This window comes from Streptomyces sp. NPDC007905 (genome assembly GCF_042959345.1).
Taxonomy (GTDB): Bacteria; Actinomycetota; Actinomycetes; order Streptomycetales; family Streptomycetaceae; genus Streptomyces.
Genome location: NZ_JBIBKS010000010.1, coordinates 113,698 through 169,915, shown reverse-complemented (window position 1 = coordinate 169,915; position 56,218 = coordinate 113,698). Strand labels below are relative to the sequence as shown.

53 protein-coding genes (2 of these 53 running past the window's edge) are annotated in these 56,218 nt (G+C 69.4%); 20 read left to right on the top strand and 33 right to left on the bottom strand.

Going from position 1 to position 56,218, the window contains the following annotated elements; genetic code table 11:
* Together nirB and nirD are read left to right on the top strand one after the other, a co-directional pair.
* On the top strand, positions 1-770 hold the 3' portion of the coding sequence (nirB, locus tag ACFZDC_RS19635) for a nitrite reductase large subunit NirB (protein ID WP_391325376.1). Its footprint begins 1,840 nt before the window's first position; 770 of the gene's 2,610 nt are visible here — the last part of the coding sequence; its start codon lies beyond the left edge, outside the window; it ends in the stop codon at positions 768-770.
* Entirely contained in the window at positions 767-1,117 is a 351-nt protein-coding gene (nirD, locus tag ACFZDC_RS19630; protein ID WP_391325374.1) for a nitrite reductase small subunit NirD, read from the top strand. The genes nirB and nirD overlap by 4 nt, the downstream gene beginning before the upstream one ends.
* Positions 1,118-1,349: 232 nt before the next feature.
* Here nirD and ACFZDC_RS19625 read toward each other — a convergent pair whose 3' ends face one another.
* Positions 1,350-2,276: an oxidoreductase gene (locus tag ACFZDC_RS19625; RefSeq protein ID WP_391325372.1), complete on the bottom strand. Its 927-nt coding sequence runs from the start codon at positions 2,274-2,276 to the stop codon at positions 1,350-1,352.
* 194 nt (positions 2,277-2,470) lie between these two features.
* Between ACFZDC_RS19625 and ACFZDC_RS19620 the strand changes: the two genes are divergently transcribed.
* Positions 2,471-2,635 carry a hypothetical protein gene (locus tag ACFZDC_RS19620; RefSeq protein ID WP_391325371.1) on the top strand — a complete coding sequence of 55 codons (165 nt, stop codon included), beginning with the start codon at positions 2,471-2,473 and terminating at the stop codon, positions 2,633-2,635.
* A 271-nt stretch (positions 2,636-2,906) separates the two neighbouring features.
* Here the strand turns inward: ACFZDC_RS19620 and ACFZDC_RS19615 are convergent, their stop codons facing one another.
* The 16 genes from ACFZDC_RS19615 to ACFZDC_RS19540 form a co-directional block, all read right to left on the bottom strand.
* On the bottom strand, positions 2,907-3,203 hold the full coding sequence (locus ACFZDC_RS19615) for a hypothetical protein (RefSeq protein WP_391325369.1): 297 nt from the start codon (positions 3,201-3,203) through the stop codon (positions 2,907-2,909).
* The gene (locus ACFZDC_RS19610) at positions 3,200-3,658 is read right to left on the bottom strand and encodes a hypothetical protein (protein ID WP_391325367.1); all 459 of its coding nucleotides are present in this window, start codon (positions 3,656-3,658) and stop codon (positions 3,200-3,202) included. The genes ACFZDC_RS19615 and ACFZDC_RS19610 overlap by 4 nt, the downstream gene beginning before the upstream one ends.
* 411 nt (positions 3,659-4,069) lie before the next feature.
* Entirely contained in the window at positions 4,070-5,305 is a 1,236-nt protein-coding gene (locus ACFZDC_RS19605; protein WP_391325365.1) for a tyrosine-type recombinase/integrase, read from the bottom strand.
* 63 nt (positions 5,306-5,368) lie between these two features.
* Positions 5,369-5,557: a helix-turn-helix domain-containing protein gene (locus ACFZDC_RS19600; protein WP_391325363.1), complete on the bottom strand. Its 189-nt coding sequence runs from the start codon at positions 5,555-5,557 to the stop codon at positions 5,369-5,371.
* Positions 5,558-5,987: 430 nt separating this feature from the next.
* A complete protein-coding gene (locus ACFZDC_RS19595; protein ID WP_391325652.1) occupies positions 5,988-7,460 on the bottom strand; it encodes an ATP-binding protein in 1,473 nt (490 codons plus the stop codon).
* A 2-nt stretch (positions 7,461-7,462) separates the two neighbouring features.
* Entirely contained in the window at positions 7,463-8,323 is an 861-nt protein-coding gene (locus ACFZDC_RS19590; protein ID WP_391325361.1) for a bifunctional DNA primase/polymerase, read from the bottom strand.
* A gap of 84 nt (positions 8,324-8,407) precedes the next feature.
* Positions 8,408-8,632: a hypothetical protein gene (locus ACFZDC_RS19585; protein ID WP_391325359.1), complete on the bottom strand. Its 225-nt coding sequence runs from the start codon at positions 8,630-8,632 to the stop codon at positions 8,408-8,410.
* 13 nt (positions 8,633-8,645) lie between these two features.
* The gene (locus ACFZDC_RS19580) at positions 8,646-9,107 is read right to left on the bottom strand and encodes a hypothetical protein (RefSeq protein ID WP_391325357.1); all 462 of its coding nucleotides are present in this window, start codon (positions 9,105-9,107) and stop codon (positions 8,646-8,648) included.
* 14 nt (positions 9,108-9,121) lie between these two features.
* Entirely contained in the window at positions 9,122-9,316 is a 195-nt protein-coding gene (locus ACFZDC_RS19575) for a hypothetical protein (RefSeq protein ID WP_391325355.1), read from the bottom strand.
* Positions 9,317-9,522: 206 nt separating this feature from the next.
* Positions 9,523-9,777 (bottom strand): hypothetical protein, encoded by a 255-nt coding sequence (locus ACFZDC_RS19570; RefSeq protein WP_391325353.1) that lies wholly within the window; start codon positions 9,775-9,777, stop codon positions 9,523-9,525.
* Between the two features lie 141 nt (positions 9,778-9,918).
* Positions 9,919-12,126: a cell division protein FtsK gene (locus tag ACFZDC_RS19565; protein WP_391325351.1), complete on the bottom strand. Its 2,208-nt coding sequence runs from the start codon at positions 12,124-12,126 to the stop codon at positions 9,919-9,921.
* An 82-nt stretch (positions 12,127-12,208) separates the two neighbouring features.
* Positions 12,209-12,592 (bottom strand): RRQRL motif-containing zinc-binding protein, encoded by a 384-nt coding sequence (locus ACFZDC_RS19560; RefSeq protein WP_391325349.1) that lies wholly within the window; start codon positions 12,590-12,592, stop codon positions 12,209-12,211.
* Positions 12,592-13,239 (bottom strand): diguanylate cyclase domain-containing protein, encoded by a 648-nt coding sequence (locus ACFZDC_RS19555; RefSeq protein WP_391325347.1) that lies wholly within the window; start codon positions 13,237-13,239, stop codon positions 12,592-12,594. The genes ACFZDC_RS19560 and ACFZDC_RS19555 overlap by 1 nt, the downstream gene beginning before the upstream one ends.
* On the bottom strand, positions 13,236-14,177 hold the full coding sequence (locus ACFZDC_RS19550; protein ID WP_391325650.1) for a DUF2637 domain-containing protein: 942 nt from the start codon (positions 14,175-14,177) through the stop codon (positions 13,236-13,238). The genes ACFZDC_RS19555 and ACFZDC_RS19550 overlap by 4 nt, the downstream gene beginning before the upstream one ends.
* A 50-nt stretch (positions 14,178-14,227) precedes the next feature.
* On the bottom strand, positions 14,228-14,581 hold the full coding sequence (locus tag ACFZDC_RS19545; protein ID WP_391325345.1) for a hypothetical protein: 354 nt from the start codon (positions 14,579-14,581) through the stop codon (positions 14,228-14,230).
* Entirely contained in the window at positions 14,578-14,847 is a 270-nt protein-coding gene (locus tag ACFZDC_RS19540; protein ID WP_391325343.1) for a DUF6284 family protein, read from the bottom strand. Before ACFZDC_RS19540 ends, ACFZDC_RS19545 begins: the two co-directional genes overlap by 4 nt.
* Before the next feature lie 738 nt (positions 14,848-15,585).
* On the opposite strand from ACFZDC_RS19540, the gene ACFZDC_RS19535 reads away from it, so the two are divergent.
* Positions 15,586-16,329: an XRE family transcriptional regulator gene (locus ACFZDC_RS19535; protein WP_391325341.1), complete on the top strand. Its 744-nt coding sequence runs from the start codon at positions 15,586-15,588 to the stop codon at positions 16,327-16,329.
* A complete protein-coding gene (locus ACFZDC_RS19530; protein ID WP_391325339.1) occupies positions 16,316-16,789 on the top strand; it encodes an NUDIX domain-containing protein in 474 nt (157 codons plus the stop codon). Before ACFZDC_RS19535 ends, ACFZDC_RS19530 begins: the two co-directional genes overlap by 14 nt.
* Here the strand turns inward: ACFZDC_RS19530 and ACFZDC_RS19525 are convergent.
* The 6 genes from ACFZDC_RS19525 to ACFZDC_RS19500 all read right to left on the bottom strand — a co-directional run bounded on the left by ACFZDC_RS19525 (position 16,777) and on the right by ACFZDC_RS19500 (position 27,886).
* Positions 16,777-17,343 (bottom strand): HD domain-containing protein, encoded by a 567-nt coding sequence (locus ACFZDC_RS19525; protein WP_391325337.1) that lies wholly within the window; start codon positions 17,341-17,343, stop codon positions 16,777-16,779. The two genes, ACFZDC_RS19530 and ACFZDC_RS19525, sit on opposite strands and share 13 nt — an antisense overlap.
* 1 nt (position 17,344) lies before the next feature.
* Positions 17,345-17,806, bottom strand: coding sequence for a GntR family transcriptional regulator (locus ACFZDC_RS19520; RefSeq protein ID WP_391325335.1), 462 nt, complete (start codon positions 17,804-17,806; stop codon positions 17,345-17,347).
* A gap of 291 nt (positions 17,807-18,097) precedes the next feature.
* A complete protein-coding gene (locus ACFZDC_RS19515; RefSeq protein ID WP_391325333.1) occupies positions 18,098-21,406 on the bottom strand; it encodes a type ISP restriction/modification enzyme in 3,309 nt (1,102 codons plus the stop codon).
* Between the two features lie 471 nt (positions 21,407-21,877).
* Positions 21,878-23,092, bottom strand: a complete 1,215-nt coding sequence (locus ACFZDC_RS19510) for an HNH endonuclease (protein WP_391325331.1) — start codon at positions 23,090-23,092, stop codon at positions 21,878-21,880.
* 437 nt (positions 23,093-23,529) lie between these two features.
* Positions 23,530-26,250 carry a pyruvate, phosphate dikinase gene (ppdK, locus tag ACFZDC_RS19505; RefSeq protein WP_391325329.1) on the bottom strand — a complete coding sequence of 907 codons (2,721 nt, stop codon included), beginning with the start codon at positions 26,248-26,250 and terminating at the stop codon, positions 23,530-23,532.
* A 406-nt stretch (positions 26,251-26,656) separates the two neighbouring features.
* Positions 26,657-27,886, bottom strand: a complete 1,230-nt coding sequence (locus ACFZDC_RS19500; RefSeq protein ID WP_391325327.1) for an ROK family protein — start codon at positions 27,884-27,886, stop codon at positions 26,657-26,659.
* A gap of 120 nt (positions 27,887-28,006) precedes the next feature.
* On the opposite strand from ACFZDC_RS19500, the gene ACFZDC_RS19495 reads away from it, so the two are divergent.
* From ACFZDC_RS19495 to ACFZDC_RS19485, 3 genes are all read left to right on the top strand, one after another.
* The gene (locus ACFZDC_RS19495) at positions 28,007-29,545 is read left to right on the top strand and encodes a hypothetical protein (RefSeq protein WP_391325325.1); all 1,539 of its coding nucleotides are present in this window, start codon (positions 28,007-28,009) and stop codon (positions 29,543-29,545) included.
* Complete coding sequence (locus tag ACFZDC_RS19490) at positions 29,542-31,479, top strand: glycogen debranching N-terminal domain-containing protein (RefSeq protein WP_391325323.1); 1,938 nt, start codon at positions 29,542-29,544, stop codon at positions 31,477-31,479. The genes ACFZDC_RS19495 and ACFZDC_RS19490 overlap by 4 nt, the downstream gene beginning before the upstream one ends.
* 986 nt (positions 31,480-32,465) lie before the next feature.
* Entirely contained in the window at positions 32,466-34,076 is a 1,611-nt protein-coding gene (locus ACFZDC_RS19485; protein ID WP_391325648.1) for a CDP-alcohol phosphatidyltransferase, read from the top strand.
* On the opposite strand, the gene dusB is transcribed toward ACFZDC_RS19485, so the two are convergent.
* The gene (gene dusB, locus ACFZDC_RS19480) at positions 34,077-35,210 is read right to left on the bottom strand and encodes a tRNA dihydrouridine synthase DusB (protein WP_391325321.1); all 1,134 of its coding nucleotides are present in this window, start codon (positions 35,208-35,210) and stop codon (positions 34,077-34,079) included.
* Positions 35,211-35,394: 184 nt separating this feature from the next.
* On the opposite strand from dusB, the gene ACFZDC_RS19475 reads away from it, so the two are divergent.
* Positions 35,395-36,846 carry a DHA2 family efflux MFS transporter permease subunit gene (locus ACFZDC_RS19475; RefSeq protein WP_391325320.1) on the top strand — a complete coding sequence of 484 codons (1,452 nt, stop codon included), beginning with the start codon at positions 35,395-35,397 and terminating at the stop codon, positions 36,844-36,846.
* 74 nt (positions 36,847-36,920) lie between these two features.
* Here the strand turns inward: ACFZDC_RS19475 and ACFZDC_RS19470 are convergent, their stop codons facing one another.
* Positions 36,921-37,799 carry a helix-turn-helix domain-containing protein gene (locus ACFZDC_RS19470; RefSeq protein WP_391325318.1) on the bottom strand — a complete coding sequence of 293 codons (879 nt, stop codon included), beginning with the start codon at positions 37,797-37,799 and terminating at the stop codon, positions 36,921-36,923.
* Between the two features lie 100 nt (positions 37,800-37,899).
* On the opposite strand from ACFZDC_RS19470, the gene ACFZDC_RS19465 reads away from it, so the two are divergent.
* From ACFZDC_RS19465 to ACFZDC_RS19455, 3 genes are all read left to right on the top strand, one after another.
* Complete coding sequence (locus tag ACFZDC_RS19465; protein ID WP_391325316.1) at positions 37,900-39,327, top strand: MFS transporter; 1,428 nt, start codon at positions 37,900-37,902, stop codon at positions 39,325-39,327.
* A 103-nt stretch (positions 39,328-39,430) separates the two neighbouring features.
* The gene (locus ACFZDC_RS19460) at positions 39,431-39,655 is read left to right on the top strand and encodes a hypothetical protein (protein WP_391325314.1); all 225 of its coding nucleotides are present in this window, start codon (positions 39,431-39,433) and stop codon (positions 39,653-39,655) included.
* A 115-nt stretch (positions 39,656-39,770) separates the two neighbouring features.
* The gene (locus ACFZDC_RS19455; protein ID WP_391325313.1) at positions 39,771-40,913 is read left to right on the top strand and encodes a serine hydrolase; all 1,143 of its coding nucleotides are present in this window, start codon (positions 39,771-39,773) and stop codon (positions 40,911-40,913) included.
* Here ACFZDC_RS19455 and ACFZDC_RS19450 read toward each other — a convergent pair.
* Both ACFZDC_RS19450 and ACFZDC_RS19445 read right to left on the bottom strand, forming a co-directional pair.
* Positions 40,903-41,502, bottom strand: coding sequence for a TetR family transcriptional regulator (locus tag ACFZDC_RS19450; RefSeq protein WP_391325311.1), 600 nt, complete (start codon positions 41,500-41,502; stop codon positions 40,903-40,905). The two genes, ACFZDC_RS19455 and ACFZDC_RS19450, sit on opposite strands and share 11 nt — an antisense overlap.
* 26 nt (positions 41,503-41,528) lie before the next feature.
* Positions 41,529-42,539: an aldo/keto reductase gene (locus tag ACFZDC_RS19445; protein WP_391325309.1), complete on the bottom strand. Its 1,011-nt coding sequence runs from the start codon at positions 42,537-42,539 to the stop codon at positions 41,529-41,531.
* 172 nt (positions 42,540-42,711) lie between these two features.
* On the opposite strand from ACFZDC_RS19445, the gene ACFZDC_RS19440 reads away from it, so the two are divergent.
* Positions 42,712-43,764: a glycosyl hydrolase family 18 protein gene (locus ACFZDC_RS19440; protein ID WP_391325308.1), complete on the top strand. Its 1,053-nt coding sequence runs from the start codon at positions 42,712-42,714 to the stop codon at positions 43,762-43,764.
* A 46-nt stretch (positions 43,765-43,810) separates the two neighbouring features.
* On the opposite strand, the gene ACFZDC_RS19435 is transcribed toward ACFZDC_RS19440, so the two are convergent.
* Complete coding sequence (locus ACFZDC_RS19435) at positions 43,811-44,422, bottom strand: LysE family transporter (protein ID WP_391325306.1); 612 nt, start codon at positions 44,420-44,422, stop codon at positions 43,811-43,813.
* A 196-nt stretch (positions 44,423-44,618) separates the two neighbouring features.
* On the opposite strand from ACFZDC_RS19435, the gene ACFZDC_RS19430 reads away from it, so the two are divergent.
* The gene (locus ACFZDC_RS19430; protein WP_391325304.1) at positions 44,619-45,731 is read left to right on the top strand and encodes an endonuclease/exonuclease/phosphatase family protein; all 1,113 of its coding nucleotides are present in this window, start codon (positions 44,619-44,621) and stop codon (positions 45,729-45,731) included.
* A 74-nt stretch (positions 45,732-45,805) separates the two neighbouring features.
* Here the strand turns inward: ACFZDC_RS19430 and ACFZDC_RS19425 are convergent, their stop codons facing one another.
* A complete protein-coding gene (locus ACFZDC_RS19425) occupies positions 45,806-47,188 on the bottom strand; it encodes a glycine--tRNA ligase (protein ID WP_391325302.1) in 1,383 nt (460 codons plus the stop codon).
* Positions 47,189-47,348: 160 nt separating this feature from the next.
* On the opposite strand from ACFZDC_RS19425, the gene ACFZDC_RS19420 reads away from it, so the two are divergent.
* Genes ACFZDC_RS19420 through ACFZDC_RS19405 form a run of 4 tightly spaced genes read left to right on the top strand, consistent with a single transcriptional unit; the run spans position 47,349 to position 50,472 of the window.
* Positions 47,349-48,308, top strand: a complete 960-nt coding sequence (locus ACFZDC_RS19420) for a metal ABC transporter solute-binding protein, Zn/Mn family (protein ID WP_391325300.1) — start codon at positions 47,349-47,351, stop codon at positions 48,306-48,308.
* A gap of 20 nt (positions 48,309-48,328) precedes the next feature.
* On the top strand, positions 48,329-49,096 hold the full coding sequence (locus tag ACFZDC_RS19415) for an ATP-binding cassette domain-containing protein (RefSeq protein ID WP_391325646.1): 768 nt from the start codon (positions 48,329-48,331) through the stop codon (positions 49,094-49,096).
* Entirely contained in the window at positions 49,096-49,998 is a 903-nt protein-coding gene (locus ACFZDC_RS19410; protein ID WP_391325298.1) for a metal ABC transporter permease, read from the top strand. Before ACFZDC_RS19415 ends, ACFZDC_RS19410 begins: the two co-directional genes overlap by 1 nt.
* A 60-nt stretch (positions 49,999-50,058) precedes the next feature.
* Entirely contained in the window at positions 50,059-50,472 is a 414-nt protein-coding gene (locus ACFZDC_RS19405; RefSeq protein ID WP_391325296.1) for a transcriptional repressor, read from the top strand.
* Here the strand turns inward: ACFZDC_RS19405 and ACFZDC_RS19400 are convergent, their stop codons facing one another.
* From ACFZDC_RS19400 to ACFZDC_RS19385, 4 genes are read right to left on the bottom strand one after another with little or no spacing between them, the layout of a single operon-like run.
* A complete protein-coding gene (locus tag ACFZDC_RS19400; protein WP_391325294.1) occupies positions 50,473-51,801 on the bottom strand; it encodes a histidine-type phosphatase in 1,329 nt (442 codons plus the stop codon).
* A gap of 39 nt (positions 51,802-51,840) precedes the next feature.
* Positions 51,841-52,689 (bottom strand): isoprenyl transferase, encoded by an 849-nt coding sequence (locus tag ACFZDC_RS19395; RefSeq protein WP_391325292.1) that lies wholly within the window; start codon positions 52,687-52,689, stop codon positions 51,841-51,843.
* 39 nt (positions 52,690-52,728) lie between these two features.
* Positions 52,729-53,475, bottom strand: a complete 747-nt coding sequence (recO, locus tag ACFZDC_RS19390; RefSeq protein WP_067006481.1) for a DNA repair protein RecO — start codon at positions 53,473-53,475, stop codon at positions 52,729-52,731.
* A 49-nt stretch (positions 53,476-53,524) separates the two neighbouring features.
* Positions 53,525-53,740 carry a hypothetical protein gene (locus tag ACFZDC_RS19385; protein WP_391325290.1) on the bottom strand — a complete coding sequence of 72 codons (216 nt, stop codon included), beginning with the start codon at positions 53,738-53,740 and terminating at the stop codon, positions 53,525-53,527.
* 317 nt (positions 53,741-54,057) lie between these two features.
* Here ACFZDC_RS19385 and ACFZDC_RS19380 point away from each other — a divergent pair, with 317 nt between their 5' ends.
* Positions 54,058-55,692 (top strand): ABC transporter substrate-binding protein, encoded by a 1,635-nt coding sequence (locus ACFZDC_RS19380; RefSeq protein ID WP_391325288.1) that lies wholly within the window; start codon positions 54,058-54,060, stop codon positions 55,690-55,692.
* A 4-nt stretch (positions 55,693-55,696) separates the two neighbouring features.
* Positions 55,697-56,218: the 5' portion of an ABC transporter permease subunit gene (locus tag ACFZDC_RS19375; protein WP_391325286.1), read on the top strand. The gene runs 435 nt beyond the window's last position; the window shows 522 of its 957 coding nt (coding positions 1-522); its start codon is at positions 55,697-55,699; the stop codon falls past the right edge of the window.

The following is a 56,218-nucleotide window of genomic DNA, read 5'->3' as shown; positions in this document are numbered from 1 at the left end:
GCGGTCAGCGGATCGACATGTTCGGCGCACGCGTGGAACAACTGCCACTGATCTGGGCGCGACTGGTGGACGCCGGCTTCGAGTCGGGGCACGCGTACGGCAAGGCGCTGCGCACCGTGAAGTCGTGCGTGGGCCAGACCTGGTGCCGCTACGGCGTCCAGGACTCCGTCCGCATGGCGATCGACCTGGAGCTGCGCTACCGGGGACTGCGCTCCCCGCACAAGCTGAAGTCGGCGGTCTCCGGCTGCCAGCGCGAGTGCGCCGAGGCCCAGTCGAAGGACTTCGGTGTGATCGCCACCGCCAACGGCTGGAACCTGTACGTCGGCGGCAACGGCGGCGCGACCCCGCGCCACGCGGACCTGCTGGCGCAGGACCTGTCCGATGCCGAACTCGTCCGGCTGATCGACCGGTTCCTGATGTTCTACATCCGCACCGCCGAGCGTCTGGAGCGCACCTCGACCTGGCTGGAGCGGATCCCGGGCGGCCTGGACCACGTACGGGACGTCGTGGTGCACGACTCGCTCGGCATCTGCGACGAGCTGGAGCAGCTGATGCGGGCCCACGTCGCGCACTACCGCGACGAGTGGGCCGAGACCGTCAACGACCCGGAGAAGCTGGCCCGGTTCGTGTCCTTCGTGAACGCGCCGGACACCCCGGACCCGGTGGTCGCCTTCGTTCCCGAACGCGACCAGATGAAGCCCGACCTCCCGCTGCTGTCCATCGGCATGCGACCCGCTGAAGACGTCCTGGAAGGAAGCGCCCAGCGATGACCCTGGCACTCGAGACGACCGACCTGAAGGTCCAACTCCGCATGGAGAAGCGTTGGTTCACCGTCTGTGACCTGCATCGGCTGGCACCCGGACGCGGGGTGGCCGCCCTGCTGCCGGACGGCCGCCAGGTGGCCGTGTTCCGGGACCGGTCGGACCGGCTGTACGCCATCGACAACCGCGACCCGTTCACCGGGGCGGCGGTCCTCTCCCGCGGCCTCACCGGCAGCCACCAGGGCCGCCCGTTCGTGGCGTCCCCGCTGCTGAAGCAGCGCTTCGAGCTGGAGACCGGGCAGTGCCTGGACGACGAGTCCGTGCGGGTGCCGACGTACGACGTGCGGTCGGTCTAGATATCTCGACTGACCATTCCGGCCGAGGGTGAGCGCGCCGGGGGGCACGCTCCCCCTCGGCCGGATCTCCACGAGCGCGCGGGGGGCCACGCTCCCCTCGGCCGGGCCTCCACCACCGAGGAGGTCGCCGCCGTTCTTGAGCAGGGCGCGGTGGCGGTCTGCCGCGGTACCGGGCACCCGGCGTCGTCGCCTCCCCGCGCCGCGCTGACGAAGGGTGCGTTGCGGCCGTACGTCACTCTTCGAGGGCGCCGAAATCCACGCCGCTCAGCCGCACCGACGCCTCCCACAGCCTGACCGCGACCCTGTCGTCGAGGGTCCACGGAGCCCGCCAGGACAGCGCCGGCGCACCCCGCCACATCGCGAAGGACGGCCCGAAGAACGAGTCGGGCCGCACATCGGGGGCGGTCGCCGCGTACAACGTGGGCAGGGCGCCCGCCTCCGCCGTCTGCGCGAAGACCCGGTTGCCGATCTCCATGACCCGCTCGGCACCCCGGCGCCCCTCGGCACGCGGTCCGGCCGTCTGAAGGTTGGTTGCGGCGTAACCGGGATGGGCGGCGGCCGCGACGAGGTCCGCCTCGCGGTCGGCGAGCCTGCGCGCCAGCTCGTGCGTGAAGAGGAGGTTCGCGGTCTTGGACCGGGCGTAGGCGATCCACCGCCGGTAGCGGCGCTCGCTGTTGAGGTCGCTGATGTCGATGCCGGCGAGGGCGTGCATCACGCTGGAGACGGTGACGACACGGGCGCCCGGCGTGGCCAGCAAGGCTGGCAACAGCAGTCCGGTGAGCGCGAAGTGCCCCAGGTGATTGACCCCGAACTGCGTCTCGAACCCGTCCGCCGTCGTCCCGTACGGGGGTGCCATCACGCCGGCGTTGTTGACCAGCAGGTCGAGCCGCTCGTACGCCAGCCGGCCCGCGAAGTCCCGCACGGACCGCAGGTCCCCGAGGTCGAGCCGGGCGAGCTCGACGGACGCCCGGGGCACTTCCCCGAGGAGACGCCCGACCGCCTCCCCGCCCCGCGTCCCGCTTCTGCAGGCGAGCACCACCCGGGCCCCCTTGCGGGCCAGCTCGCGGGCGGTGACGTACCCGAGCCCGCTGTTGGCTCCGGTGGCGACGGCGACGCGCCCGGTCTGGTCCGGCAGGTCGCGTGTGTGCCATCCGGGCATGCGCCGAACTCCTGTCCACGAAGGGAGGTTGAACATGTCACCTTTGATCCGCTGGAAACCAGCGGATCCGCAGGACGGCGTCGTCGCAGCGCACGATCTCCAGCTCCCGCTCCCGCTCGCGCCCGTCGCCCCCGGGAAAGGAGACGCAGGATGACGGTCGATTGCGAGGGCAACGCGCCGAACGGCGACAAGTCGTGAGCTACATGGACCACACCGACGACGCGGCCATGTTCATGTTCACCAAGGGCCAGGCGGCCCGCATGGACGCCGCCCCCGACCACGCCCGCCTGCCGCTCACCCGCCAGGCCGTGCTCGTGCGGCGGCACGCCGGAGGGGCGGCACCCCCGCACAGGGTGTAAGAGCAACACCCTGAGCTGGGGACTCGGAGTCTGCCGCCCCGGCTCGGGCACTCTCAGGGCACATCGTTCAGCTTCAGCGCGGCCTCAGACGTTCAGCGTGATCGTTCGACGGGTTGGCGGCGTCTCATCTGTACCCGCTTCGGCGTCGCCCCGTTCGCAGCACGAGGGCTTCGACGCGAGGGACGCGCTCTTATGATCGAGTCGCAGGCGCTCGACTCGCAGTGAAGGTACGCATGAGGCGGCGACCGTCTTGCAAGACGCGATAACAGATTCAGTGGTCGTTGTTCGGCCCTCCTCTTCCGAGCGCCTTCACCTCCTGCATTAGATGTGCCGCTTCAGAGGTCGAAGCGGCACGCTCAATCCTATGTATCTCCCCTCCCTTAGCCTCTTCGATAAGAATCAGATTCACCTCGTCAATCCAGCCGGGCGATCGCCGCCGCTCCTGCATCTCGGCGGTCTGCTGCTCTCGCTTGACCGAACGCTTTTCACCAACTCGGGTAAGTACGACCCCACCGATGGAGGTGACTGAGCCGAGTCCCGCGACAATTAGAGCAGTTACCGTATTCATCTGCTACGCGCCTCCGACCAGACGGCGAAGCTCCCGACAAGAACCGATAGAGCGAATGTTACGATAGAGGCCCACGCTATCGTGGGAGAATCACTTATTGTGTACCCGTTCTCATCGTGAGCGCGAACATCCCCGTACCATCCGATACTAACTAGCATAACCAATATCGCGCCGGCGCCAATGAATATAGGACCGATAACCTCCAGCCAGTTGAACTCCTTCAACTGACCATTGGCGGCCGCCACGAGCCTACTTCCATACCCAAGGAGAATATCACCGAGGCCACCCACCAGGATGATGGCAGATATCAAAAAGAGGTCACCACCCCCAACAATCGAATAGAAGGAAATTTCATCACCATTATTCGATGCAGCGTAGGTAGCAACTATGAGAGGGAATGCGGCGGCAATGGCAACACAGATGAGCCATGTAGCCACAATGACTCGGGCGCTCACTTGGCGCACTGGGGAAGGCATTGCCGATAACCCACTCTCACACTGACTTGCAACCCGTCTCATGGTCGACCTAACGGGACCCTGCGCCCCCACTAGCCTAAGTCAGAGCGCGCGGGGCCGCTCGCTGCACGAAGAGCCGAGCACAGACAGTGCCCCCAAGAAACGGAGCTTGGTTCCGCCCGGCTCGCACCCCGCCGGATGCCACGGCGAGTGACGGGCCTCGCTGCACCCGGAGGGCACAGCGGATTCGAACAGGTCCAACGGTAACCAACGCGAACAGGCGCCGCTCCGCTCAGTAAGCGGCTAGGCGAGACGCACCGGGGGATGATGCATGGAGGGGCGACACCCGCAGATTCCAAGAGCGACGCCGTCTGCGGGGATTCGCCATCCGCCGCCCCTCCTAGGGCACTCTCAGTGCACATCACCCAGCGCCGCCTCCATGATGGCGGCGGTCCGGTCCTCCTCTGCCTCCCACAAGTGTGTGTAGACATTCAGCGTGATCGAGGGCTTAGCATGACCAAGCCTCATCTGCACCTGCTTCGGCGTCGCCCCGTTCTTGATCAGCACCGAGGCGTAGAAATGCCGCAGATCGTGAAGCGTGGTGTCCTCAGGGACACGAACCTTGCTGCCCGACTTCTCCAGGTAAGCGTTCGCTCGCTTGACATTCCGGGCCCACACCTTCGCCCAACTCCCGCGCCGAATTGCTCCCCCGGTCTCGCTGGTGTACAGCAACCGAGCATGGCGCCATACAGGCTTCCTGGGGTTTTTCCGGTCCTCGATGTACACGACCTGCGGCGGGAACTTCTCGCGATGCCGGGCGATCTCGTTTACGACCGAGCGTCCCTGAGGAACAGGCCGATAGCTTTGCCTGGTCTTCGGTTCCCCGAGGTACGGGACCCCCTTGTCGGGACCGATCAACTGTTGTTTGACCGTCACAGTCTCAGCAGGCTCCTCGTCCTCCAGCCCGAACAGCTCACCTTGCCGTAGACCGGTGGACGCAGCTTGCCTAACCAGAGCGCGGTATCGGGGAGACGCGGTCACGATGAGCGCCCTCACTGCTTCCGGATGAAGCGGGTGGATCTCTGGATAGAAGACCTCCGGCGGCTTCAGTCCCTCCCATGGGTACTTCGGAATGATCCCCTCTTGGTGAGCCATCTTCAGGATGCTGGTGCAGACGTTCCATGGCGTCGCAAAGGTCGACGGAGCGATGACGGCCGACCGTTCTTTGATCCACCTCTGTCCGTCTGCCCGCTCAATTCGTCCGATCGCCCGATCACCGAACGTCGGATAGATGTGCAGCCGTAGGGCCCGCTCTACGTTCGTCTCGGTTCGCTCGCGGTGTACGGCTGTCTCCTGCCAGCGTTCGGCGATGGCCCTGAACTTCTGCTTGCCCAACTCCCGGTTCACGAAGGTGCCGGTGTCGAGTTCAGCCGTCACCTTGGCGGCACGGGAGTCCGCGGCACTCTTCTTCTCAAAGTTCTCCTTGCACTGCTTGCCGGACAAGTCCCGGTAGCGCACCTGCCAACGTTTCCCTGTGCCGTGATCGACACTGGGATACAGCGTCTGCGTCTTGCTGCTGTGCGCTTCGCACGGCTCAGCGTCGGCCGGCGGTCGGGAGAGGTGCCAACGGTCGTACACGTCAGCCATCAGATCCCTCCCCCTCAGAGCAAGCTGAGTCAGCCATGAGGTGGGGTTCGTTGCTGTTTCGGGTCATGCTGCGCGTCGGCCTCCGATCTCCTCTGCGTCGTACTTGTCGAGCGCGGCAGCGTCGTACAGAACATGTCGACCACGCCTCATGAAGCACTGCGGGCCGGTTCCGGCGTAGCGCCAGTAGCGGACGGTTGCAGGCGAGGTTCGGTAGCGCTCAGCGACTTCCGCGGTCGTTAGGTACCTCTTCATGGCGTCCTTCCTGTCGGGAAGGGGAGAGAGCGAGTCCCGCCCCGGGTTGCCGGGCTGTGTCCGAGGTGCGGATGTCTGCGTCACAGCGTCACCCGCGTCACGCAGGCTGCTGGCCTGCGGGTTTGGGGTGACGCAGAGGGGTGGGGGTGCGTCACGCGTGACGCAGGTGACGCAGGTGACGCAGAGGGGGGCCGTCTGCGTCACGCCTGTCTGCGCAGGTCACCCGCCGTTTTCCAAGATCGTGTGACGCTGTGACGCAGCGTTCCCCTACTTAGGAAAAAAGAGGGGGGTGTCTGTGGTGGTGCGGTGCGGCTCAGGGCGTGAAGAAGGAGCCGCTTCGCGGCGCGACCTTGGGCGGCGCGAGCGCCGAACAGCAAGAGGAGCACGCCTGTCACGTGGTGCTCCTCTTGCTGTTCGGCCGTGGCGCCGGTCACAAGGCCTGCTGCTCGTGCGGTGGCGCGGCCTGAGTGCGGGTCATGACGATGTAGCGGCCCTCTCGGGTGCGGCCCGAGTCGATGGTGACGCCCCGGGCTGCGAGGGTGGGCTGTAGCCGCTTGAGCCGGTCGGAGAGCACCTTTCCCGTAGTCGGCCAGCCCTTGGGCAGGGAGCGGAAGTCGTCGCCGGTGTAGACGCGGCTGAGGCAGTGCAGCCACTCCGTGGATGTCATCCGCTGCTCGGCACCCGTGTCCAGGCCGGCGGCGTGCGCGAGCACGGTCTGAGCCAGGAGGTCGCCCTCGATGACATCGTCGTTGAGGTCGTCCAGGCTGGCCCGGTAGGCGGTGAGAGCCCCGAGGCCGGTGGCCGCGTCGAGCTGCGCGCAGAGGTGCGCGAAGTCCGCCATCCGCAGGTCCGTGGGGGTCTCCGCCTCCACCGCCCGCACCTTGACCGTCAGGTCCAGGAGCGAGCCGAGGACCACGGGCAGCACCTCCGCGTACTCGGTCCACAGCTCATCCTCGGTGCGTCGCACCCGGGGCCGCTCCAGCCGCAATGGCAGTAGCCGTTCCGCCAGGTCGGGGCGGATGACACCGACGTCGATTCCGGTCAGGAGCAGGGGGCGGCGGTAGCCGACGCGGAAGACGTCCCCGTCGGTGAACAGGGCGCGTTTGACGTTCTCGGCTCCGGTGACGATGCAGCACATGGCGTCGGACAGGTCCGGGCTCATGTGGGACAGGTTGTCCAGGGCGGTCACCCAGCCGGCCGCCACCGCGGCGAGCAGGTTCTCTTCATCCTTCGGGGCCCGGCGCAGGTCACCGGTCATTCCCTCGATGATCCGCACCAGCATCCGCCCGCCGGTGGATTTCCCCGCGCCCTGCGGACCGGTGAGGAACGGCGCCGGCACCGGCACGGACGGACCGAGGCACCCGACCAGCCACGCGATGGCCAGGCACTCGGTCTCGGCGGTGGCGAAGTTGCACAGCCGCATCAGCAGGTCGATGCCCTTGCCGTCGCTGTTCTTGACCGGCATCGGGAGTTCCCCGGTGAGCTGGGTGCGCCGCCAGCACACCTCACGCGGGTCGGGGACGGCGATGTCCCAGCCGGTGGGGTGGATACGCACGGACTGCCCGTCGGCGCGTCCCAGGTCCAACCAGGTGGCTCCGTCGAACCCCGGGGCGACGCGGATGTGCACGGGCTGCACGTCCTCGGTGAGCGCGAGTGCTTCGATCAAGTCCAGTGCTTCCTTGAGTGCGGTGCCGTTGAACACGCCGCGCCCGTCCCGGAACAGGCCCACCATGAGTTCCTGGCGGTGGCTGCCGGTCGTGCCCTGGGAACGGATCGGGCGTGCCACGGGGTGGCCGTTGCGCTGCGCGTACACGGTCCCGTCCGCCGTGCGGAAGTACCGGAAGTGCGCCTGCGCGTAGTCGGTGATGACCTCGCGGGCGGGGCTCTTGTCGTCCTCGGACATAGTCACAGTCCCAACGTGGTCAGAGCGTTGGTCCACGCGTCAGTGCAGTGCCGGGGAGATTCGCCCTTGGCCTGAGCGGCGGCGAACAGCCGCGTGACATGGTCCTCGGTGAGGCAGCCGCACCGGCCGTGCGTCGACAGCACCGCGAGGAACGTCCGGTACACGGTCGCGTGGACCGCACTCCGAGCCTCACTGATCCGCTGCACAGCCATGCCGATACCCCGGTCAAGATAGACGGTCGTGCGGTGCGGGCACTCGCCCCCACGTCCCCCCAAAGCCGCTGTGAGCCTCTGTGGCGCCCTACGGGCCGTAGCCGGTTCCTTCACTCCCAGCGCGCGCACAGCGTCCGGGAGAACGGCCGTCGCACCCACGCCCCGACCCAGCCAACGGGCGTACGCCATACGAGACTTGATGTCGACGCCGGGCCGTACGGCGTTCGAGGACGACATGGTGCCCCGGTAGATCCAGTGCTCACCCCGGGTGGTGGTCACGGTCCGGGTCGCGGGCAGGCTCTCGCGGGCCCACTGAACGGCGGCGGGGTTGTCGAGGTCGACCACGCTCACGCCGGCGCCGCCGGGGTGGTAGGCGACCGCCGCCGCATGCCGCCACGCAGCCGCCCACGCGCGGGAGGTGATGACGTACGGGTCGGTGGTGGCGGCGGCCCAGCCGTGGCAGGGCGCCGAGCAGGTGCAGGGGCCGGGAATCTTCATGTTCGGCCGACCGCCGCACGCGTTTTCCGCGCAGCGACGGCAGTTACCGAAGGGCACCTTCCCGGCTCGTAACGGCATCACCGGCACGCCGGAGGCTGCTAGGCAGAGAGCAGCACGCAAGTGCTCTCCCCGAACGTCGGTCGGTTGCGTCATGCTGAAGACCTCCACAGGTCTGTTGACGGCAGGTGGACAAGGGCGGCCCCGGTCTTTGGCGAGAGGGGGCCGCCCTTGGCGTAGCTAGCGGTCGGCGGGCAGGTACCAGGGCCACTGGGTCATGCCGTCGACCTCGGCGGCCGGGGCGGCGGTGTCGCCCTCGCGCTCTTCAGCGGTGAGGTACAGGCGGACGTTGTGGCCGTCTCGCGCCGGGTACTGCCGGGCGGTGCCCGTGGCGAACACGCGGCGCAGGGCAGTGGTGATGCTGTCGGCTTCGGCGGGGTCGCAGACGATGCGGATCTCGAACACAGAGGACTCCTGTTCAGCCGTGGAAGTGGTTGCGCTTGAAGGTGGCCTTGCGGATGTGGACTGTCGTCCCAGCACCGTGGCGGTTGGCGCTGAAGACCTGCACGGCGATCCAGCCACCGAAGATGACGGCGGCGAGGATGACGAGCTGGGTGACCAGCGCAGTCAGGGCGGTGATGAAGGTGGTCAGCAGCAGCAGACCGCCGGACACCGCGAGGAACCCGACACCCCCGAGGGCGACGTTCACGGCCGCCCGAGAGACGTCCGGCTTCGGTGCGACCGGTTCGGTGTGGGCGGGGTGGATGGCGTAGCCGGTGACGATCCGGCCGTCCGGGAGGACGACGCTTGCCACGGACGGGATGCCGCCGGGCTGCACGAGCGTGAGCGGCGCCGCGGGCGTGGTCGTGAGCGGGACGGGGTGATGCACAGCCACGGCGGTGGTGTCGTATGCGGCTGGCTGGCGGGTGGGCTGGTTCACGTCGTGGTCTTCCTTCAGTTGCCGAGGGCGGACAGAGCGTCGGCGGATGCCTGGACGAGGCTGTGGATGGGCTCGTAGGCACCGGTCCCGGCGACGAAGAAGCCGAACAGGAACAGCACCAGGGCGGCGCCGCCCCCGGCGGACTTGGTCTTGACGGCGAGGGCGGACGCGGCGCCGAACAGCAGCACGGCGGAGATGTTCAAGACCATCAGGAGCCCTCCGGGCGGTCGAGGTTGTCGAACCGGGCGCGCATGTCGGCACGTGCGCGGTGCAAGTCGCCGAGACTGACCGGATCGGCGTGGAACCGGTCCTGGAGGTCGGCGAAGTGATGAAGGTCGTTGCCTGCGTCACGGCAGACGATGACGGGCGGCTGAGTGGGCTCAGGGCTGCGGTTCAGGGGTGTGCCTCCGGGGGTTCAGTCGGTGGTGCCGGCGCGGTAGATGCGGGCCCAGCGGTTGTAGAGCCAGCGGCCGACGCGGATGCGTTTGCCGGTGGCGTGGCAGCGGCGGCAGTCCTTGCCGCGCTTGAGGCGGCCTTTGCGGTCGTGCTTGAGGGCGTGGCCCATGCCGTGGCACTTGCGGCAGTCACCGAACGGCGAGGCCGCACACAGCACGCCATAACCGAATGTGACGATTATCAGGCAGGCGATAGCGGCGAGGATGGGGGTCATCAGGGTCCCTCCGGGCGGGTTTCCAGGGGTTTCCGCAGGTGGGGTGCTATCCGCTAGATAACAGGTGAGAGCACGAATGGGGTGCTAGCGGGGGTGCTACCGGTAGCAGGTGTGGGTGCTACCGGTAGCACCGGTTCGGGCCTATGCCGCGCCCGGCTTTTCGTTACGCTCCGCAATCGCCTTGAGGAGGTCGGCGCGGGTGATGCCGCGCCGGGTGGTGCGGGTGCCGTCGTCCGTGGTGCCCGCCACGTCGCGGGTGCGGATGCCGTGCGGCTTGAGCGCGCTGGTGACGTTCTCGCCCTTCCAGCCGCCGTAGAGGTCGGGGCGGAGTTCGGCGAGGCGGGCGGCGATCCGCTCGTTCCACACCCGCTCTTCCTTCTCCGCGACCACGGCCGCGACATCGGCGAGCAGGTCATACGCCGGACCAGTCACTGTCTCGGGTGCCTCGCCGAGGGCGTAGCCGGACAGGAGTCCGGCCTTCTCGCGGACGGTGCGGGCGCGGGCGGCGATGGCTTCGGCGCCGGGCGCGTCCACAAAGGTGCTGGAGACGATCCGGGCGTCCGAGCCTTCGCCGACGAAGTAGTGCAGACCCTTGTCACCCCACGCGAACATCGTTGCGCGTACGCCGCGCTTGTAGGACGACGTGCCGAGGACCATGTCGTTCTCGGTTTGGCCCATGACCTTCAAGCACCAGCGGGCGCCCGCGTTGGCGCTGATCCCGGTGGGCAGGGACTTCGCGTCGGGGCGCTGGGTGGCCAGCAGCAGCACGATCCCGGTGGCCGGTCCGCGCTTGACCAGGTCGGTGGCGATCTCCTCAAACTCCTTGCCGTAGTCGGCGTGCTCGAACAGCACCTGGCACTCATCCACCCCGATCACGATGGGGTGCAGGCCAAGGGACCGCTTCGAGGCGAGTTCGCTGGTCACCTTCGACTCCGGGCAGATGTCCCGGGGCAGAGAGCGGATCACCTTCGTACGGCGGCGCAGTTCCTCGCGCAGCGCGCGGAAGTCGGCCAGCGCGTATTGCAAGGTTTCGTCTTCCTCGCCGACGCCGTGCCGGTGGGAGACCTTTTCCCCGACCGGGTCCAGGTCGCCGGTGCCCTTCATGTCGTAGGAGTGCAGCTCCGCTCGCGGGTCGAGGGCGGCAATGAGCAGCAGCAGCCGCAGTAGGAACGTCTTGCCCATGCGGGGGATCGCCCCGATGACTCCAGCGATGAACATCAGGGTGACCTCGACCCAGCGTCCACGCTGGTCGGTGCCGTAGGGGACGGGCTTGAACAGGTCCACGGTGCCCGACTTCAGCAGCGGCCAGACCGGCTTACGCGCGCTCTTCAGGTCCTGGTCACCGACCCAGAGCACGAGACGGCCCGTGTGCTCATCGGGCACCGCTTCGGGCCACACGCAGCCCAGCGGCCGGCGCAGACCGGACGCCAGACGGTCACGGCGCTCGATCACGTCCGTGACGGTCACCCCGTACGGCAGGTCACCTTCCGCGCGCCAGCCGGGCCCGTCCCGGGTGATCGGAGCGGTGAACGCGAACCCGTCCCGCCCCTTGCCCTGCGCCTGGTTGATCGCCGGAATGCCCAGAGCACCCAGAGCACGCAGCACGATGTCACTGGTGAGCTTGGGTGCGTCGGGGAGTTCCACAGCCTTGTGGACGACCGGCGCGTCCGCCTTCCGGCCGGCCGACCCCAGCGCCAGCACGACCGCGCCGACCGACAGGGCTTGCAGCCAGTCGGGGGCGAGCACGTAGATGGCCAGTGCCGACCCCAGCCCGACGAACATGGCGAGCACGGCGACCAGCGTGCGCAGCCGGACCCGGCCGTCACGCTGGCGGGACAGTTTCAGGTACTCCGCCGCGTCCTCGCGGCGCACGGCGGCGAGGCGGACGGCTTCGCCCTCGCGGTCGGCGACCCACCGCATCGTGCCGCCCACGAACCGCGCGGCGCCGGTCGGCGCCTGGAGGGCGAGCCGCGCGGCGTAGACCGGGGCGCGCAGGGCGTGGTATCCGGCGGTGTGGGCGTAGTGGCGGGCCACCCACCCGGACGCGGTCTTCAGCTCGGAGAGCGAGCGCAGCCAGAGCGGGACGACCGCGCGGCGCTTGGCGCTGGCGAGCCGACCGAGGTAGCCGGGACCAGCCGCCTTCAGCGTCGGCGAGTCGACCAACAGGGGCGTGCTCGGGTCGGCCGACTCGATGCCCGAACCGCCGGGGTGGGAGTCGGCCGCCCGGTCGGCCGACTCGGCACGGGCCGACCGGGCGGCGTTCAGGTCGACTACGTCCCCGCCGGAGTCGGCGGCCAGTTCGGCTTCGAGTCGGTTGAAGAGTTCGTTGTCGTCGTCGGGGTGCTTCACTGAGTTCGTCCTTCGCTCATGAGGGATGAGGGGCCCGGTCGCTGCTTTGGTCGGTCGTGACCGGGCCCCGCACGAGAGGTGGTCAGGCGGCGCACTGTTCCTCGGGGTAGGCGCAGGGAACGCACATTCCGAGCAACGTCGGGATGCAGTAGCTGTAGGTGATCCGGCAGTTCGGGCAGGTGCGGCGGGCCAGCATCGCCAGTGCGAGCGCGCCCCATTTCTGGGACGTCATCGGGCGGACCGGCTTGGCGCGGTCGACGCAGTAGAGGTAGGCCACCTGCACCCCTGCCTTACGGCCGCGGTGGGTGCGCATGATCTGCGCGGCCACTTCCTGCCCGCCGGGGCGCAGCCCACAGGCGCGCAGTTGGCGGCGGGTGGCGTAGCCGTCCGGCGCGAAGTGCCACGGGTAGGTGGGTATCCCGAACCGGGCCCCGGCAGGGTCGTAGCACTTGGTGTAGGCGGACATCAGACCGCCACCCTCACGGGCCTGTCAGAGCGGGTCCCGGTGCGGCCGGAGCGGCGTCCGGCGATGGTGGCGAACAGCCGTCCCAGGCCCGCCCGGCGGGTCCCGGAGCGGGCTTGCTTGGCCGCGTACATCGCCTCATCCGCTCGGCGCAGCAGCGCGGACAGGTCGTCGGCGGGGAAGTCCGCGGCGCGCACCCAGCCGAGCGAGACCGTGGTGTGCACGTCCGGGTCCTGGCCATCGACCGGGCGGGCCAGCACGCCGTGGAGCAGGGTCAGCATGTCGGCGGCGGCACCGTGGGCGTCGATGAGCACGGCGGCGAACTCATCTCCCCCGAGACGGCCCGCGACTCCCGCGCGGCCGACGTAGTGGGCAAGCCGGTCAGCGGTCGCCTTCAGCAGCGCATCCCCCGCAGCGTGCCCGAAGTGGTCGTTGATCTGTTTGAACTTGTCGACGTCGGCGAGGACAACGACCGCCCGCGGGTCCTTGAGCAGGGTGGTGGCGCGGCGGGTGAACCCGTCACGGGTAACCAGACCGGTCAGCGGGTCCCGGCGCGCGGTGCTCAGGCAGCGGTGCAGCCACCGCACGTGAACCGCCCACCCTGCCGCCAGGGGCAGCGTGGATAACGGGAGCGTGGCAAGCGTGCTCATGCCGCCACCCCCTCAGCCTCAGCGGGCACGACATCCGCCGCGTCTAGGGGGTGGGAGTTGGCGCGTTCGGCGAGCAGGGCGTCACGGACCTGCCGTGCCGGCGCCGAACCGCACCGCAAAGCCTTGCGCAGCGTTTCGGCGTTGACCGCGTCGTTCGTCCATTCGGCCGTGAGCGTGCGGGCCTCACTCAGCAGGTCGGCGGCGGTGCGCTGCGCCGGAGCGGGCTTGGCCTTGGCCGGCCGCTTGCGCGCCGGGCGGGGCGCCGCGGGCTCCGCGACCTCCGGCGCATCCACCGGCTCAGGCTCCGCGTCGGTGCTGGGCGGCGTCGGGGCGACGGGGGTGAGTTCGCCCATGCGCAGCATCACGCGCTCACGCCGCGGCGTCTTCCTGCGCCAGCGACGGCCATAGCGCTCGTGCAGGTCTGCACGGGCCAGCAGCCGCTCACGCTCACACGCCAGCGCCGCGCTGTAGGAGGTGACTTCCCACAAGGTCATGCGCCGCCACAGTGCGAACGTCGACAGTGGCGCCAGCAGCCACCGCGAGAACCGGATCTTCTCCATACGCCGGCCGGTCGCGGCTCCGATCCGCACGGCGTAGATATGGGCGCCGATCTCCGAGAACACCACCCACAGAAGCGGCATCGTGCCGTGCGCGATCTTCGCCCACAGGCCGGTGCCGGCGGCGACGTTCAGACCGCACGTGACCAGGGTCAGCACCCAGGGCACGAACCGCACCCATGCCAGGGCCATGTCCATCCGGATCAACAGCAGGTTGGCCACCGTGAACACCGGGATCGCGGTGTCGATACCAACCGGCAGCATCCACGGCTCACCGAACCCCCACCGCGCGGCGGCGGCAGATACGGCGTCGAAGGAAGAGATCAGACCGAGCGCGCCGACACCGGCCGCGGCCAGCGCGCCGACCCCGGCGAGCCCCATTTCCGGGCGGGTGAGCGGCGGCACCGCCGCACGTTCCACAGGCTGCGATGTCACCGTGCACCCCCCGCCCCGGCGGACACCGTGCCGTCGGCGAGCGAGGCCGCGTAGGCGGTCAGCTCGACGTCCGCGCCGCCGTACGCGCCGCGCCCCTGCAGGACCGCGGTGCGGCCATCGCTCTGAATGTGGAAGTCGACGGTGCCGGGCTCGATGCCCAGCGCCAGGCGCCAGGACTCGAACGCGGCGAAGCTGTCGCACGACGTCTCGTGCAGCGACAGACGCAGCACCTGGGGATACACGGGCGAGACGTCCACGTTCGGCGCGGTCAGGTCCGGGAAGTCGATCGCCAGCAGGCGCAGCACCCGCAGCGGGACGGACAGGTCATCCAGCGCCAGCACCTGGTTCATGCCGCACCTCCAGCAAGGTTCGCACCGGCCGTCTGGTTGATCACGGCGAGGCGGGCGGCCAGCGCCCGGCGGCGGGCCCGACGGATACGCCGCATGTCGAACTCCGACGGGACCCGGTCCAGGGTCGTGATCTGCGCGTCCAACAGGTCGACGTCAGCGAGGATCACGGGCATCTCCCGCTCGATCGCGTCCAGCTCCGCATCCGTCGGCTCCATGAAGTCGGCGAACGCCGTGACAGCGTCCTGAAGTGTGACAACGTGGTTCATGGGTCGTGGTTCCTTCCACGCAGGAACGGCCCGAACAGAGCCCCCGGAGTTGCACCTCCGGGGGCTCACGCCGTTGAAGTCGGGATGTCCGGCTCCCCACCGCCCCGCCCGTACAGCCAGCGCGCACAGCGTGACCGGACGGGCGAGGGAGGCAACCGGCGCGGCGATAGTCACCGCGAGGCGGAAGAAGCCGACCGGTTGTCCACCGCACCCGAACGATGCGAGGGACCGGGGATAGAGCGGCGCCGCCGTGCCGGTCGACCACGGCGGCGCCCACGCTTTCGTCTGATCACAGTCGCTCCTTCACAGCGATGAACAGGGACTTTGCACTGCAAGGGGGACCTTGTCCCCACTCTCCGGCCGTTGCTCGCGGTCACCGGGCCACCTCGCCAGTACGGGCCGAAACCCTGTTCCACCTGGCCTTTAGCGGGATTGCAGCGTCCCCGCCTTCTGCGCATGCGGCACGAGGCCGCCCTCCAGCCGAGTTGCTCGTTCGGCTGTGCAGTACCTGTTTTACAGGTACTGCATGGAGCTTCGTCAAGCATGTCGCCGGAGTCTCTTGGTTTTCGCGTCGGGACTTCTTGGCGCACATTCAGAATCGCCGCAGGTCAGGGGAGTTGGTTACCCCATGCGTGGACAGCTTCGGGACTTCTGGCTACGGTCAGGAAGTCCCTAGACGTCCCAGTGGGGGTGCGCATGTCGAACGAGCGGTTACGGTCAGCTCTCCTAGCCCGCGGCATGACCGTGCAGAGTCTCGCCGAGGCGATCGCGGTCAACCCAAAGACGGTCGAACGCTGGATCACTCAAGGGAAGCTGCCGTACAGGCGTCATCAGTACGCGACGGCGGCAGCGCTCAAGGTCGACGTGACGACGCTTTGGGACGACGGCCGTTCCGTCGACAGCGCGACGGACCTAACGAGAGCCGAGATCACGACCGTCTACCCGCACCGGCATACGGTGCCGTCCGACCTCTGGCGAGGGCTCTACAGCCGCGCTGAGCGGACCCTGGACGTGCTGGTCTACTCGGGCCTGTTCCTCTCAGAGGATCCGCTATTTCACGACCTCGTCAAGACGAAGGTTGAAGCAGGCACCCACGTGCGCATCCTGCTGGGGGACCCTGGCTGCGCGGCCGTCCGGCAGCGCGGCATCGACGAGGGTCACCAGATCATGGACGGCAAGATCCGCAACGCTCTGATGTTGTACCGCCCTCTAATGCGGAGTCACCCGGGCATCGGCTTTCGCCTGCACGACTCGACGCTCTACAACTCCATCTACCGCTCGGATGACGAGATGCTGGTAAATCCGCACGTCTACGGCATTGGCGCCTACATGGCACCTGTTTTTCACCTACGCCGTCTACCGGGCGGTGGTCTCTTCGATACATACGCGAACAGCATCGAGCACACCTGGCAGAACGCCCGCCCGGTGACCGAGCAAGATATAGCCACCACCACAGGAGCTACGAGCAATGGGACGCATTGATTACCTGCACGACCCCGACGCCCCGCCGGCCAACTCGGTCGTGCCGTCGGTCGTTGCGTTCGTCCAGAATGACGCGGACCAAGTGCTGATGATCCAGCGCTCGGACAACGGGCGATGGGCACTACCCGGCGGCGGCCACGATGTGGGCGAGGCCATCAGCGATACGGTCTTGCGCGAGGTGTGGGAAGAGACCGGGGTCAAGGTGGAAGTGGTCGACGTGTCCGGGCTCTACACGGACCCCGGACACGTGATGCAGTACGACGACGGCGAGGTTCGTCAGCAATTCAGCATCTGTTTCCGCGCGCGGCCGGTCGGTGGCGAACTCCGTACGAGCAACGAGACGACACAGGTCCGCTGGGTCGACCCGGCGGACCTGAGGACGTTGGACGTACACCCCACGATGCGGCTCCGCATCGAGCACGCTATGGACCGGACGCGGACAGCGCCCTACATCGGCTGACGCTTCGCAGCAGCGACCCGTTCCAGAACGCGGCATGAGCACGCGAGGATCTCTGGCTCGGCCCGGCGGATGAACCGGCCGATCAGGCTGTCCGGCCCGTAGCGTCCGGTGATTTCGTTGATCCGGTCGATGGGGTTGGTCGGCGTTCCGTCCGGGGTGGTGTTCATGTCGCAGAAGCAGAGCGCGTCATTGAGGTGCTCGCTCTCGCGGGGAAACTCCCCGACCAGATCAGCGTGCAGACCGCGTGCTTCTGCCTCAAGCCACGAACAGGAGTGGTGAGCGACTAGGTTGATCACCCGCTCGTCGGCGCCGGCCACGTCCCGGAGATAGCGCGCGCCATCCAGCGGGTGAAAGCCTGTCTTAGCCAAGTCCGGCGCGTAGCCGATGTCATGAAGTACCGCCGCGGCCTCCAGCAGGTCCGCGTCCTGGTCGAGAACGAGCGCGATCGTACGCGCTCTCTCAGCCACCCCAATGCAGTGCTTCCAGCGCCGCGGCAACGGCCCGGCAAGCAGGGACTCCGCCAGGGGATAGGCCCACTCCGTCAACGTCGACAAGCTACGAACGCTCCTCTCGCGCTGGCACGGCACGTACCGTCCGCACCTTGCCCTGTCCTCCGCCCGCCAGCACGCCGGCGGCGTCCAATTTCTCCAGCGCCTTGGTAACGGTCGGACGTGACACCCCGAACCGTGCGGCCAGCGCGGAAGCGCTCGGGAAGGCTTCCCCTACTTCTAGCCCGTCAGTCGTGACGACGTCCGCGATCCGCTGTTCGAGCGGGCGCCGATCAACTTGCATGCCCGCGCGCAGGACGCGCCACCGCTCACCCGGCACCGGTTCGGCCAAGCCTGCCTGCCGTAGAACGCTGAACGCACGGAGGGCGACCCCGCGAGACACCTGGTGCTCGTGCATGACCTCAGCCAGAGACGGAAGCTCCGTCATGTCTGGGTTGTCCTCGATCTGCCTCTTCACGGAGTCGGCGATCTTCAGGAAGGTTCCCCGAGGGTTGGCATGCTGCGACACTCGCTCTCCTCCGTTCGCAATCGTCGTCCCAAGGCTCCCACGGGCGGCTCGCTCCGCTCACCGCGCCCGGCCCGGCCCCCGGCCGGGCCTGCGCTCCTGTCTCCGCCCCACTCCAGCCCGGCCCGCGCCCGTGCCACGCGTATAACAGTCAGCCGCCTGATGCCAATGAAGGTACGTGGCAGCTTGGACGGTCGGTCGGCTCCGCCTTCACTGACGCCAGCCGCCTATGCCCAGCAGCCGGGCTGGTCCCCGTCACACAGGGGCGGTACAGACTCCTGAGGAGTGATGCTGCTAGTGATCAGCGTCGTCCGCCGCTTCGAAGATGTCGAAGGTGACCGAGAGGCGCGGTTTGCGGGCCTTATCGGCGACTGGGAATACCCCTTCGGATTTGATGGCTTCCTCAGTGATCAGCGGCGCGGCAAGGATCCGCTCTAGCAGGGACGCCTGGGCGGGAGCCAGCTCGACTAGGCGGCGCAGCACCGTGAGCAGTTCAATGAGCTCGGTGCTCCACTCGCTCGGCCATTGCTCAGCGTGAATGTCGTCCAGTGGGCTGGACCTTTTGCTATCCGGGCGTGCCTTGCGGTAGCCGAACCACTTCTTGAGGATTCCCATTCCACCTACGTCGTAGTTCCATACCTCCTCGGGTACCGGTCCGAAGGATCCGGCGCCAAGGTGGAGGACCTGCGTAGCGGCCTCGTAGCGCATTTCATGCGGGACTTCGCTACCGATAGGAGTCAGGTATCTGATTTGCCGCGGGTCGCCATGCGCATAAGTGACATCGCCAGGCGTGCGTCCGACTTCTCGGTCAGTGAAGGATTCGCCGTAGGTGGAGGTCCACAAAACCTCTTCGCCAAGCCGTACTGCTTCCTCCCATAGAGCGGAATCACTAGTCAGCGGGACTCGCACTCCGGGGGTGAGGAGTTCCTCCTTGAAGCGCTGCGTAAACCCTGGGTGGCCAGCCACAGCCATGACGTACGCGGTGAGATCCTGGACGGTCACATTCGTTATCCCCAGCCGGGAGGCCAAGGCGGTGAGCAGTCCTGTAGGCACGTTGCCGGTGCCGTCCGGGTGCAGCATCGGCAATACTCTGCCGGCACGCCCATTGAAATGGTTTGTGTCCTGAAGGAGGGCGGTGGCGACAACGGCTGGGCCTGATTCAATGGGGCGCGCGGACTGCTGGTTTAGGAATACCTGCCCGGGTTGCAACGCTTCCCACAAGTCGGGGCGAGGCCTGTCCATTACCCGTCGGTCCGCGATCAGCCACTGCCGGTCAAAACTGCGCAAGCTGATGCGCAGGAGGTCAGGGCGCTGAGTTGTCTCCTGACCGATCGGCACATTGTATGCCCTGCGGCCGGGCAGACCGTCGAGCTTCTTACCCAGGGTCCGATCGTTCGTCTCCTTGAACAGTTCCGCTTTTCGCTCGACGTCATCCTCGTTGATCAACGTATTCCAGCGTTGCTCAAGGATCTGCCACCCGGGCGACTGCACCCAGCCCCGATTTGTAGTAACACCGAGGCTCTCCCAGGGGAAAAGATCACTGAGCCGCGGGTACGCATCCCAGTTCAACTGAGCTGGGGTGAAGGGTGCATCACTGTCTGTACGAGCCACCTGCCAGGCACCATCGTCCAGTTGGATGTTCTTGAGTTGCTGGTACTTCTCGGCTCGGCGGCCGTGCACCTCGCGGTAATGGATGATGGCTGGCTGGCTATGGTCGGCGTCCGCGCGGCGCAGGAAGATGCAGATCGCCAAGGGCTGAGCGACACCAGGGAAAATGCGGGTAGGCACATCCGGCCGGTGGCCTTCTGGGGAGACGTTTATGACCCAGCCTTCATCGCAAGTGGCGCGCAGGTACGCGCGCATGCCCCGCCCTCCGGGGCCGTTGAAGACGGCATTGGGGGTGATGAAGCAGACCACTCCATGCTGGTCTTCGGGATGCGCGTCAAAGACCTTCCACGTGGCCCAGCGCCAGAAGTAGATGTAGAGGTTTTTCAAAAGGTGCTCGTGGCGACCGTTTCCTGCGAAACGGAAGTCGTCCAATAGCGGCTTGCCTTTTCCTTCCGCACCATTTTCCACCCAGCCACCCCGGCCTTCGGCCTTGCCACCGTAGGGCGGGTTCCCGATGACGGCATTGACGGGCACGTGGGCCTTGACCTTATTAGCGCGGTCTCGGGATTCCGAGATTGCCCCGTAAGTTGAGGCGATCGCCTCCTCCTTGACGTACGGGTTATCCAGCGTGTCTGTCACATAGAGATTCGCCCCGCCTTGCGGCAGCGACGCACCGTACTTCTTCAGCAGGTCCGATGTACGCAGTTCAGCAACCGCGGAAGGCCCCATCTGCAATTCGAAGCCGACGAGGCGGGCCGCAAGGTCGCTGATGGCCTGGGGAGCCATGCCCGGACCGTACCGCTCGGCAGCCCGCTGGGCCACGCGCTCGATGATTGCGTGAAGGTACGTGCCCGTCCCCATGGCCGGGTCGATGGTGAAGACGGTTTGGTCGGCGAACCCCTCCGCCTTGCCCAGTCGAGTACGCAGCACGTCGTCCGTGAGCCGGACCATCTCCTCCACGACTTCGCGGGGCGTGTAGTAGGAGCCGCTTCTCTGCCGCAGCTCGTCGTCGTAGACCTCCAGGAAGGACTCGTACAAGTGCAGGTAGGCATCCTTGCGGTCTTTGCGGATCGGCTCCCAGTCGACGGAGGCCACAACTCGGACTAGAAGGTCGAGTGTCACCTCGAACCGGTCGTCGACGTTGTCGGTGAAAAGCTGGAGGGCCTTGCCCATCAGGGAGTGCCCGGCATGGAGCTTCTTGCCGATCTCGTGGAGCGAGGTACCGGTGAGAGAGATGTCCTCAGTACGGGCGAGAAGGAGCGCGAACGTGACAGCCTGCGCGTATCCGTCGGCGAAGGTGGCGTCGTCCGCGGTAGGGAACAGCAGCTTGCGCCAGTCGCGGGCCAGACCGGTGAACGGCAGTTTACTCGGGCTGGCGCCGGCCTCCATGGCCTTCTTTTCGGCGGCAAGCTGTTCCAGGACTGCGGCGCGGAGCAGCCGGCACAACGGCGCGATCCGCTGAACTAGAGCTGACACGGTCCGGATGGGCTCCGGCTCCCAACCAAGGAAAGTGCGCAGCAGACTATCCAGGTTGGCGGGCGTCGGCACAGACAGCTTGCCACCCGCGCTCTTGAGGGAACCCTCAAAATGGACAGGCTCCCGTGCTTCCTTGCCCCCGCGGAAAAGCCGCCAGGTGGTCCCGTTGGTGTAGAGGAGGTTCGGCAGATCGCGCAGCCTCTCCCACTGGCGCTTGTTCTGCCCGGTGAAGGACTCAGGGTCGATGTTCAGCCCGGGCTTCTTCACCTCGATGTAGCCGACGATCGCCCCGTCAACCTGTACCGCGTAGTCAGGGCGTACACCGAGCGCGTCAAGCCGGGTCTCGTCATGCCACAGAACCTTTTTCAGTCCGTAGCGACGACCAGCGGTATAGAGGAGGTCCTCAATGGGGCGGCGTATCACTGCCTCGGGACCGCCGGGGCCACTCAGCCTGTCCTTACAGGCCTTCCCGAAATCCGACACGGCCTCGGTCAGCCAGCCATACTCCGATCCCCCCACAACACGCCCCTCACCTAGGTGTCCAGAGAACAGATGATCACTCGTGGCCACCCTCGCGTGCAAGGTGCCTAGCCGCCATCGCTCAAGCAAGTATGGGCCCGTCCCTCATCGCCGTACGGTCGCACGAAGAGGTCGTGCCAGAACCGTGCCAGATCAAGCGGGGAACCACGGGGAGTGCCGAGAATCGGTGCGACGAACGAACGGGCACCGACGCCGTTCTCGTGTAGGTCAGCCAAGCAGCGGCCCATCGGTCACCTGAGCTTCCCAAGCTGAGGGCCCAGGAACCGCCATTACGTGCCGGCCGTCGCGGCTTGCTCTGGTCGACGGCACTGGCAGCGTGGCTGCGGCCGGTGGGGGTACGGCGAGGCACACGCGCGCCTGGTCGGGTCGGCGCACCCGCTACCGTGGCTAACCGTGGGCGCTCAAGGGCTGGCTGACCGTGCGCTTGTTCGGGGTGAACACGCCCACAGATCAGGTCGTAGGAATCAGTTCTGCCGACTGCGGAGACGGCAGAACTGCCAAACCGGACCTCCTCAGCCACTCTTCATATCGCCAGCGCAGGGCATCAACGTGCGGGCGCTTGAGCAGGCCCCGCAGATGAGCCGTCGTGATGCGCATGTCGTCAAGGGTTGGACCGCCTGGCACTGTTACGACGTCGAGCGTATCCGGGTGGAAGGCGAAGAGGTACGCGTCGTAGGCACGATGCAGTGCCGCGTTGAGAGGGATGCCGTTGCGGGGATCGTTTGTACCGTCCTCGCTGACCGGACGGAGGTGAGCCGCGTCGAGCATCTCCCGGACTGTGATGCCAGTCAGAGGACAACACGGCGAGTAGCGCTGGAAGACACGTAGCTTGAAGCGGGGCTGACCGGGGCGCTCCGTTACGTCTCGTCGGTTCCGCCGGATCCCGCTTCCCGTGAGGACAAAGGGCTCGTCATCTGAGTGGTCCTCACTGAGCACCTGCTCGGGGGGTGCCACTGCATACGAGAGTAGGAAGGTTCTGCTCGGGTCATCCCATCCTTCGACCCAAGCAAGGCGGACGATACGCCATTCGGATCTTGGTGTCGGCTTAGCCGACGTGAAGATCGGCAACCGTAGGTCGGCTGCGGCCTTCATCGCGTTGACCTCCGCGTCATCGCGACCGCCGGGCCGAGCGGTCTGCGGGTAACGATAGAGCGCCCCGTCCTCCGTGAAGTCGTCGGAGTAATGAGCACCGGTGTGGAGGATGCCGACGGCAATTCCGCCGCCGTGGATGGCGTCAGTTCTGGCTACGTCTGCCCAGACGCCTTGTCCACCGCCGTAGGCACCGTACTCGCGCAGAGCTCGCGCAGGGACTCTGCTCAGGTCGGGGTTCGTCGCTCGGAGGTGCGACCACACGGCGAGGCGCCAGGCTCGCTCCCCTTCGACCGACTTCGGTCGGCCATCAACGATGACGAAGCCCAGACGGGTGAGCACGCGGTTGCTGTGGTCGCGCCCGCCACTGATGACAGGAACAGGGAGAGTCCCATGTTCGTGCTCATGGGCCACGTTGAGAATGGCCTTGGCGTCGTACAGCTTCTCGTCGTGCTGTACGTAGAACTGGTTGGCTCGGTCGAAATCGTGATTGGTAAGGAACGCATCACGCCCCACTTCGTCGTACTCGGCCAACGCGTTCAGCACTGCTTCGCGGCTGATCTCACCCCTGGTCATGGCGGAAGCCTAGATGCCGCCACCGACAGCGCTACTACGGTTGCCGGCCCGTAAGAGAGATCAGTGTTCAACGTTCTGCACCCTTGACGGGCGGCGCGACTTCGCGCACCCCGTCCGGCGCCGCACATAGCTATGCGGAGCTCCGCCCCCACACCCCGGCCCTCACTCAGAGGGGCAGGGGGCACAGAGCCTGTCTTGCTCAACCGCATCGGGAGGGCACAACGAGGGCACAACGGCTTCGGACTGGTCCAACGGCGACCAACGCCGGCAAACTCCTTTTTGCCTGGTCAGCGACGTAGCTTGACTGTGTTCGCAGATGATGCACGGAGGGGCGGCACCCCCGCACAGGGTGTCGCCCCTCCTCTTTCGTGCGCCGGAGCCGCCGCCGATCGGTCTGAGGGTCGGGGACCGACGGCGGCTCCGGGGTCGTGGGAAGGTCAGCGGTGGTCGCTGCCCTCCGAGTTCGTGGCCGCTCGGCCTGCCTCCAGGCGGGCGACCGGGATGCGGAACGGGGAGCAGGAGACGTAGTCCAGGCCGACCTCGTGGAAGAAGTGGACCGACTCGGGGTCGCCGCCGTGCTCGCCGCAGACGCCGAGCTTGAGGTCGGGGCGGGTGGCGCGGCCGGCCTGGGCGGCCGCCTTCACCAGGGAGCCGACGCCGTCCTTGTCGATCGTCTCGAAGGGGGAGACGCCGAAGATGCCCTTCTCGAGGTACGCCGTGAAGAAGGAGGCCTCGACGTCGTCGCGGGAGAAGCCCCACACCGTCTGGGTCAGGTCGTTCGTGCCGAAGGAGAAGAACTCCGCGGCCTCGGCGATCTGACCGGCGGTCAGCGCGGCGCGCGGCAGCTCGATCATCGTGCCGATCGCCAGCTTCAGCCGGGTGCCGGTGGCCGCCTGGACCTCGGCGATGACCCGGTCGGCCTCCTCGCGGACGATCTCCAGCTCCTGGACCGTGCCGACGAGCGGGATCATGATCTCCGCGCGCGGGTCGCCCTTCGCGGACTTGCGTTCCGCGGCCGCCTCGGCGATCGCGCGGACCTGCATGGTGAACAGGCCGGGGATGACCAGGCCGAGGCGGACGCCACGCAGGCCCAGCATCGGGTTCTGCTCGTGCAGGCGGTGGACCGCCTGGAGCAGGCGCAGCTCGTTCTCGTGCGGCTCCTGGCGGGACTCGGCCAGGGCCACGCGCACCGAGAGCTCCGTGATGTCCGGCAGGAACTCGTGCAGCGGCGGGTCGAGCAGGCGGATCGTCACCGGCAGGCCGTCCATCGCCTCGAAGAGCTCGACGAAGTCCTTCTTCTGCAGCGGCAGCAGCTGCTTCAGGGACTCCTCGCGCTCCTCCTGGGTGTCGGCGAGGATCAGGCGCTCGACCAGCTCGCGGCGGTCGCCGAGGAACATGTGCTCGGTGCGGCACAGGCCGATGCCCTGGGCGCCGAAGCGGCGGGCGCGCAGCGCGTCCTCGGCGTTGTCCGCGTTGGCGCGGACGCGCAGCCGGCGCTTGCGGTCGGCGAAGGCCATCATGCGGTGGACCGCCTCGACCAGCTCGTCGGCGTCGTCGGCGCCCGGGTGCATCCGGCCCTCGAAGTACTCCACGACCGGGGACGGCACGACCGGGACCTCGCCCAGGTAGACCTTGCCGGAGGAGCCGTCGATGGAGATGACGTCACCCTCCTCCACGACGTGACCGCCCGGCACCGTCATCCGGCGGCGCTTGGTGTCGACCTCCAGCTCCTCGGCGCCGCAGACACAGGTCTTGCCCATGCCGCGCGCGACCACGGCCGCGTGCGAGGTCTTGCCGCCGCGCGAGGTCAGGATGCCCTCGGCCGCGATCATGCCGTCCAGGTCGTCGGGGTTGGTCTCCCGGCGGACCAGGATGACCTTCTCGCCCGAGCGGGACCACTTCACGGCGGTGTAGGAGTCGAAGACCGCCTTGCCGACCGCGGCGCCCGGCGAGGCGGCGATGCCCCGGCCGACCTTCTCGACCTTGGCGGACTCGTCGAAGCGCGGGAACATCAGCTGCGCCAGCTGGGCGCCGCTGACGCGCTGGAGCGCCTCGGTCTCGTCGATCAGGCCCTGGTCCACCAGCTGGGTGGCGATGCGGAAGGCGGCGCCGGCGGTGCGCTTGCCGACGCGGGTCTGGAGCATCCAGAGCTGGCCGCGCTCGATGGTGAACTCGATGTCGCAGAGATCCTTGTAGTGGTTCTCCAGGGTCTCCATGATCTGCATGAGCTGGTCGTACGACTTCTTGTCGATGTTCTCCAGCTCGGCGAGCGGCACGGTGTTGCGGATGCCCGCGACCACGTCCTCGCCCTGCGCGTTCTGCAGGTAGTCGCCGTAGACGCCCTGGTGGCCGGAGGCGGGGTCGCGGGTGAAGGCGACGCCGGTGCCGGAGTCGGGGCCGAGGTTGCCGAAGACCATGGAACAGACGTTGACGGCCGTACCGAGGTCGTGCGGGATGCGCTCCTGGCGGCGGTAGAGCTTGGCGCGGTCGCCGTTCCAGGAGTCGAAGACCGCCTTGATGGCGAGGTCCATCTGCTCGCGGGGGTCCTGCGGGAAGTCCCGGCCGGCCTCCGTCTTGACGATCTTCTTGAACTTGGTGACCAGCTTCTTCAGGTCGGCGGCCTCGAGGTCGGTGTCGACCGTGACCTTCTTGGCGGCCTTGGCCGCGTCGAGGGCCTCCTCGAAGAGTTCGCCGTCGACGCCGAGGACGGTCTTGCCGAACATCTGGATGAGGCGGCGGTAGGAGTCCCACGCGAAGCGGTCGTCGCCGGCCTGCTTGGCCAGGCCCTGCACCGACTTGTCGGAGAGGCCGATGTTCAGGACGGTGTCCATCATGCCGGGCATGGAGAACTTGGCCCCGGAGCGGACCGACACGAGCAGGGGGTTGTCGGCCTGGCCGAGCTTCTTGCCCATCTTCTGCTCGAGGGCGTCGAGATGCGCACTCACCTCGTCACGCAGTGCCGCGGGCTCCTCGCCGCTCTCCAGGTAGACCTTGCAGGCCTCCGTGGTGATGGTGAAGCCGGGAGGGACCGGGAGGCCCAGGTTGGTCATCTCGGCGAGGTTGGCGCCCTTGCCGCCGAGGAGATCCTTGAGGTCCTTGTTGCCCTCGGTGAAGTCGTAAACGAACTTCGCTACGTGGGGTTCTTTGTTTTCCGACACGGGTCTCGACTCCTTGAGGCCGCGGTGGCTGCCCTGACGGCGAGGAACATACCCAGATCGAAGGTGCCTGGGTACGTCCACTTGCCCGTCATGCGCCTGTAACCACCCGTCCGCCAGCGGATTGAAAGTCAAGGCTTGGCAAGCGACAACCGCCACATGTGTTCACTTCTTGAATGCACCCATGCCCGGAGGCGGGGCTTCTCGCTCAGACGAGCGGCTCTCGACACGTTTGATTTCGATCGATGAATGATCAAGAGGTGGCACCGAGTGCCACCCCTTGGAGAAGTGCAGTCGCCCAAGATCCGCTCATCTGAGCGCAACCCTTATCAAGGGTGGCGAGAATCACGCTGCCACAGCGGGGCGGATTTCACCATGCGGACGTGGATCCGGGACGGAAACACTCAGGTCACATACCCAGCGCGAGCAGCCGCTCCTCCACCCGTTCCGGTGCGTACAGGTGCTCCACGACCAGCGCCGCGGCACCTATCAGCCCGGCCCGCTCACCCAGCCGGGACGTCACGACGTCCAGGTGGGCCGTGGAGCGGGGCAGCGCCCGCTGGTAGAGCAGCTCCCGGACACCGGTGAGGAAGGCGGTTCCCGCCAGGTCGCCCGCGATCATCAGGACTCCCGGATTGAGCAGGGTCACGACCGTGGCCAGCACGTCCCCGACCCGGCGCCCGGCCTCCCGGGCCAGCGCGGCCGCCTCCGGATGCCCGGCGGCCAGCAGGTCCCGTACGTCCGAGCCGGACGCGGCCGGCACCCCGGCCTCCGCCAGCCGCCGGGCCACGGCGCCACCACTGGCGACGGCGGCGAGACAGCCGTACGAGCCGCACCGGCACAGCGCCTCGGCGCCCACCCGGATGTGCCCGATGTCGCCCGCGCCGCCGTCGACGCCCCGGTAGATCGAGCCGCCGACCACGACCCCGGCGCCGATACCCGTGGATACCTTGACCAGCACGAACGCCGAGCAGTCGGAGTGTCCGGTGCGCTGTTCGCCGTAGGCCATGAGGTTGGCGTCGTTGTCCACCAGGACCGGGACCGCGGGGGCGCCGGTGTACTCGGTGAAGGCGCGGCGAAGGCGGCCTCTTATGTCGTAGCCGTCCCAGCCCGGCATGATCGGCGGCTGCACCACCCGGCCGGTCTCGCTGTCCACCGGGCCCGGCACCGCGAGCCCTATGCCGCACACCTCCTGCGCCCGGTGCCCGGCCCTGGTCAGCAGCTCGGCGAACCAGCGGGCCAGTTCGCCCAGAACGGTCTCGGGGCCGTCCTCGACCACGAGGGTGCCGGAGTGCTCGGCGAGGAGCTCACCGGTCAGGGTGAGGACGGCCGCCCGGGCGTGACGGGTGTCGAGGTCGGCGGCGAGCACGACCGCGTGGGAGTCGTCGAACTCCAGGGTGATGGAGGGGCGGCCGCCGAGCGGCGAGTCGACCGGGCCACCGGCGCCCTCGCGCAGCCAGCCGGCCCGGAACAGCCGGTCGAGACGCTGGCCGACGGTGGCGCGGGACAGACCGGTGACCTGCTGGAGCGCACCGCGGGTCACGGCCCGCCCGCTGCGCACCAGTTCGAGCAGATCGCCGGCGCTGGCCTGACTGCCGCCCTTGGTGGCCTTGCCGGTCCTGCCGGGCCGTCCGGTCATGCACACCCCCTTGTGTTTCTGAAGCTTGCATTACATATTGAGTTTTGCGTGTTAAATAGACGTAACCCTACGGTAGCCACAACCAAACCCGGTCGGCCGGACGTCTTCGGGGAGCCCCGAGTGGATCGCACTGCCCAGCTCACTGCCTGTGTCCCGGAGCGCGAGATCGCATACGATCCCCCGGCCTCGGACACATCCCTGCACGTCAGGGCGGCCCGGGTGCTGGAGGCGAACTGGACGGGCGCCTCGACCGTCCCGTCCCGGAGCCTGTACCCGCACCAGTGGTCGTGGGACTCGGCGTTCGTCGCGATCGGCCTCAGGCACCTCTCGCCGCTGCGGGCGCAGACGGAGCTGGAGACGCTGCTGGCGGCCCAGTGGGGCGACGGGCGCGTCCCGCACATCGTCTTCAACCCCTCCGTGCCGCTCGACGCGTACTTCCCGAGCCCCGACTTCTGGTGCTCCTCGACCGCGGGGCGCGCTGCGGGCGCCCCGCGCACCGTACAGACGTCGGGCATCGTGCAGCCACCGGTGCACGCGCTGGCGGCCTGGCTGGTGCACCGCGCCGACCCGGGCCTTTCGCGGGCGCGTGGCTTCCTCGCCGGGGTGTATCCCCGGCTGGCCGGCTGGCACCGCTATCTGCTGCACCGGCGGGACCTGGGCGGGGGCGGCCTGGTGTCCGTCGTGCACCCATGGGAACAGGGTATGGACAACAGCCCCTGCTGGGACGTCCCGCTCTCCCGCGTCACCCCGGCACCGGCCCGCTCCTTCCGCCGCGCCGACCTCGACCACGGCGCCCCCGAGGACCGGCCGACGGATCTGGACTACGGGCGGTACGTGCGGCTGGCGGCGGAGTACCGGGATGCCGAATACAGGGACGGGGCGGGTGGGAGGAGAGGGGACGGGGCGGGTGGGAGGAGAGGGGACGGGGCGGGTGGGAGAACAGCGGGCGGAGGGAGCGGGGCGGACGGGAGGGGAGACGGGACCGCCGGGGGCGAGTTCGCCGTGGAGGACCCCGCGTTCAACGCCCTGTTGATCGCGTCCGAGTACGCGCTGGCCCGGATCGCCGAGGAACTGGGCGCGCCGGGGACCGCCCGCCGCGCCCGCGTCGACCGGCTGACGGCGGCCCTGGTGGACCGCCTGTGGGACCCGGCGAGCGGGATGTTCCTGTGCCGGGACCTGCGCGGCGGCGGCCTCGTCCCCGAGCGCAGTGTGTCCGGGCTGGTCCCGTTGCTGCTGCCGGGGCTGCCCCGGGACGTCGCCGCCGCGCTCGTGCGCACGCTGCGCGGCCCGCACTTCGGGCTGGGCGACACCACGGCGATGGTCCCGAGCTACGACCTCCTCGCCGAGGCCTTCGACCCGCACCGGTACTGGCGGGGCCCGGCGTGGTTCAACACGAGCTGGCTGCTGGAGCGGGGACTGCGGGCGCATGGCGAGCGGGGGGCTGCCGACGCGCTGCGGGATGCGGTGCTGGACATCGCCGGGGCCACCGACTTCGCCGAGTACGTCGACCCGTACACCGGCGAGGCGTGCGGCGCGACCGGCTTCAGCTGGACGGCCGCGCTGGCTCTGGATCTGCTGCACGAGCGCCCCGGGCACACCGTGTCCCGCACGGGTACCGGCGCGTTCGACACGAGTGACAAGGGAGGGGACCGGGGATGACGGACCGGCATCATCTGCTCGTGCACGGGGCGACGTTCGCCGCCGTGGGCGACCGTGGCGACATCAGCGGGGTGCGGGGCGGCAGCTCCCCGGACGGGTTATTCGTACGGGACGCCCGGCACCTCAGCCGCTGGCAGCTCACCGTCGACGGCGCGGTGCCCGAGGTGCTCACCCCGGTCACGGACGGCGACGCGGCCCGCTGTGTGCTGGTGCCGCGCGGGGGCCGGCAGGAGCCGCCCGCACACACCCTCTTCCGTGAACAGGCCGTCGGCGACAGCTCGTTCGTCGAGTCCCTGCGGGTGACCAGCAACCGCCCGGCGCCCACCGCCGTCCGGCTCGCCATCACCGCCGACGCCGACTTCACCGACCAGTTCGAGCTTCGCTCCGACCACCGCACCTACGTCAAGGCCGGTGCCGTACGGACCCGCCAGGTCCTGGACGACGGCATCGAGTTCACCTACCGGCGGGCCGAATGGCGGTCCTGTACGACCATCACGGCCGAGCCCGCACCGGACGCCGTCGAGGAGACCGGCACCGGCGCCCGCCGCCTGGTGTGGACCCTGGACCTGGAACCCCACGGCACCACCGAGCTGGTGCTGCGCGTGATGGCCCGTCCGCACGGCGACCGGCGCGCCCTGCGCGTGCCGCGCTCCCCCGCCTCGGTGAACGAGCAACTCCTCGACCTGGAGGGAAGGTTCGTGGAGGGCGTCGCCTTCCCGACCGGCTGGCCGGAACTGGCGGCGGCCTGCGCCCGCGGCCTGGCCGACCTGGCCGCGCTGCAGGTGCCGGCGACCGGGCCGGACGGGGAGGAGCTGCGCGTCCCGGCCGCGGGCGCCCCCTGGTTCCTCACCCTGCTCGGCCGGGACGCCCTGCTCACCGCCCTGTTCGCGCTGCCGTACCGGCCCCAGCCGGCCGCCGCCACGCTGCTCGCGCTTGCCGCGACCCAGGCGACCAGGACCGGTGGGTCCTCGGTCGCCCAGCCCGGCAAGATCGTGCACGAGGTACGCCACGGCGAGCTGGCGCACTTCGGGCAGGTGCCGTTCGGGCGGTACTACGGCTCGGTCGACGCGACTCCGCTGTTCCTGATCCTGCTCGGGACGTATGTCGAGCGGACCGGCGACGCACACCTGGCCCGGCGGCTGGAGCGGCACGCCCGGGCCGCCGTCGGCTGGATGCTGGACCACGGCGGGCTGACCTCGCGCGGCTATCTCGTCTACCGCGCCGACGGGGGCGGCCTCGCCAACCAGAACTGGAAGGACTCCCCCGGCGCCATCTGCTGGTCCGACGGCACCCGACCCAGCGGGGCGGTGATGGCCGCGGGCGCCCAGGGCTACGCGTACGACGCGCTGCGCCGCACGGCGTCGGTGGCGCGCACGGTGTGGGCCGACGAGACGTACGCCGCGCTGCTGGAACAGGCGGCGGCCGACCTCCGTGACCGCTTCCAGCGGGACTTCTGGATGCGGGAGCACTCCTTCCCGGCGCTCGCGCTGGACGGCGAGGGCCGCCAGGTCGACGCGCTTGCCTCCGACGCCGGGCATCTGCTGTGGTCGGGTCTGCTGGACAAGGAGTACGGCGAGGTCGTCGGCCGACGGCTGCTGGAGCCGGACTTCTTCTCCGGCTGGGGGGTGCGCACCCTCGCCTCCGGCCAGCCGGCGTACCACCCGCTCTCGTACCACCGCGGTTCGGTCTGGCCGCACGACAATGCGCTGATCACGCTGGGCCTGGCCCGCTACGGACTGCACGACGAGGCTCGTTCGGTGGCGCATGCCCTGGTCGACGCGGCGACGGCCGCGGGCCACCGGCTGCCGGAGGTGCTGGCGGGCTACGGCCGCGACAGCCACCCCGAACCGGTGCCCTACCCGCATGCGTGCGTCCGCGAGTCCCGCTCGGCAGCGGCCCCGCTCGCCCTGCTCACCGCGGTGGGGGGTGCGTAGCACTCCGTGCGGAGGGCCGTGGGCGCCGTGGTGGTTTCCGCCGCTGCGGCGCCGCCGGCCGTGTGGGGCTGACCGCGCTGGCTCAGCAGTGCGCGGCATGCCCGAAGGAAGGTTCGCCAGGCGTTTGCCGGGTGTTTGCCAGGGGCCGTGAACAGGGGCCGGGGACCGGCCGTACGGGATGGCGGCGGGCCAGGCGGGCCCGGGGTCTCCGGCCCTGCCCAGCCTCCCCGGCGTGGCCCGCCGCTCCGTCACGGGTCTCGCATGGAAGGACCTTCGGGTTGCCTCAGCACACGAGCACGCGTCAGTCACCGGATACGGCCGGGGCGACCGAGGACGTCCTGGCGAAGGCAGCAGGCCCCGAGGAGACCGCCTCCACCCGGGACGCGCCGACGTCCGGCCCCGAAACCGCCGCCACGGCGGAAGCCCCGCAGCGCATCGGGGAAATCGCCACGGCAGGCGACGGCCCGAAGCCCGCCACCGTCGAGGCGCCCACCACCGGCAAGACCCGGAACCCCGAACCCGACACATCCGCCACCACAGGCGACGGCCCGAAGCCCGCCACCGGCAACGCGGCCACCAGCAGGGAAGCCTCCGAGCCCGCCACCCCAGGGGAAGCCCCGGAACCCGCCACCGCCGAGGCGGCCACCACCGCAGAAACCCCAAAGCCCGCCACCGACAAGGCACCCACCAGCAGGGAAGCCCCCCAGCCGGCCACCGCCGAGGCCGCCACCCCAGGGGAAGCCCCGGAACCCGCCACCGCCGAGGCCGCCACCACCGCAGAAACCCCGAAGCGCATCGGCGAAGCCCCCGCCACGGGGCAAGCCCCGGAGCCCGGCACCGGCGAGGCGGGCGCGGGGGGCGGCGGTGAGGTCGACGTGCAGGACGGGGCCGCCGCTCCTCGTCCTTCCCGCCGGACGTGGGCCGCCTGGTCCGCGCGGACACGGCGCTGGCGCCAGGCACATCCGGCCGCCGCCCAGGCCCTCTCCGTGACCCTCACCGTGCTCGCCACCGCGCTCGTCGTCGCCGCCCTCGTACTGCCGAACAACGTCGTCGGGCTCCGGCCCGCGAAGTTCACGCGCATACCGGCGGAGGCGGTCATCGGGGCCGCGGTGATGCTGGCGCTGCCGCGCCGGCCCCGGGTGGTGCTGGCCGCGGTCTCCGGAGCGGCGCTGGGCGCCATGACCGTACTGAACCTGCTCGACATGGGGTTCAACCAGTACCTCGGCCGAGGATTCAACCCCGTCCTCGACTGGAGCCTGCTCGGCGACGCCCAGTCGTATCTGGAGGACTCGCTGGGCCGCACCGCCACCCTCGCCGCCACGGCCGGTGTGATCGCTCTCATCCTGCTGCTGTTCGTGCTGCTGGCGCTGTCGACCGTCCGACTGAGCAACCTGCTCGCCCGGCACCCCGGCACCGCGACCCGGGGCACTCTGACCGCCGGCGTCGTCTGGATCACCTGCTCCTCCCTCGGCCTGCAGGTGTCCGGCGTGCCGATCGCCTCCGACCGCACCGCCGCAGCGCTGAAATGGCAGGCACGGCAGGTGCGGAACACCCTGCGGGACGAGGCGGAGTTCCGGAAGGTGGCCAAGGTCGACGCGTTCGGCAACACCCCCGGCTCCCAGCTCGTGCCCGACCTGCGCGGCAAGGACATGATCTTCACGTTCATCGAGAGCTACGGCCGCAGTGCGATCGAGGACCCGATCATGGCGCCCGGTGTCGACAAGACCCTGGACGAGCGCACCAGCGCACTGGCCAAGGCCGGCTACCACGCCAAGAGCGGCTGGCTGACCTCGGCGACCTACGGCGGCAGCAGCTGGCTCGGCCACTCCACCACCCTGTCGGGGCTGTGGATCAACAACCAGCAGCGCTACCGCACCGTCATGGCGAGCGACCACCTCAGCCTCACCAAGGCCTTCAAGAAGACCGGCGCCTGGGACACGGTCGGTGTCATGCCGGGCGTGCAGAAGGGCTGGCCGGAGCAGAGCTTCTACGGCCTGGACAAGGTCTACAACGCCTTCGAACTCGGCTACAAGGGGCCGAAGTTCAGCTGGTCGACCATGCCGGACCAGTACGCGCTGGAGCAGTTCCAGCAGCGGGTGCACGGCAGGAAGCACGCCAAGCCGATGATGTCGGAGCTCATCCTGACCTCCAGCCACCAGCCCTGGGCGCCGATCCCGAAGATGGTCGGCTGGGACCAGCTGGGCGACGGCTCGATCTTCAAGGGCATCCAGGCGGCGGGCAACAAGTCGGAGGACGTCATCGCCGACACCACCAAGTCCCGTCAGGAGTACGGCAAGTCGATCCAGTACTCGGTGACCGCGCTGACGCAGTGGCTCCAGCGCTACGGCAACGACGACACGGTCCTGGTGTTCCTCGGCGACCACCAGCCCATCGCCCGCGTCAGCGGCAACCACGCCAGCCGTGACGTGCCGATCTCGATCGTCGCCAAGGACCCGAAGGTCCTCGACAAGGTCGCCGACTGGGGGTGGACGGACGGTCTCCGCCCCGCCCACAACGCCCCGGTGTGGAAGATGAGTGCCTTCCGCGACCGCTTCCTGACGGCGTACGGGTCCACCCCGCACCCCAAGGAGGGCTGATCAGCCGCCGGACGTGTCGAGTTCCGCGTCCTCGCTGATGCCCGCGCAGTCGTAGGGGTCCTTCAGCCAGCCGTCCGGCAGCACCACCCGGTTGTTGCCGGACGTACGGCCGCGCGGGCCGTCGGCGCCGAGCGGCCAGGGCTGGTCGAGGTCCAGCTCGTCGAGGCCGGCCCGCAGTTCCTGGAGCGAGGAGGTGATCGCGAGCCGTTTGCGCATCTCGGAGCCGACCGCGAAGCCCTTCAGGTACCAGGCCACGTGCTTGCGGAAGTCGATCACGCCCCGCGACTCGTCGCCGATCCACTCGCCGAGCAAGGTGGCGTGGCGGACCATGACGTCGGCCACCTCGCGCAGGGTGGGGCGTGCGATGGCCTCCGTGCGGCCCTCGAAGGCCGCCACCAGGTCGGCGAACAGCCACGGCCGGCCCAGGCAGCCGCGGCCCACGACGACACCGTCGCAGCCGGTCTCCCGCACCATCCGCAGCGCGTCCTCGGCCGACCAGATGTCGCCGTTGCCGAGCACCGGGATCTCCGGGACGTGCTCCTTCAGCCGGGCGATGGCGTCCCAGTCGGCCGTGCCGCCGTAGTGCTGGGCGGCCGTCCGGCCGTGCAGCGCGATCGCCGTGACTCCCTCCTCCACGGCGATGCGGCCGGCGTCGAGGTAGGTGATGTGGTCGTCGTCGATGCCCTTGCGCATCTTCATCGTGACGGGGAGATCACCGGCCCCGCTGACCGCCTCGCGCAGGATGGCCCGCAGCAGGTTGCGCTTGTACGGCAGCGCGGACCCGCCGCCCTTCCTGGTCACCTTGGGGACCGGGCAGCCGAAGTTCAGGTCGATGTGGTCGGCGAGGTCCTCCTCCGCGATCATGCGGACGGCCTTGCCCACGGTCGCCGGGTCGACGCCGTACAGCTGGATCGAGCGCGGCTGCTCGGTCGCGTCGAACTTGACCAGCTGCATGGTCTTGTCGTTGCGCTCGACCAGCGCCCGGGTCGTGATCATCTCGCTGACGAACAGCCCCTTGCCGCCGCTGAACTCTCGGCACAGCGTCCGGAAGGGCGCGTTGGTGATCCCCGCCATGGGTGCGAGCACGACGGGCGGCGCGACGGCGTGCGGGCCGATGGAGAGCGGGTGGGTCATCAGACGGCTCCGGGACTGACGTACGACAGAAGACGAGGAACCATTGTCCCTCACGCCCGGGTGCTTGCCCGCGGCTGCCCCGCGTACGGGGTCAGCCGGGACCGGTCGTGGCGTGGAACCGCGGCCGCGACCTTGCAACACTCATTAGTTAGCCGCACTATCGAAATCGCGTACGATGGGACGCATGCCCGAGCTCAGCCACCGCCGACGCCTGCTCGTCCTCGCGATCTGCTGCATGAGTCTGCTGATCGTGAGCCTCGACAACACCGTCCTGAACGTGGCGCTGCCCTCGATGCAGCGCGAGCTGCACGCCGACACCTCCGGCCTGCAGTGGACGATCGACGCCTACACGCTGGTACTGGCCTCGCTGCTGATGCTCGCGGGCTCCACGGCCGACCGTGTCGGCCGAAAGAAGGTCTTCATGTCGGGCCTGGTCGTCTTCTCGATCGGCTCGTTGCTGTGCTCGCTCGCACCGAACCTGGAACTGCTGGTCGTCTTCCGCATGATGCAGGCGGTCGGCGGCTCGATGCTCAATCCGGTCGCCATGTCGATCATCACCAACACCTTCACCGACTCCCGCGAGCGCGCCCGCGCGATCGGCGTCTGGGGTGCGGTGGTCGGCATCTCCATGGCGGCCGGTCCGCTGGTCGGCGGCCTGCTGGTGGAATCGGTCGGCTGGCGCTCCATCTTCTGGATCAACCTCCCGGTCGGCCTCGCGGCCCTGCTGCTCACCCTGCGGTTCGTCCCCGAGTCCCGCGCGCCCAAGGCCCGTCGCCCCGACCCGGTCGGCCAGGTGCTGGTGATCGCCCTGTTCGGCTCGCTGACCTACGCGATCATCGAGGCGCCGGACTCCGGACCGGGTGTCGTGGCCCCCTTCGCCGCGGTGGCCCTCGCGGCCCTGCTCGGCCTGCTGTGGTACGAGCCCCGGCGCGAGGAACCCCTCATCGACCTGCGCTTCTTCCACTCCGCTCCGTTCAGCGGGGCGACCGCGATCGCGATCAGCGCGTTCGCGGCACTGGGCGGCTTCCTGTTCCTGTCCACGCTGTACCTGCAGGACGTACGCGGCCTCGACGCCCTGCACGCGGGCCTGTGGATGCTGCCGATGGCCGCGCCGACGTTCCTGTGTGCGCCGCTGTCCGGACGCCTGGTGGGCAGCCGGGGGCCGAGGCTGCCGCTGGTGGTGGCCGGCGCCGCCATGACCGCGAGCGGGGTGCTGTTCGCCGCCTTCGAGGCGGAGACCTCCAACGCCACGCTGTTCGCCGGGTACGTGCTGTTCGGCATCGGCTTCGGCTTCGTGAACGCGCCGATCACGAACACGGCGGTGTCGGGCATGCCGAGGGCGCAGGCGGGGGTCGCTGCCGCGGTCGCTTCCACCAGCAGGCAGCTGGGGCAGTCGCTCGGGGTGGCGGTCGTCGGAGCGGTGCTCGCTTCGGGGGTGAGCTCGTCGTCGTACCGGGATGCGTTCGTCACGGCGGCGCAGCCCGGGTGGTGGATTCTCACGGCGTGCGGCCTGGCCGTGCTCGTCCTGGGGTTCGTCACCAGCGGGCGGTGGGCTCGTCGGACTGCCGAGCGGACCGCCGAGAAGCTGGAGTCCGCCGAGGTGCGACAGGTCGTGGGCGCCTCCGAGCGTGCCTGAGCGCGGGTGCGACGTGGCCCGTCGCGTCCTCGCGGCGGAGCCGCGTGACGGCACAGCCCCGCGCTCCGGGTCCGTCAGCTCCCCTGTGCCATCTCGTACAGCTTCTCCAGACGCTGTCGCGTTTCCTCGTTCCTCGGGGTGTACGTCACCATCCGTGGCCCCGCGTCCGGCCCCAGCCACAGATCCGTGTGTTCCAGCGTCAGGTGGCCCACGTACGGGTTGAGGAATTCCTTGATCTTGGTGCGGTTGCCGACGACCTCGTAGCGCTCCCAGTTCTCGCGGAACTCCGGGGCCTCCGTCTGCAGGCGCTTGAGCAGCATCTTCCAGGCGGGCTCGCCGAGGTGGCCGGCCAGGGAGGCGCGCAGGCGGGCGGCCATCAGGCGCATGGTCGCGTCAAGGTGGACGATCGCCGCGCGCCAGTCGCTGTTGGTGTACACGAGGAGCATGCAGTTGCGGTCCTCCGGCGCGACCGCGTCCAGGTCGCCCAGGAGGCGGGCGTAGGTCCGGTTGTAGGCGAGGATGTCGTACCGGCTGTTCTGGATGCAGGCCGGGATCGGTTCCAGTGCGCGGAGCATCTCGCGCAGGGCCGGGGTCACACTGGGGCAGTTCGCGGCGGGCGTCGGGTCGGTGGCGCCGGCCAGCCGGAAGAGGTGGGCGCGTTCGCTGGCGTCCAGCATCAGGGTGCGGGCCAGGGCGTCCAGGACCTGCACCGAGACCTGGATGTTGCGGGCCTGTTCGAGCCAGGTGTACCAGGTGACACCGACCGCGGAGAGCTGGGCGACCTCCTCCCGGCGCAGGCCGGGCGTACGGCGCCGGGCGCCACGTGGCAGCCCCACCTGCTCGGGCGCGATCCGCTCACGCCGACTGCGCAGAAAGGCGGCCAGCTCGTGCCGGCGGATCTCCGCGCCCCGCGCGGTCGCCGGTGCGGAGGTCTCCTGGGCCATGGTCGTCATGCCTCCAGGGTGCTCCCCCGCGGATCCTGTTTCCAGGTACTTCTTGTACCAGGACAAGAACACTCTGGTACCAGTCTGAGGGCGGACGCAGGCTCGGAGCATGACAGAGACCGTCACCACCCCTGTGGTCCGCACCCGGGCGTCCTCGCCCGTGCTGAGCGGGCCGGGGCTGTTCACCGTTCTACTGGCGGCGGCGCTGCCGCTGGTCGACTTCTTCATCGTCAATGTCGCCCTGCCCACCATCGGTGCCGATCTCGGCTCGGGCGAGGCCGTACTGGAGCTGGTCGTGGCCGGGTACGGGGTCGCCTACGCGGTGCTGCTCGTGCTCGGCGGCCGGCTCGGGGACCTGTTCGGACGGCGGCGGCTGTTCCTCGGCGGTATGGCCGCCTTCGGGCTCACCTCGCTGGCCTGCGGGCTCGCGCCCGGCGCCTGGAGCCTCGTCGCGGCGCGGGTCGCGCAGGGGGCGTCGGCCGCGGCGATGCTGCCGCAGGTGCTCGCCACCATCCAGGCCGCCACGAGCGGAGGCCGCCGGGCCCGGGCCATGAGCCTGTACGGCGCCACCGCCGGGCTGTCCATGGTGGCCGGGCAGATCCTGGGCGGCGTGCTGGTCGCCGCCGACATCGCCGGGAGCGGCTGGCGGGCGATCTTCCTCGTCAATGTGCCGGTCGTCCTGCTGGGGCTGGTGCTGGCCGTCCGGTACGTGCCGGAGACGCGCTCGCAGCACCCGGAGCCCGTCGACGGGCCCGGCACCGTCCTGCTCGCGGTGTCCCTGCTGACGCTGCTCGCCCCGCTGACCGAGGGCCGGGCCACGGGCTGGCCGTTGTGGACGTGGCTGTCACTGGCCGCTTTCCCCCTCGCCACCGCCGCTTTCTACGCGGTGGAGCGGCGGGCGGACCGGCAGGGGCGCACCCCGCTGGTGCCGCCGAGCCTGTTCGCGCTGGCGTCCCTGCGGCGGGGGCTGGTGCTGATCCTGCCGTTCTCGATCGGCTTCAGCGGGTTCATGTTCGTGATCGCGCTGGCGCTGCAGCGAGGGGCCGGGCTCGGACCGGTGCCGGCGGGGCTCGCGCTCGCCCCGATGGCGGTGGCGTTCCTCTTCGTCTCCCTGGCCGGGCCGCGGCTGATCGCCCGGTACGGCACCCGCGTGGTCACCGCCGGGTCCGTCCTGCAGGGCGTGGGCGTGCTGCTGATCGTCCTCGCCGCCTGGCGGGACTGGCCGCACCTGGGCTTCGGCTCGCTGTGGCCGGGCGTGACGGTCGCCGGGGCCGGGCAGGCGCTCCAACTCCCCAACCTGATGCGGATCGTGATGTCCGAGGTGCCGCCGGCCCGGGCGGGTGTCGGCAGCGGTGTGATGGTCACCACGCAGCAGTCCGCCCTCGCCCTGGGCGTGGCCACCCTCGGCACCCTCTTCCTCACCCTCGTCCCGCACCAGGGCATGCGGAACGCGCTGGTCATCACGCTGCTGGTGCAGCTGGCGGGGGTCGTCCTGACCGGTCTGCTCAGCCTGCGGCTGCCCCGCACGGTCGGCTGAGCCGAGGGCACGGCTTGGACAACTCGCCGTGCGGGACACCCTCTTGATGTTGAACCTGCTGCACACTCCTTGCGGTCGGGTGTGCCGGCCGCGGGGAGGCGTCATGCCGCAGGGCAACAGCACGAGCAAGGTCAGCCGCTGGGACCAGCACGGCCGGGAGCACGTGGTCCGGGTGCGGCGCACGGGTGTGCAGCGCACGATCAGATGCGACACCTGCGGCTGGCGCAGGGGCGCCCAGTTCCTGCCCTGGCCGAAGGCGGAGGAGCACCTGGCCGAGGCCCATCAGGCGACGGTGGACCCGGCGGGTGCCCGGCAGCCGTCCCGCTGACGGTCGGCCGGTTCGACGTCCCGGGCACGGGCGATGACTTCCGGCGGCGGCAGGAGTCGTATCCAGGACGAGGGACGACGACGGACGACGAGGGCCGACCGGAGGGCCGAGGACCATGACCGCACTGCACGAGATCCTGCGCCGGTACGTGGACGACGGGAGCGTGCCTGGCGCGGTGGCCGTGGTCGCCCGCGGCGACGAGGCCGAGATGGTGACCGTCGGCCACACGGACGCGGGCGGCTCGGCCCCGATGGCCCGGGACTCGATCTTCCGGATCGCCTCGATCACCAAGCCCGTGACCGCGGCCGCGGTGCTGATGCTGGTGGAGGAGGGCCGGATCGGCCTCGACGATCCGGTGGCCGAGTGGCTGCCGGAGCTGGCCGGGCCGATGGCCGTACGGACCCCGGCCGGCCCGCTGGACGACCTGGTGCCGGCGGCCCGCCCGATCACGGTCGAGGACCTGCTCGTCTCCCGCGCCGGCTGGGGCTTCCCGTCGGACTTCTCCCTGCCCGCGGTCCAGGCGCTGTTCGAGGTGCAGAAGGACGGCCGCGCCCCGCAGGCCTACCCGACCCCGGACGCCTGGCTGGAGCGCCTGGCCCGGGTGCCGCTGCTGTACCAGCCGGGCGAGGCCTGGCTGTACGGCACCTGCTCCGACCTGCAGGGTGTGCTGATCGCGCGGGTGTCGGGCCGGACGCTCCCGGAGTTCCTCGCCGAGCGGGTCTTCGAGCCGCTCGGCATGAAGGACACGGCGTTCGAGGTGCCGGCGGACAAGCGGGACCGGTTCACCACCTACTACCGGCGGGGCGCCGACCGCACCCTGGAGGTCGCGGACACCCCCGACGGCGACTGGAGCCGGATTCCCGCCTTCCCGTCGGGCGGCGGAGGTCTCGCCTCGACGGCCGTCGACTACCTCGCCTTCGCCCGCATGCTGCTGGCCGCCGGGGAGACGGACAACGGCCGGCGCCTGCTGTCGCCCACCTCGGTGAGCCGGATGACCAGCAACCACCTCAGCGCACCCCAGCGGGAGATCGGCCGCCTCTTCCTGGAGGGCCAGGGCTGGGGCTACGGCGGCCAGGTCGACGTCACTCCCGCCGAGCCCTGGAACGTGCCCGGCCGCTACGGCTGGGTCGGCGGCACGGGCACCACCGCCCACCTCGTCCCGGCCACCGGCACGGTCACGTTGCTGCTCACCCAGGTGGGGATGGCGGATCCCACGCCGACACCGCTGATGCGCGAGTTCTGGCGGGTCACGGCGTGACGTCGGCCTTCAGCCCCCGCACCAGCAGCTCGACGACCGCCTCGAACTCCGTCCGGATGCCGGGCTGCTGCCACTCCCGGGCGTAGCAGGGGTCGTGGAAGCGGCCGGTGGCCTGGAAGACGGCGCGGGCCGCGGCGGCCGGGTCGGGCGCCGTGAAGGCACCTGCCCCCGTGCCCGCCTCGATGATCCTGGTCAGCTGGGCGGTCAGGTCGGTGATGTGCTCGCCGACCGCCTCGCCGTTCTCATCGGTCAGCACCGTGTAGGTGGCGAACAGCTCGGGGTCGTCACCGGCCTTGTGCCGCTTGGCCTCGAACAGGGCCGCCAGCCAGGCCCGCAACCGGTCCTCGGCGGCGCCGTCCCCGGCGACGATGCCGGCGAGTTTCTCCGAGGTGCGGTCCAGCCACCGCTTGGTCACCGCCTCGCGCAGCGCCGCCTTGGTACGGAAGTGCCGGTAGACACTGCCGTGGCTGACGCCGAGCGCGCGGGCCACGTCGACCACGGTGGCCTTGGCCGGGCCGTGGCGGCGCAGCACCTCCTCGGTCGCTGCGAGGATGCGCTCGGTGGTCAGGGTCTCGGTGGTCGCTGCCATGACATAGACCGTACCCGGGGGCGAGGTCAGCGCTCGCTGTCGAGGTGTGCCATCAGCGCGCTCGGGTAGCGGTCGCCCGCCGCCGCGTCCGCCGGGACGGCCCGCTCGATGGCCGCCAGGTCGGCGTCGTCCAGGGTCACGTCCACAGCGCCCAGCGACTCGTTCAGCCGCTCGCGGGTGCGGGCGCCGACGAGCGGCACGATGTGCTCGCCCCGGGAGAGCACCCAGGCGATGGCGATCTGTGCGACGGACACGCCCTTGTGCTCGGCGGTCTTGCGCAGCGCCTCGACCAGGTCCAGGTTGTGCCGGAGGTTCTCGCCCTGGAAACGGGGCGAGGAGGCGCGGAAGTCGTTCGCGGCCAGCTGCCGGTCGCGGGAGAAGTGGCCGGAGATCAGGCCGCGGGACAGCACGCCGTACGCGGTGATGCCGATGCCGAGCTCACGGGTGGTCGGCAGGATCTCCTGCTCGATGCCGCGGGAGATGAGCGAGTACTCGATCTGCAGGTCGGCGATCGGGGCGGTGGCGGCGGCCCGGCGGACGGTCTCGGCGCCGACCTCGCTGAGGCCGACGTGCCGGACGTGCCCCTTCTCGATCAGTTCGGCGATGGCGCCGACGGTCTCCTCGATCGGCACGTCCGGGTCGAGCCGGGCTATCCGGTAGATGTCGATGTGGTCGACCCCGAGGCGCTGCAGCGAGTAGGCGGCGAAGTTCTTCACGGCTGCGGGCCGGCCGTCGTAGCCGCTCCAGTTGCCGTCCGGGTCGCGCAGGGCCCCGAACTTCACGCTGACCAGCGCCTGCTCGCGCCGGGCGGCCGGGGCGGCGCGCAGGGCCTCGCCGATCAGCATCTCGTTGTGGCCCATGGCGTAGAAGTCGCCGGTGTCCAGCAGGGTCACGCCCGCCTCCAGGGCGGCGTGGACGGTCGCGATGGACTCCGCGCGGTCGGCGTCGCCGTACAGCGCGGACATGCCCATGCAGCCGAGGCCCAGGGCGGAGACGTGGGGGCCGGTGGTCCCGAGGGTGCGGGTTCGGATCGTCATGCCCTCCACCTTCCCATGACAAGTGACAGATTTCAATATCTGTCACTTGCCATTCCTCCTGAAAGCGACCTGGTCCAGACCTATTGACGAGAGGTCTGGACCACATGCACCGTCATGGCAGCGCACTGTCATGCCTACGACACCTCACCGCACCCCCACCGGGAGGCTCCGCATGCTCCGTCGCACCCTGCGACTGCTCACCGCCGCGCTCACCGCGGCCGTCCTCGCCCCCCTCGCGATCGCCACCGCCCCCACCGCCTCCGCCGCCGACACCTGCGCCGGGAAGTTCCGCCCGTCCGGCAAGGTGCTCCAGGGCTACTGGGAGAACTGGGACGGCTCGGCCAACGGCGTCCACCCGCCCTTCGGCTGGACCCCGATCACCGACTCCCGCATACCCGCGCACGGCTACAACGTGATCAACGCGGCCTTCCCGGTCATCCGCTCGGACGGAACGGCCCTGTGGGAGGACGGCATGGACAGCGGCGTGAAGGTGGCCACGCCCGCCGAGATGTGCGCGGCCAAGGCATCCGGCCGGACCATCCTGCTGTCCATCGGCGGAGCGGCGGCCGGCATCGACCTCTCCTCCAGCACGGTCGCCGACCGGTTCGTCGCGACCATCGTCCCGATCCTGAAGAAGTACAACTTCGACGGCATCGACATCGACATCGAGACCGGCCTGGTCGGCAGCGGCAGCATCACCCAACTGTCCACCTCCCAGGCCAACCTGATGCGCATCATCGACGGCGTCCTGGCACAGATGCCGTCCAACTTCGGCCTGACGATGGCGCCGGAGACCGCGTACGTCACCGGCGGCAGCATCACCTACGGCTCGATCTGGGGCGCGTACCTGCCGATCATCAAGAAGTACGCGGACAACGGCCGGCTGTGGTGGCTGAACATGCAGTACTACAACGGCAGCATGTACGGCTGCTCCGGCGACTCCTACTCGGCGGCCACCGTCCAGGGCTTCACCGCCCAGACCGACTGCCTCGACAAGGGTCTGGTCGTGCAGGGTACGACCGTCAAGGTGCCGTACGACAAGCAGGTGCCCGGCCTGCCCGCGCAGTCGGGCGCGGGCGGCGGCTACATGTCGCCGCCCCTGGCGTCCCAGGCCTGGAACCACTACGGCAGCGCGCTCAAGGGCCTGATGACCTGGTCGATCAACTGGGACGGCTCGAAGAGCTGGACCTTCGGTGACAACGTGAAGGCACTCCAGGGGCGCTGAGCGTGCCGCTCCGGCCCCTGACGCAGGGTCAGGGGCCGAGCCGCCGTCACCGGGCCGTGCAGGCGAGCTTGGCGCCGAGCGCGAGGAAGGAGCCCGCGAAGCTCCGCCGCAGCCAGGCCATCACCTTCGGCCGCGAGATGACATGGTCGCGCACGGAGGCGGCCAGGACGCCGTACAGGGCGAACACGACGAAGGTCAGCAGCATGAAGACGCCGCTCAAGCCGAGCATGCGCAGCAGGGCGTGCGGCCCGTCGGGGCTCACGAACTGGGGCAGGAAGGCGAAGAAGAAGATCGTCAGCTTGGGGTTGAGCAGATTGATCAGCACACCTCTGACGATCGCCTGCGGTGCCGTGGCGGGTGCGCCGTCCTGCTCGACCGTGATCCCCTCCTTGCCCCGCAGCGTTGCCCACGCCATGTACAACAGGTAGGCGACACCGGCGTACTTGACAGCCTGGAAGGCGGCTGCGCTCGCGTTCAGCAGAGCGGCGAGGCCGGTGACGGTGGCGAGGACGTGCGGGACGATCCCGAGCGTGCAGGCGAAGGCGGCGACGGTACCCGCACGGCGGCCGTGGGAGAGGGTGGCGGCGAGGGTGTGGACGACGCCGGTACCGGGGGTGACGACGACCACCAGGGTGGTCACAAGGAACGCGAGACTCATGAGGTCACCCTGGCGACCCGGGCGCTCTCCCGACAGGGCCAATCCGGGACCTTCGTCGGGGACCAATGTCCAGGCGCGTCCCGCTCCGTTGGACATGGTTCGGCGACGCTCGGAGAATGAGAGTGTCGGCGAGCAGTCCTCAGGCGGCGCCTGCCGTCGGCCGTGCGGTGCACTCGCGCCGCCCGAGGAGGCCCCCATGAGCATCCGCATCGCCACCTTCAACATGGAGAACGTCTTCCGCCGGCCCACGGCCTTCCGCCTCTCGGACGCGGCGAAGCGCGAGGAAGTCCTCGACGACTTCGCCAAGTTGGTCACTCTCCTCGACCTGCCGGTGTATCAGGAGGACGACAAGAAGGAGATCGCCCGGCTCATCGAAAAGCACCGGGCCTACGACATCGACCCGCAGAACCCGCCGCCGATCTACGTCAACCAGTCCCGTCCGGGCAAGGACTCCGGACTGTTCAAGACGTCCGGCCCCGGGAAGGACACCAAGGTCGAGGTCACCGCCAAGGGGCGTACCGCGTGGGCCGGTTGGGCCGAACTGGGTCAGGAAGACCTCGAGATGGACGTGGTGCGGAACACCGGCCGGGTGGTCTCGGAGGTCGACGCCGACATCCTGCTCACCGTGGAGGTCGAGGACCGGCTCACCCTGGAGCGCTTCAACACCCAGGTCCTGGCCGGGGCACTCGGCAGACGGCCGTACCCCTACAACATGCTGATCGACGGCAACGACAGCCGGGGCATCGACATCGGGATCCTCAGCCGTCACCCGATCACCTCCGTCAGGACCCACATCTTCGACACCGACCCGGAACGCCCCGACACGCGCCTCTTCAGCCGTGACTGCCCCGAGTTCGAGATCCAGCTCGACGGGTCACCCCTCGTGATCCTCGGCAACCACCTCAAGAGCAAGTTCCATGACGACCCGGACCTGCGGCTGGCCCAGGCGAGGCGGGTCGCGGAGATCTACCGCACCGCCTCGGAGCGCACCCCGCACGTCGTGGTCGCCGGAGACCTCAACGACGACCCGAACAGCGCGGCGGCCGTGGAGCTGGCGGAAACGGGACTGCGTGACGTGATGAGTCACCACGCCTACCACGGGGAGCCCGGCACCCACGGGGACTGCCGCAGCGAGCAGGGCAAGATCGACTACGTGCTGCTCCCGCCGTCGTTGTGGCCCGAGGTGCAGCACGTCGGCCTGGAGACCCGCGGACTCTTCGCGAAGGGCATCAAGTCCTTCGACACCGTGACGTCGAAGGGCAACGCGGCATCCGACCACGCGGCGCTCTACGTGGACCTGGACCTCTGAAACGCAGCGGTGCCCGAAACACACCGGTGCCGGGCCCCTGGGAGCAGGAGCCCGGCACCGGGACGAGCCGTGGGTCAGGCGCCGATCAGGCGGCTGGCAAGGTACCCCTCGATCTGGTCGAGCGACACGCGCTCCTGCTTCATGGAGTCCCGCTCACGCACGGTCACCGCGTTGTCCTCGAGCGTGTCGAAGTCGACGGTCACGCAGTACGGCGTACCGATCTCGTCCTGGCGGCGGTAGCGACGCCCGATGGCACCGGCGTCGTCGAACTCGATGTTCCAGTGCTGACGCAGCGCCTGGGCGAGACCCTTGGCCTTCGGGGACAGCTCGGGGTTGCGGGACAGCGGCAGCACCGCGACCTTCACCGGGGCCAGACGGTGGTCGAGGCGCAGCACGGTCCGCTTCTCCATCTTGCCCTTGGCGTTCGGCGCCTCGTCCTCGACGTAGGCGTCGAGCAGGAAGGCCAGCATGGTGCGGCCGACACCCGCCGCGGGCTCGATGACGTACGGCGTCCAGCGCTCGCCGGCCTCCTGGTCGAAGTAGGAGAGGTCCTGGCCGGAGGCCTTGGAGTGGGCGCCGAGGTCGTAGTCGGTCCGGTTGGCGACACCCTCCAGCTCGCCCCACTCCGAACCGCCGAACTGGAAGCGGTACTCGATGTCGGCGGTGCGCTTGGAGTAGTGGGAGAGCTTCTCCTTCGGGTGCTCGTACCAGCGCATGTTCTCAGTCCGCAGACCCAGGCCGGTGTACCAGTTCCAGCGCTGCTCCATCCAGTACTCCTGCCACTTCTCGTCCTCGCCCGGCTTGACGAAGAACTCCATCTCCATCTGCTCGAACTCGCGGGTGCGGAAGATGAAGTTGCCCGGCGTGATCTCGTTGCGGAACGACTTGCCCATCTGGGCGATGCCGAACGGCGGCTTGCGGCGCGAGGTGGTCTGCACCTGGGCGAAGTTGGTGAAGATGCCCTGGGCGGTCTCGGGGCGCAGGTAGGCGACGGAGCCGGAGTCCTGGGTCGGGCCGAGGTGCGTCGACAGCAGACCCGAGAACTGCTTGGGCTCGGTGAACTGGCCCTTGTTGCCGCAGTTCGGGCAGTTGATGTCCGCCAGGCCGTTCGCCGGGGCGTGGCCCTTCTTCTCCTCGTACGCCTCTTCCAGGTGGTCGGCGCGGAACCGCTTGTGACACGAGGTGCACTCGGTCAGCGGGTCCGTGAAGGTGGCGACGTGACCGGAGGCGACCCAGACCTCGGGGGCCAGGATGACGGACGAGTCGATACCGACGACGTCCTCGCGCGACGTCACCATGTAGCGCCACCACTGGCGCTTGATGTTCTCCTTGAGCTCGACACCCAGCGGTCCGTAGTCCCAGGCGGCACGCTGACCGCCGTAGATCTCACTGCACGGGAAAACGAAGCCACGGCGCTTGCTCAGGCTGACGATGGTGTCGATCTTGTCGGCGGCCACGGTGCTCTCTTCATTACGACGACGGGCGTTGAAGCGAGATGCTTCCAGCGAATGATTCAGGTTACCGGCGCAGACTCCCCCACGACCAAATCGGCCCCTGGCCACGGCCCCCACAAGCCTCTGTTGACAACGGTTTCCATGTTAGTTGAAAATGACTATCATGAACGTACGACGACGCCTCATACCCGCGGCCGCGGCGACCGCGGTCGCCGCCCTCGGGCTCGGCTCCCTCACCGCCTGCTCCGGTGACTCCGCCGCGGCGGCCAACACCAGCAAGTTCGACGTCGTCGCCTCGTTCTATCCGATGACCTTCCTCGCCGAGCAGATCGGCGCGGACCACGTCCACGTCACCAGTCTCACTTCTCCCGGCCAGGAACCGCACGACCTGGAGCTCAGCACCCGGCAGATCGCGGATCTGCAGGAAACCGACGCGGTGCTCTACCTCAAGAACCTCCAGCCCTCCGTCGACGACGCGGTGGCCCAGTCCCCGGTGAAGACGAAGATCGACGCGGCATCCCTGACGACGCTGGAGGAGCACGGCAACGAGGTCGGCAGCCACTCGGCCGCGCACGACACGCACCCGGGCGAGGAGTCAGGCGGCAAGGACCCGCACATCTGGCTCGACCCCGTGCGCTACGCCCAGGTCGCCGAGGGCGTCGGCGACGCCTTCGCCAAGGCCGACCCCGCGCACGCGGCGGACTACCGGAAGAACACCGCGAAACTGGTCGGGAAGCTGGATGCCCTGAACTTCCGGTTCGAGCAGAACCTCGCGCACCCGAAGACCAAGGTCTTCATCACCACGCACGCCGCCTTCGGCTACCTCGCCGAGCGCTACGGCCTGACCGAGGAGGCCATCAACGGCCTCGACCCCGAGTCGGAGCCCAGCGCCGCGCGCGTGAAGGACCTGGAGGAGCTGGCCAAGGCCGACGGTGCGACCACCGTCTTCTACGAGACCCTGGTCAGCGACAAGACCGCGAGGACCGTCGCGGGCGACGCGGGCCTGAAGACGGACGTCCTCGACCCGATCGAAGGCATCACGGCGAAGTCCCGTGGCAAGGACTACTTCGCCGTCCAGGAAGCCAACCTGAAGGCGCTCCAGCAGTCCCTGGGCACCAAGTGACCGGCACGGAGGACGACACCATGGGCGAGTCCGTCATAGCGATGCGCGGGGTGAGCGCGGAACTCGGTTCCCGCCCGGTGCTGCGCGGCATCGACCTCACCGTGCGCAGCGGTGAGGTGGTCGCGCTGCTCGGCGCGAACGGCTCCGGCAAGTCGACGGCCGTACGCAGCCTCATCGGCCAGGTGCCGGTCAGCGCCGGCACGATCGAACTGTTCGGCACCCCGCGCCGTAGCTTCCGGCACTGGGCGCGCGTGGGATACGTGCCCCAGCGCACCAGCGCCGCGGGCGGGGTCCCCGCCACGGTGACCGAGATCGTCTCCTCGGGCCGCCTGGCCCGCACCCGCTTCGGCATCTTCCGCAGGGCCGACCGGGAGGCCGTGCACCGGGCCCTGGAGCTGGTCGGCATGGCGGACCGCGCCAAGGACTCGGTGACCGCGCTCTCCGGCGGCCAGCACCAGCGGGTGCTGATCGCCCGCGCCCTGGTCGCCGAGCCCGAGCTGCTGATCATGGACGAGCCGATGGCCGGCGTCGACCTGGCCAGCCAGGAGGTGCTGGCCGCGACCCTGCGGGAGCAGGTCTCCCACGGCACCACGGTCCTGCTCGTGCTGCACGAACTGGGCCCGCTGGAGCCCCTGATCGACCGGGCGGTCGTCCTGCGCGACGGCTGCGTCCTGCACGACGGGCCGCCCCCGCGGGCCGTCGGTCAACACGCCCTGCCCGGCCACGACCACGTACACCCGCACGCACCCGCGGGCGCCGAACCGATCCGCACGGGACTGCTGAGCTGATGGACTTCCTGAACTACGCCTTCATGCAGCGGGCGCTCATCGCGGCCGTCCTGGTCGGGATCACCGCGCCCGCGATCGGCATCTACCTCGTCCAGCGCCGCCAGCCCCTGATGGGCGACGGCATCGGGCACGTGGCGATGACCGGCGTCGGCCTCGGCTTCCTGCTGCACGCCTCGCCGGTGTGGATGGCCACGGCCGTCTCCGTGCTCGGCTCGGTCCTGATGGAACTGATCCGCTGGTACGGCAGGACGCGCGGCGACATCGCCCTCGCCATGCTCTTCTACGGCGGTATGGCCGGCGGCGTGATGTTCGTCAACCTCGCGCCGGGCGGCTCCAACGCCAACCTGACCTCGTACCTGTTCGGCTCGTTGTCGACGGTGTCCCCGTCGGACGTGACCGCGATCACGGTGCTGGCGGCGTTCGTGGTCGTGGTCACCCTTGGTCTGCGCCGCCAGCTGTTCGCGGTCAGCCAGGACGAGGAGTTCGCGCGGGTCACCGGGCTGCCCGTGCGCGCCCTGAACCTGCTCACCGCGGTCACCGCGGCCGTCACGGTCACCGTCGCCATGCGGGTGGTCGGCCTGATCCTGGTCTCCGCGCTCATGGTCGTACCGGTGGCCGCCGCACAGCAGCTCACCCGCAGCTTCGCCGCGACCTTCGCCGTCGCCGTCGCCCTCGGTGTCGCCGTGTCGATCGGCGGCACGATCACCTCGTTCTACCAGGACGTGCCGCCGGGCGCGACGATCGTCCTGCTGACCATCGCGGCGTTTGGCCTCCTCAGCGCCCTGGCCACTCCCCTGGCCCGCCGACGCGCCCGCGCGGCCGCCGCGGCACGGCCCGCGGGCGACCCCGTGGAGTGCTCGATTCCGGCCACGCGGGGGGCGGGGGACGAGGTCGGCGTCTGACCGCCGACAGCCCGGGCTGGCACAATGGCCCGGGCAGACGCAGACGTGAGGAGGCAACCGGTGACGACCGCTGGACCGCCCGTGAAGGGCCGCTCCACCCGGCAGCGTGCCGCTGTGGCGGCGGCCCTCGACGAGGTCGACGAGTTCCGCAGCGCGCAGGAGCTGCACGACATGCTCAAGCACAAGGGCGACTCGGTCGGCCTCACCACGGTCTACCGCACTCTGCAGTCCCTCGCCGACGCCGGCGAGGTCGACGTCCTGCGCACCTCCGAAGGCGAGTCCGTCTACCGCCGCTGCTCCACCGGCGAGCACCACCACCACCTCGTCTGCCGCTCCTGCGGCAAGGCGGTCGAGGTCGAGGGGCCCGCGGTGGAGAAGTGGGCGGAGGCGATCGCGGCGGAGCACGGCTACGTCAATGTGGCGCACACGGTGGAGATCTTCGGTACGTGCGCGGAGTGCGCCGCGACGCGCTGATCAGCCGCGCCCGAAGCACCGCTCCAGCTCGCTCAGGTCGTAGAAGGCGCTGCCCCCGGCGACGGGACGGCAGCCGGCCCTGAAGGGCGTCTCCTTCTCGTTGTAGAGCATCCGCACCAGGTAGCGGTCCCCCTTGCGGAACAGGTCCCACTGGATGTTCGCGCCCAGCGGGGAGACGGACGCGCCCCGCCAGGGGTTGCCGGCATAGGTGTACGGCTCCCCCGGCGTCGCCGGTCGCGTGCTGCCGGGCAGGCCCATCAGGGCGGCCAGCGGGATGATCTCCTCGGCGTGGGTGAAGCGCAGCTCGGCGCCGAGGTCGCCGGTGCCGGCCCGTTTGGCCTCGGCCTGCGTGAAGAAGTCGTCCAGCAGGACACCGGCCATCTTGTAGGTGATGTCGCTGTCGGCGAAGCCGGGGCCCTTCTCGTAGAAGTCCTCGGCGTCGCTCAGGTACCCGAACCAGGCGGCGTCGGAGCGGGAGATGTACCGCTCCATGCCCCAGCCGTCGCCCCCCGGGCTCTCCTCGCTCATGGCGGGGGCGATGGCGTGCAGGTCGTAGACGGCCCGGGCGGCGGGGACCTGGTCGGCGATCTGCTCGACGAAGCTGTCCGTGAAGATCCTCCGCAGGACGCTGCGGGCGGTCCGCCGCGTCCTGGGCTGGTCGGTGATGGCCTGCAGGGTGTCCTTGAGGCGCTGGTCGTTCGCGAGGTAGTCCCGGTAGGCCGCGCCGCCCGCCGTCTTGTGGAAGTAGAGCAGGTCCTTGTCGGTGCGGGTCGGCCCGATCAGCGGCTTCAGCGCGGGGTCGGCGTCGGCGAGAGCGCCCGCGAACACGTTGCCGCTGTCCACGGCCCGCCCCTGGCCGGAGCTGACCACGTCGATCTTCTCGCCGTCCGCGGCGATCCTCCCGAACAGGGACGGCAGCCGCCGCTCCAGGCGCACGGCGGTGTCCCGCAGCTCCTGCCTGCCGCGGCCGCTGAGGTTGCCGTACCCGGCCTCCGCCATGGCCGCCTGCAGCGCGCGGACCGCCGGCCCGAACTCCTCGCCCCGGCGCGTGAGTCGGCCCTCTGCCTCGGCCTTGTCCCACAGGGCGAGGATCAGGTCGCCGTCGCCGCTGTCCGTGGCGGCGCGGGAGCCGTGCCGCGAGACGTTCTCGGTGAAGACGGGGACGAAGCCGGCCGGGGGCCGCTGGTAGGTGCTCGGACTCTGCCGGACTTCGTAGGGGGCCTTGGTGCCGTAGCTGTCGCGGTGCGCCGGCCGCTGGTCGGCGGCTCGTGCGGGCAGGGCGGTGACCAGCAGCGCGCACAGGGCGAGGGCGGGGGTGACGCGTCTCATGGAGACGGATCGTCGACGATCACCATGAACCCCCGGTGCCTACGAGGTGGACTCGCCCTTCATGGCGGCCTCCATGGCGAGGAGGTCCTCGTTCGGTACGGCCCCGCCGAAGCGCCGGTCGCGGGAGGCGAACTCCACGCAGGCCCGCCACAGGTCACGCCGGTCGAAGTCGGGCCACAGCACGTCCTGGAAGACCATCTCGGCGTACGCGCTCTGCCACAGGAGGTAGTTGGAGGTGCGCTGCTCACCGCTGGGGCGCAGGAACAGGTCGACGTCCGGCATGTCCGGGTAGTACAGGTACTTCTGGATGGTCTTCTCGTTGACCTTGGAGGGGTCGAGGCGGCCCGCCTTCACGTCCTCGGCCAGTGCCTTGGCGGCATCGGCGAGTTCGGCGCGGCCGCCGTAGTTCATGCAGAAGTACAGGGTGAGCAGGTCGTTGCCCTTGGTCTGCTCCTGGGCGACCTGGAGTTCCTTGGCGACCGACTTCCACAGCCTGGGCATACGGCCCACCCAGCGCACCCGGATGCCGAGTTCGTCGAGCTGGTCACGGGTCCTGCGGATGAAGTCGCGGTTGAAGTTCATCAGGAAGCGGACCTCGTCGGGCGAGCGCTTCCAGTTCTCGGTGGAGAAGGCGTACAGGGAGATGTTGCGGACGCCGATCTCGAGGGAGCCCTGCAGGACGTCGAGCACGCGCTCGGCGCCGACCTTGTGGCCCTCGGTGCGGGGCAGCCCGCGTTCCTTGGCCCAGCGGCCGTTGCCGTCCATGACGATCGCCACATGGTTCGGGACCAGCTCACCCGGCAGCTTCGGCGCGCGGGCGCCGGACGGGTGCGGCTCCGGCGACTTGTACTCGCGGCGCTGACGCCCCAGGATCCCGCGTACGACCATGTGCTTCTCATCTCCCTTTTCTCCGGCTCTTCTCCGGTGTCACTTCTCGACGTACCTGAGCGAGCGCAGCCCGCGCTCCAGGTGCCAGTGCAGGTAGGCGGACACCAGCCCGCTGCCCTCCCGGACGTACCGCGCCTCGCACGCGTCCGCCGTCTCCCAGTCTCCCGTAAGCAGCGCACCGAGCAGTACCAGGGTCTGCGGGGAGGGTACGACGCTGCCCGGCACCCGGCAGTCGACGCAGACGGAGCCGCCGGAGGCGACCGAGAAGAACCGGTTCGGCCCGGGCATGCCGCACCTCGCGCAGTCGCCGAAGCTGGGTGCGTAGCCGTTGACGGCCAGGGACCGCAGCAGGAAGGCGTCCAGGACGAGGTGGGGGGCGTGCTCGCCCCGGGCGAGGGTCCGCAGGGCGCCGACGAGCAGCAGGTACTGCTGTACGGCGGGCTCACCCTCGTGGTCCGTGAACCGCTCGGCGGTCTCCAGCATGGCGGTGCCGGCCGTGTACCGGGCGTAGTCGGTCACGATTCCGCCGCCGTAGGGGGCGATGGTCTCGCTCTGTGTGCACAGCGGCAGCCCGCGGCCGACCAGCTCACTGCCGCGCGCGAAGAACTGCACGTCGACGTGGGAGAACGGTTCCAGCCGGGCCCCGAACTTCGACTTGGTGCGCCGCACACCCCGTGCCACGGCCCGCACCCGGCCGTGACCACGCGTGAGCAGGGTGATGATCCGGTCCGCCTCCCCCAGCTTCTGGGTGCGCAGCACGATGCCGTCGTCGCGGAACAGACTCATGGCTCCATTCTGCCCGCCCGCACCGCCTCCCAGGGCCGTGGGCGGCTCTTCAAGGCACTTCGCCCCTGCTGCGTGCGTTGGCGTGGGCCGTCGCCGCACTCAGCCGCTCTGCCGTGGTGGCCCGGCGGACGGCCTCCGGCCTCACGTCCCACTCCCGTCCGCCGCCGAACGGCCGCAACTGCACATACGGCCCTTCGTGCCCCATGACGATGCCGAGGCGTCCGGTACGGGTGTCGACGGCACAGGAGCCGACCGGGAGTTTCATCGCGTCCACCTCCGGTGGCTCCCCTGCCACCGGCAATTTCACTCTTCGCATGCCACTGGTGGCCCAGCGTGCCTACACTCGGCCGGAGTCTGTCTTGCGCGGGCAGCGCACCACTGGACGGGTGCCGACCCTCCGTCCGGTCAACTGCCCTGCGGGCAGGGCCCTTTCGTCCCGCCATTGGCCCCACCTCTGACGGCTGGGCCATTCGTGTGCGCTCTCTTGACCGCCCCCACGGGCCCTCTTATGGTCGCGCTGACCGAACCGGACGTAGAACGTCGTACCTCCCCTCCCCTTCCCCCGACCTCGCTGGAGGAACCGTGCGCGACGACGTGACCCCCGACGTGCCGGCGCCGCGCCGCCGGTCGTTCCTGACGGCCGCGGGGGCGCTGGGCGCGGCCGCCGCCCTTCCGCCGGCGCTGGCGGGCTGCTCCGCCGGTCCGCAGTCCACGAACGACACCGGCGGCGGGGGCAGCGGAAAGGACCGCACGCTGACCGCGGTGATCGGGTACGGCAACGACGGCAGCTGGGATCCGACGCAGACCGCGTCCGCGTTCGCCATGGCCGCCAACAACCACATCTACGAGGGCCTGCTCGACACCGACCCGATCTCCCGGGTGCCGTACCCGGCGCTCGCCACCGAGGTGCCGAAGGACCCGAACGCCACGACCTGGCGGTTCACCCTGCGCTCCGGTGCGACCTTCCACGACGGGAAACCCGTCACGGCCGACGACGTCGTCTTCGTCTTCGACCGGATCCTCGACCCGCACACCCAGACCCTCGCCAAGGGCTTCTTCGTGAGCTGGCTGAAGGCCGTTCGGAAGGCCGGCCCACGGACCGTCGAGCTGGTGCTGAGGTTCCCCTTCCCGGACGGGCTCGCCCGGCTCACCCTGGCCAAGGTCATGCCGAAGCACGTGTTCTCCCGGCCCGGCGCCTGGGACGACGCGATCAAGGGGCTCGCGGTGGGCTCGGGGCCGTACCGGCAGACCGCGCACCATCCGAAGTCGAACACCACCTTCGAGGCGTTCGCCGCCTACAACGGCCCGCGCAAGCCCGCCTTCAAGCGGATGAACTGGCTGACGATCGTGGACGCGGCCCCACGCGTGGCGAAGATCTCCGGGACCGGCGCCGGCGCGCAGATCGCCGACAACATCCCTTACGCCAACATCCCGCGGCTGGAGCAGAGCGGGCGGAAGGTCGCGGGCGGCGCCGGGATGAACAACCTGTTCCTGATGTTCAACACCCGGCACAAGCCCTTCGACGACGTACGGGTGCGGCAGGCGCTGCACTATGCGATCGACACCGAGAAGATGGTGCGGGTGGCCCTGAAGGGGCACGGCAAGCCGTCGTCCTCGTTCCTCGACGAGGGCAATCCCAGCTACCGGCGGGCCAGGACGGTCTACGACCACGACCCGCGGAAGGCGAGGGCCCTGCTGAAAGCGGCTGGCGTCGCGCACCTGAAGGTCGAGATCCTCGCGGTGAACGTCAGCTGGATCGTGGACTGCCTGCCGACCATCAAGTCCTCCTGGGACGCGATCGGCGTGGAGACGACCCTGGCGCCCCAGGAGACCACGGCGGTGTTCACCAAGATGGACCAGAAGCAGGACTACCAGGTGGTGGCCGCGGCCTCCAACCCCAACCAGTTCGGGCTCGACGCCGACCTGATCATGCACTACAACTACGGCCCCGAGAACCTGTGGATGCAGTACACCCGGTGGGCCGGCAACCCCGTCGCCGAGCAGCTGTTCCGGGACATGGACCGGGCGACCCGGGAGCCGGACCCGGCGAAGAAGAAGGCGATGGTCCAGGACTACATCGACGTCGTCGCCGAGCAGGCCGTGCTGTACCCGGTCGTCCACAACGAGCTGATGACCGCCTGGGACCCGCGCAAGCTCAGCGGGATAAGGCCGCAGCCCTACCCGGGCATCAGCCTTCTGCAAGCCCAGTGGGTCTGACGGGATGGCGGCCGTCGTACGGATCCTGCTCCGCCGCGTCGCCCTGCTCGTGCCGCTGCTGCTCGGGATCGTGCTGTTCGTGTTCCTGGTGATGCGGTTCTCGGACGTCGACCCGGCGTCCGCGTTCTTCCAGGGCGCGAACCCCACCCCGCGCCAGCTGCACGACTTCCGGGAGCGCAACGGCCTGCTGGATCCGCTGCCGGTGCGCTACGTCCACTTCGTCGGCGACCTGCTGCACGGCGACCTCGGCACCAGCGCCCTGACCCGGGCTCCGGTCGTCGACCAGGTCACCACCGCGCTGCCGCTCACCCTCCAGCTGACCTTCCTCGGCCTGGGCATCGCCGTGGTGCTGGCGCTGGCCGGCGGGGTCACGGCGGCCGTCCACCGGGACCGGCTGCCGGACCAGGTCATCCGGATCGTCTCCCTCGTCGGAGTCGCGGCGCCCGGCTTCTGGCTGGCGCTGCTGATGATCCAGTACCTGGCCGTGGACCGGGGCTGGTTCCCGACCGGCGGCTACATCAACCCG

Coding starts and splice junctions, on each gene's coding strand:
- ACFZDC_RS19595 (WP_391325652.1), bottom strand. CDS start 7,460: ATGTCCGAGGACGACAAGAGCCCCGCCCGCGAGGTCATCACCGACTAC.
- ACFZDC_RS19560 (WP_391325349.1), bottom strand. CDS start 12,592: ATGTCCGCCTACACCAAGTGCTACGACCCTGCCGGGGCCCGGTTCGGG.
- ACFZDC_RS19535 (WP_391325341.1), top strand. CDS start 15,586: ATGACCGTGCAGAGTCTCGCCGAGGCGATCGCGGTCAACCCAAAGACG.
- ACFZDC_RS19590 (WP_391325361.1), bottom strand. CDS start 8,323: ATGACGCAACCGACCGACGTTCGGGGAGAGCACTTGCGTGCTGCTCTC.
- ACFZDC_RS19490 (WP_391325323.1), top strand. CDS start 29,542: ATGACGGACCGGCATCATCTGCTCGTGCACGGGGCGACGTTCGCCGCC.
- ACFZDC_RS19545 (WP_391325345.1), bottom strand. CDS start 14,581: ATGAACCAGGTGCTGGCGCTGGATGACCTGTCCGTCCCGCTGCGGGTG.
- ACFZDC_RS19575 (WP_391325355.1), bottom strand. CDS start 9,316: ATGGTCTTGAACATCTCCGCCGTGCTGCTGTTCGGCGCCGCGTCCGCC.
- ACFZDC_RS19450 (WP_391325311.1), bottom strand. CDS start 41,502: ATGGCAGCGACCACCGAGACCCTGACCACCGAGCGCATCCTCGCAGCG.
- ACFZDC_RS19385 (WP_391325290.1), bottom strand. CDS start 53,740: ATGAAACTCCCGGTCGGCTCCTGTGCCGTCGACACCCGTACCGGACGC.
- ACFZDC_RS19550 (WP_391325650.1), bottom strand. CDS start 14,177: ATGGGGCTCGCCGGGGTCGGCGCGCTGGCCGCGGCCGGTGTCGGCGCG.
- ACFZDC_RS19445 (WP_391325309.1), bottom strand. CDS start 42,539: ATGACGATCCGAACCCGCACCCTCGGGACCACCGGCCCCCACGTCTCC.
- ACFZDC_RS19395 (WP_391325292.1), bottom strand. CDS start 52,689: ATGGTCGTACGCGGGATCCTGGGGCGTCAGCGCCGCGAGTACAAGTCG.
- ACFZDC_RS19600 (WP_391325363.1), bottom strand. CDS start 5,557: ATGAAGAGGTACCTAACGACCGCGGAAGTCGCTGAGCGCTACCGAACC.
- ACFZDC_RS19400 (WP_391325294.1), bottom strand. CDS start 51,801: ATGAGACGCGTCACCCCCGCCCTCGCCCTGTGCGCGCTGCTGGTCACC.
- ACFZDC_RS19460 (WP_391325314.1), top strand. CDS start 39,431: ATGCCGCAGGGCAACAGCACGAGCAAGGTCAGCCGCTGGGACCAGCAC.
- ACFZDC_RS19540 (WP_391325343.1), bottom strand. CDS start 14,847: ATGAACCACGTTGTCACACTTCAGGACGCTGTCACGGCGTTCGCCGAC.
- ACFZDC_RS19570 (WP_391325353.1), bottom strand. CDS start 9,777: ATGACCCCCATCCTCGCCGCTATCGCCTGCCTGATAATCGTCACATTC.
- ACFZDC_RS19475 (WP_391325320.1), top strand. CDS start 35,395: ATGCCCGAGCTCAGCCACCGCCGACGCCTGCTCGTCCTCGCGATCTGC.
- ACFZDC_RS19555 (WP_391325347.1), bottom strand. CDS start 13,239: ATGAGCACGCTTGCCACGCTCCCGTTATCCACGCTGCCCCTGGCGGCA.
- ACFZDC_RS19625 (WP_391325372.1), bottom strand. CDS start 2,276: ATGCCCGGATGGCACACACGCGACCTGCCGGACCAGACCGGGCGCGTC.
- ACFZDC_RS19420 (WP_391325300.1), top strand. CDS start 47,349: ATGAACGTACGACGACGCCTCATACCCGCGGCCGCGGCGACCGCGGTC.
- recO (WP_067006481.1), bottom strand. CDS start 53,475: ATGAGTCTGTTCCGCGACGACGGCATCGTGCTGCGCACCCAGAAGCTG.
- ACFZDC_RS19435 (WP_391325306.1), bottom strand. CDS start 44,422: ATGAGTCTCGCGTTCCTTGTGACCACCCTGGTGGTCGTCGTCACCCCC.
- ACFZDC_RS19430 (WP_391325304.1), top strand. CDS start 44,619: ATGAGCATCCGCATCGCCACCTTCAACATGGAGAACGTCTTCCGCCGG.
- ACFZDC_RS19605 (WP_391325365.1), bottom strand. CDS start 5,305: ATGGCTGACGTGTACGACCGTTGGCACCTCTCCCGACCGCCGGCCGAC.
- ACFZDC_RS19455 (WP_391325313.1), top strand. CDS start 39,771: ATGACCGCACTGCACGAGATCCTGCGCCGGTACGTGGACGACGGGAGC.
- nirD (WP_391325374.1), top strand. CDS start 767: ATGACCCTGGCACTCGAGACGACCGACCTGAAGGTCCAACTCCGCATG.
- ACFZDC_RS19410 (WP_391325298.1), top strand. CDS start 49,096: ATGGACTTCCTGAACTACGCCTTCATGCAGCGGGCGCTCATCGCGGCC.
- ACFZDC_RS19500 (WP_391325327.1), bottom strand. CDS start 27,886: ATGACCGGACGGCCCGGCAGGACCGGCAAGGCCACCAAGGGCGGCAGT.
- ACFZDC_RS19615 (WP_391325369.1), bottom strand. CDS start 3,203: ATGAATACGGTAACTGCTCTAATTGTCGCGGGACTCGGCTCAGTCACC.
- ACFZDC_RS19470 (WP_391325318.1), bottom strand. CDS start 37,799: ATGACGACCATGGCCCAGGAGACCTCCGCACCGGCGACCGCGCGGGGC.
- dusB (WP_391325321.1), bottom strand. CDS start 35,210: ATGACCCACCCGCTCTCCATCGGCCCGCACGCCGTCGCGCCGCCCGTC.
- ACFZDC_RS19530 (WP_391325339.1), top strand. CDS start 16,316: ATGGGACGCATTGATTACCTGCACGACCCCGACGCCCCGCCGGCCAAC.
- ACFZDC_RS19415 (WP_391325646.1), top strand. CDS start 48,329: ATGGGCGAGTCCGTCATAGCGATGCGCGGGGTGAGCGCGGAACTCGGT.
- ACFZDC_RS19510 (WP_391325331.1), bottom strand. CDS start 23,092: ATGACCAGGGGTGAGATCAGCCGCGAAGCAGTGCTGAACGCGTTGGCC.
- ACFZDC_RS19465 (WP_391325316.1), top strand. CDS start 37,900: ATGACAGAGACCGTCACCACCCCTGTGGTCCGCACCCGGGCGTCCTCG.
- ACFZDC_RS19440 (WP_391325308.1), top strand. CDS start 42,712: ATGCTCCGTCGCACCCTGCGACTGCTCACCGCCGCGCTCACCGCGGCC.